General features: G+C 69.0%; 53 protein-coding genes (1 of these 53 running past the window's edge). 25 read left to right on the top strand and 28 right to left on the bottom strand.

Translation table 11 applies throughout. From position 1 onward, the window contains the following. A protein-coding gene (locus C8E96_RS08740; protein WP_091384295.1) for a macrolide family glycosyltransferase crosses the window boundary here: on the top strand, positions 1 to 1,135 show its 3' portion. 23 nt of this gene lie to the left of the window's left edge; 1,135 of the gene's 1,158 nt are visible here — the last part of the coding sequence; the start codon falls outside the window, past its left edge; it ends in the stop codon at positions 1,133 to 1,135. A 116-nt stretch (positions 1,136 to 1,251) separates the two neighbouring features. Here C8E96_RS08740 and C8E96_RS08745 read toward each other — a convergent pair whose 3' ends face one another. Then, positions 1,252 to 1,602 carry a metallopeptidase family protein gene (locus tag C8E96_RS08745; protein ID WP_091384298.1) on the bottom strand — a complete coding sequence of 117 codons (351 nt, stop codon included), beginning with the start codon at positions 1,600 to 1,602 and terminating at the stop codon, positions 1,252 to 1,254. Between the two features lie 4 nt (positions 1,603 to 1,606). Continuing rightward, positions 1,607 to 2,536 (bottom strand): septum formation family protein, encoded by a 930-nt coding sequence (locus C8E96_RS08750; protein ID WP_166657923.1) that lies wholly within the window; start codon positions 2,534 to 2,536, stop codon positions 1,607 to 1,609. A 195-nt stretch (positions 2,537 to 2,731) separates the two neighbouring features. On the opposite strand from C8E96_RS08750, the gene C8E96_RS08755 reads away from it, so the two are divergent. From C8E96_RS08755 to serS, 4 genes are read left to right on the top strand one after another with little or no spacing between them, the layout of a single operon-like run. Next, positions 2,732 to 3,352 (top strand): hypothetical protein, encoded by a 621-nt coding sequence (locus C8E96_RS08755; RefSeq protein ID WP_176926866.1) that lies wholly within the window; start codon positions 2,732 to 2,734, stop codon positions 3,350 to 3,352. Further along, positions 3,353 to 4,519 carry a glutathionylspermidine synthase family protein gene (locus C8E96_RS08760; RefSeq protein ID WP_091384303.1) on the top strand — a complete coding sequence of 389 codons (1,167 nt, stop codon included), beginning with the start codon at positions 3,353 to 3,355 and terminating at the stop codon, positions 4,517 to 4,519. A gap of 16 nt (positions 4,520 to 4,535) precedes the next feature. Beyond that, entirely contained in the window at positions 4,536 to 5,024 is a 489-nt protein-coding gene (locus C8E96_RS08765; RefSeq protein ID WP_091384305.1) for a DUF350 domain-containing protein, read from the top strand. Positions 5,025 to 5,074: 50 nt separating this feature from the next. Next, on the top strand, positions 5,075 to 6,337 hold the full coding sequence (gene serS, locus C8E96_RS08770) for a serine--tRNA ligase (protein WP_091384307.1): 1,263 nt from the start codon (positions 5,075 to 5,077) through the stop codon (positions 6,335 to 6,337). A gap of 944 nt (positions 6,338 to 7,281) precedes the next feature. Here the strand turns inward: serS and C8E96_RS08775 are convergent. The 3 genes from C8E96_RS08775 to lhgO form a co-directional block, all read right to left on the bottom strand. Further along, complete coding sequence (locus C8E96_RS08775; RefSeq protein ID WP_166657924.1) at positions 7,282 to 8,601, bottom strand: SdrD B-like domain-containing protein; 1,320 nt, start codon at positions 8,599 to 8,601, stop codon at positions 7,282 to 7,284. Between the two features lie 326 nt (positions 8,602 to 8,927). Then, on the bottom strand, positions 8,928 to 9,695 hold the full coding sequence (locus C8E96_RS08780) for a methyltransferase domain-containing protein (protein ID WP_091380500.1): 768 nt from the start codon (positions 9,693 to 9,695) through the stop codon (positions 8,928 to 8,930). A gap of 129 nt (positions 9,696 to 9,824) precedes the next feature. Continuing rightward, positions 9,825 to 11,018, bottom strand: coding sequence for an L-2-hydroxyglutarate oxidase (lhgO, locus tag C8E96_RS08785; RefSeq protein WP_091380497.1), 1,194 nt, complete (start codon positions 11,016 to 11,018; stop codon positions 9,825 to 9,827). Positions 11,019 to 11,059: 41 nt separating this feature from the next. On the opposite strand from lhgO, the gene C8E96_RS08790 reads away from it, so the two are divergent. The 6 genes from C8E96_RS08790 to C8E96_RS08815 all read left to right on the top strand — a co-directional run bounded on the left by C8E96_RS08790 (position 11,060) and on the right by C8E96_RS08815 (position 18,419). Then, positions 11,060 to 12,367: a lipopolysaccharide biosynthesis protein gene (locus C8E96_RS08790; protein ID WP_133794273.1), complete on the top strand. Its 1,308-nt coding sequence runs from the start codon at positions 11,060 to 11,062 to the stop codon at positions 12,365 to 12,367. 265 nt (positions 12,368 to 12,632) lie between these two features. Beyond that, positions 12,633 to 13,871 carry a hypothetical protein gene (locus C8E96_RS08795; RefSeq protein ID WP_133794276.1) on the top strand — a complete coding sequence of 413 codons (1,239 nt, stop codon included), beginning with the start codon at positions 12,633 to 12,635 and terminating at the stop codon, positions 13,869 to 13,871. Between the two features lie 82 nt (positions 13,872 to 13,953). After that, positions 13,954 to 15,183 carry a hypothetical protein gene (locus C8E96_RS08800; protein WP_133794278.1) on the top strand — a complete coding sequence of 410 codons (1,230 nt, stop codon included), beginning with the start codon at positions 13,954 to 13,956 and terminating at the stop codon, positions 15,181 to 15,183. A gap of 56 nt (positions 15,184 to 15,239) precedes the next feature. Then, complete coding sequence (locus C8E96_RS08805) at positions 15,240 to 16,196, top strand: NAD-dependent epimerase/dehydratase family protein (RefSeq protein ID WP_091380482.1); 957 nt, start codon at positions 15,240 to 15,242, stop codon at positions 16,194 to 16,196. Further along, on the top strand, positions 16,193 to 17,386 hold the full coding sequence (locus C8E96_RS08810; protein ID WP_228770107.1) for a glycosyltransferase family 2 protein: 1,194 nt from the start codon (positions 16,193 to 16,195) through the stop codon (positions 17,384 to 17,386). The genes C8E96_RS08805 and C8E96_RS08810 overlap by 4 nt, the downstream gene beginning before the upstream one ends. A gap of 4 nt (positions 17,387 to 17,390) precedes the next feature. After that, a complete protein-coding gene (locus tag C8E96_RS08815) occupies positions 17,391 to 18,419 on the top strand; it encodes a glycosyltransferase family 2 protein (protein ID WP_091380475.1) in 1,029 nt (342 codons plus the stop codon). A 23-nt stretch (positions 18,420 to 18,442) separates the two neighbouring features. On the opposite strand, the gene C8E96_RS08820 is transcribed toward C8E96_RS08815, so the two are convergent. Then, positions 18,443 to 20,344 carry an arabinofuranosyltransferase gene (locus C8E96_RS08820; RefSeq protein ID WP_091380472.1) on the bottom strand — a complete coding sequence of 634 codons (1,902 nt, stop codon included), beginning with the start codon at positions 20,342 to 20,344 and terminating at the stop codon, positions 18,443 to 18,445. 134 nt (positions 20,345 to 20,478) lie between these two features. Here C8E96_RS08820 and C8E96_RS08825 point away from each other — a divergent pair, with 134 nt between their 5' ends. Together C8E96_RS08825 and C8E96_RS08830 are read left to right on the top strand one after the other, a co-directional pair. After that, entirely contained in the window at positions 20,479 to 21,255 is a 777-nt protein-coding gene (locus C8E96_RS08825; RefSeq protein WP_228770106.1) for a glycosyltransferase family 2 protein, read from the top strand. Then, positions 21,252 to 21,623 (top strand): DUF2304 domain-containing protein, encoded by a 372-nt coding sequence (locus C8E96_RS08830; RefSeq protein ID WP_228770105.1) that lies wholly within the window; start codon positions 21,252 to 21,254, stop codon positions 21,621 to 21,623. Before C8E96_RS08825 ends, C8E96_RS08830 begins: the two co-directional genes overlap by 4 nt. Position 21,624: 1 nt before the next feature. Here the strand turns inward: C8E96_RS08830 and C8E96_RS08835 are convergent, their stop codons facing one another. Further along, positions 21,625 to 22,752: a glycosyltransferase family 4 protein gene (locus C8E96_RS08835; protein ID WP_091380466.1), complete on the bottom strand. Its 1,128-nt coding sequence runs from the start codon at positions 22,750 to 22,752 to the stop codon at positions 21,625 to 21,627. A gap of 44 nt (positions 22,753 to 22,796) precedes the next feature. Then, on the bottom strand, positions 22,797 to 24,062 hold the full coding sequence (locus tag C8E96_RS08840) for an MATE family efflux transporter (protein WP_133794280.1): 1,266 nt from the start codon (positions 24,060 to 24,062) through the stop codon (positions 22,797 to 22,799). Positions 24,063 to 24,167: 105 nt separating this feature from the next. On the opposite strand from C8E96_RS08840, the gene C8E96_RS08845 reads away from it, so the two are divergent. Then, positions 24,168 to 24,938, top strand: a complete 771-nt coding sequence (locus C8E96_RS08845; RefSeq protein ID WP_166657925.1) for a glycosyltransferase family 2 protein — start codon at positions 24,168 to 24,170, stop codon at positions 24,936 to 24,938. Here C8E96_RS08845 and C8E96_RS08850 read toward each other — a convergent pair whose 3' ends face one another. Together C8E96_RS08850 and C8E96_RS08855 are read right to left on the bottom strand one after the other, a co-directional pair. Continuing rightward, complete coding sequence (locus tag C8E96_RS08850) at positions 24,939 to 26,111, bottom strand: acyltransferase family protein (RefSeq protein ID WP_091380457.1); 1,173 nt, start codon at positions 26,109 to 26,111, stop codon at positions 24,939 to 24,941. Positions 26,112 to 26,285: 174 nt separating this feature from the next. Then, entirely contained in the window at positions 26,286 to 28,241 is a 1,956-nt protein-coding gene (locus C8E96_RS08855) for a DUF6541 family protein (RefSeq protein WP_091380453.1), read from the bottom strand. Positions 28,242 to 28,491: 250 nt separating this feature from the next. Between C8E96_RS08855 and C8E96_RS08860 the strand changes: the two genes are divergently transcribed. Both C8E96_RS08860 and C8E96_RS08865 read left to right on the top strand, forming a co-directional pair. Beyond that, complete coding sequence (locus C8E96_RS08860) at positions 28,492 to 30,111, top strand: glycosyltransferase (protein ID WP_091380646.1); 1,620 nt, start codon at positions 28,492 to 28,494, stop codon at positions 30,109 to 30,111. Beyond that, entirely contained in the window at positions 30,099 to 31,010 is a 912-nt protein-coding gene (locus tag C8E96_RS08865; RefSeq protein ID WP_228772104.1) for a glycosyltransferase, read from the top strand. The genes C8E96_RS08860 and C8E96_RS08865 overlap by 13 nt, the downstream gene beginning before the upstream one ends. A 152-nt stretch (positions 31,011 to 31,162) precedes the next feature. On the opposite strand, the gene C8E96_RS08870 is transcribed toward C8E96_RS08865, so the two are convergent. After that, positions 31,163 to 31,366 carry a cold-shock protein gene (locus C8E96_RS08870; RefSeq protein WP_091380445.1) on the bottom strand — a complete coding sequence of 68 codons (204 nt, stop codon included), beginning with the start codon at positions 31,364 to 31,366 and terminating at the stop codon, positions 31,163 to 31,165. 282 nt (positions 31,367 to 31,648) lie between these two features. Here C8E96_RS08870 and C8E96_RS08875 point away from each other — a divergent pair, with 282 nt between their 5' ends. Both C8E96_RS08875 and C8E96_RS08880 read left to right on the top strand, forming a co-directional pair. Continuing rightward, entirely contained in the window at positions 31,649 to 31,993 is a 345-nt protein-coding gene (locus C8E96_RS08875; RefSeq protein ID WP_091380442.1) for a hypothetical protein, read from the top strand. Next, positions 31,993 to 32,730, top strand: a complete 738-nt coding sequence (locus tag C8E96_RS08880) for a lysophospholipid acyltransferase family protein (protein ID WP_091380438.1) — start codon at positions 31,993 to 31,995, stop codon at positions 32,728 to 32,730. The genes C8E96_RS08875 and C8E96_RS08880 overlap by 1 nt, the downstream gene beginning before the upstream one ends. A 129-nt stretch (positions 32,731 to 32,859) precedes the next feature. Here C8E96_RS08880 and C8E96_RS08885 read toward each other — a convergent pair whose 3' ends face one another. Further along, complete coding sequence (locus C8E96_RS08885) at positions 32,860 to 33,669, bottom strand: HAD-IIB family hydrolase (protein WP_091380434.1); 810 nt, start codon at positions 33,667 to 33,669, stop codon at positions 32,860 to 32,862. Positions 33,670 to 33,750: 81 nt separating this feature from the next. Here C8E96_RS08885 and C8E96_RS08890 point away from each other — a divergent pair, with 81 nt between their 5' ends. The 4 genes from C8E96_RS08890 to C8E96_RS08905 all read left to right on the top strand — a co-directional run bounded on the left by C8E96_RS08890 (position 33,751) and on the right by C8E96_RS08905 (position 37,455). Continuing rightward, positions 33,751 to 34,734: an LLM class flavin-dependent oxidoreductase gene (locus tag C8E96_RS08890; protein ID WP_091380430.1), complete on the top strand. Its 984-nt coding sequence runs from the start codon at positions 33,751 to 33,753 to the stop codon at positions 34,732 to 34,734. A gap of 102 nt (positions 34,735 to 34,836) precedes the next feature. Further along, entirely contained in the window at positions 34,837 to 36,051 is a 1,215-nt protein-coding gene (gene glf, locus C8E96_RS08895; protein WP_194957345.1) for a UDP-galactopyranose mutase, read from the top strand. Between the two features lie 4 nt (positions 36,052 to 36,055). Then, positions 36,056 to 36,556 carry a phosphatase PAP2 family protein gene (locus C8E96_RS08900; protein ID WP_091380425.1) on the top strand — a complete coding sequence of 167 codons (501 nt, stop codon included), beginning with the start codon at positions 36,056 to 36,058 and terminating at the stop codon, positions 36,554 to 36,556. Continuing rightward, positions 36,550 to 37,455: a decaprenyl-phosphate phosphoribosyltransferase gene (locus C8E96_RS08905; protein WP_091380422.1), complete on the top strand. Its 906-nt coding sequence runs from the start codon at positions 36,550 to 36,552 to the stop codon at positions 37,453 to 37,455. Before C8E96_RS08900 ends, C8E96_RS08905 begins: the two co-directional genes overlap by 7 nt. A 132-nt stretch (positions 37,456 to 37,587) precedes the next feature. Here C8E96_RS08905 and C8E96_RS08910 read toward each other — a convergent pair whose 3' ends face one another. From C8E96_RS08910 to C8E96_RS08925, 4 genes are all read right to left on the bottom strand, one after another. Then, positions 37,588 to 38,070 (bottom strand): NlpC/P60 family protein, encoded by a 483-nt coding sequence (locus C8E96_RS08910; RefSeq protein ID WP_091380418.1) that lies wholly within the window; start codon positions 38,068 to 38,070, stop codon positions 37,588 to 37,590. Between the two features lie 114 nt (positions 38,071 to 38,184). Continuing rightward, positions 38,185 to 41,265 (bottom strand): AfsR/SARP family transcriptional regulator, encoded by a 3,081-nt coding sequence (locus C8E96_RS08915; protein WP_166657926.1) that lies wholly within the window; start codon positions 41,263 to 41,265, stop codon positions 38,185 to 38,187. Positions 41,266 to 41,370: 105 nt separating this feature from the next. Further along, entirely contained in the window at positions 41,371 to 42,126 is a 756-nt protein-coding gene (locus C8E96_RS08920) for a decaprenylphospho-beta-D-erythro-pentofuranosid-2-ulose 2-reductase (RefSeq protein ID WP_091380413.1), read from the bottom strand. A 26-nt stretch (positions 42,127 to 42,152) separates the two neighbouring features. Next, positions 42,153 to 43,535, bottom strand: coding sequence for an FAD-binding oxidoreductase (locus tag C8E96_RS08925; RefSeq protein ID WP_091380410.1), 1,383 nt, complete (start codon positions 43,533 to 43,535; stop codon positions 42,153 to 42,155). 35 nt (positions 43,536 to 43,570) lie between these two features. Between C8E96_RS08925 and C8E96_RS08930 the strand changes: the two genes are divergently transcribed. Beyond that, complete coding sequence (locus C8E96_RS08930; protein WP_228770103.1) at positions 43,571 to 43,987, top strand: GtrA family protein; 417 nt, start codon at positions 43,571 to 43,573, stop codon at positions 43,985 to 43,987. Positions 43,988 to 43,991: 4 nt separating this feature from the next. Here the strand turns inward: C8E96_RS08930 and C8E96_RS08935 are convergent, their stop codons facing one another. The 10 genes from C8E96_RS08935 to C8E96_RS08980 form a co-directional block, all read right to left on the bottom strand. Then, positions 43,992 to 44,261: a hypothetical protein gene (locus C8E96_RS08935; protein ID WP_091380408.1), complete on the bottom strand. Its 270-nt coding sequence runs from the start codon at positions 44,259 to 44,261 to the stop codon at positions 43,992 to 43,994. A gap of 74 nt (positions 44,262 to 44,335) precedes the next feature. Continuing rightward, complete coding sequence (locus C8E96_RS08940; RefSeq protein ID WP_091380405.1) at positions 44,336 to 44,911, bottom strand: hypothetical protein; 576 nt, start codon at positions 44,909 to 44,911, stop codon at positions 44,336 to 44,338. Next, a complete protein-coding gene (locus C8E96_RS08945) occupies positions 44,908 to 45,600 on the bottom strand; it encodes a hypothetical protein (RefSeq protein ID WP_091380402.1) in 693 nt (230 codons plus the stop codon). Before C8E96_RS08945 ends, C8E96_RS08940 begins: the two co-directional genes overlap by 4 nt. Before the next feature lie 3 nt (positions 45,601 to 45,603). Beyond that, positions 45,604 to 47,088, bottom strand: a complete 1,485-nt coding sequence (locus tag C8E96_RS08950; RefSeq protein WP_091380399.1) for a WXG100 family type VII secretion target — start codon at positions 47,086 to 47,088, stop codon at positions 45,604 to 45,606. Between the two features lie 2 nt (positions 47,089 to 47,090). Then, positions 47,091 to 47,615, bottom strand: coding sequence for a YbaB/EbfC family nucleoid-associated protein (locus tag C8E96_RS08955; protein WP_091380395.1), 525 nt, complete (start codon positions 47,613 to 47,615; stop codon positions 47,091 to 47,093). A gap of 108 nt (positions 47,616 to 47,723) precedes the next feature. Further along, a complete protein-coding gene (gene glfT1, locus C8E96_RS08960) occupies positions 47,724 to 48,629 on the bottom strand; it encodes a galactofuranosyltransferase GlfT1 (RefSeq protein ID WP_091380391.1) in 906 nt (301 codons plus the stop codon). After that, positions 48,626 to 49,417, bottom strand: a complete 792-nt coding sequence (wzt, locus tag C8E96_RS08965) for a galactan export ABC transporter ATP-binding subunit Wzt/RfbE (RefSeq protein WP_091380388.1) — start codon at positions 49,415 to 49,417, stop codon at positions 48,626 to 48,628. The genes glfT1 and wzt overlap by 4 nt, the downstream gene beginning before the upstream one ends. A 15-nt stretch (positions 49,418 to 49,432) precedes the next feature. Beyond that, positions 49,433 to 50,344 carry a galactan export ABC transporter permease subunit Wzm/RfbD gene (wzm, locus tag C8E96_RS08970; protein ID WP_228770102.1) on the bottom strand — a complete coding sequence of 304 codons (912 nt, stop codon included), beginning with the start codon at positions 50,342 to 50,344 and terminating at the stop codon, positions 49,433 to 49,435. A gap of 32 nt (positions 50,345 to 50,376) precedes the next feature. Further along, entirely contained in the window at positions 50,377 to 51,231 is an 855-nt protein-coding gene (locus C8E96_RS08975; RefSeq protein ID WP_091380383.1) for a class I SAM-dependent methyltransferase, read from the bottom strand. Between the two features lie 13 nt (positions 51,232 to 51,244). After that, a complete protein-coding gene (locus C8E96_RS08980; RefSeq protein WP_407642671.1) occupies positions 51,245 to 51,823 on the bottom strand; it encodes a bacterial proteasome activator family protein in 579 nt (192 codons plus the stop codon). A gap of 149 nt (positions 51,824 to 51,972) precedes the next feature. Between C8E96_RS08980 and C8E96_RS08985 the strand changes: the two genes are divergently transcribed. Beyond that, positions 51,973 to 53,175, top strand: coding sequence for a cysteine desulfurase-like protein (locus C8E96_RS08985; RefSeq protein ID WP_091380381.1), 1,203 nt, complete (start codon positions 51,973 to 51,975; stop codon positions 53,173 to 53,175). Positions 53,176 to 53,392: 217 nt separating this feature from the next. Here the strand turns inward: C8E96_RS08985 and C8E96_RS08990 are convergent, their stop codons facing one another. Next, a complete protein-coding gene (locus C8E96_RS08990; RefSeq protein ID WP_091380378.1) occupies positions 53,393 to 54,355 on the bottom strand; it encodes an NAD(P)H-quinone oxidoreductase in 963 nt (320 codons plus the stop codon). Between the two features lie 199 nt (positions 54,356 to 54,554). Here C8E96_RS08990 and C8E96_RS08995 point away from each other — a divergent pair, with 199 nt between their 5' ends. Beyond that, on the top strand, positions 54,555 to 56,147 hold the full coding sequence (locus C8E96_RS08995) for a M28 family metallopeptidase (protein ID WP_091380635.1): 1,593 nt from the start codon (positions 54,555 to 54,557) through the stop codon (positions 56,145 to 56,147). 67 nt (positions 56,148 to 56,214) lie between these two features. Here C8E96_RS08995 and ypfJ read toward each other — a convergent pair whose 3' ends face one another. Then, positions 56,215 to 57,129 (bottom strand): KPN_02809 family neutral zinc metallopeptidase, encoded by a 915-nt coding sequence (gene ypfJ, locus C8E96_RS09000; protein ID WP_091380375.1) that lies wholly within the window; start codon positions 57,127 to 57,129, stop codon positions 56,215 to 56,217. Positions 57,130 to 57,316 lie beyond the last annotated feature (187 nt).

The raw sequence follows: 57,316 nt of genomic DNA on the forward strand, positions 1-57,316 counted from the left end.
CGTGCCCGCGCACGGCCACGTCAATCCCAGCCTCGCCCTGGTCGCCGAGTTGGTCGGCCGCGGCCACCGGGTCACCTTCGCCATCAACGACGAGTTCGCCGCGCTGGTCGAACGCGCGGGCGCCGAGGTCGTGCCCTACGAGTCGACGTTCTCGGCCGCGGTCGAGAAGCTCGCCAACGAGCCGGACGACCTGGCCTCCGCGCAGCGGATGTTCCACGACGAGATGGTCGCGGTCACCCCGCAGGTCGAAGCCGCCTACGCGGGCGACCGCCCGGACGTGGTCGTCTACGACATCGGCGCCTGGCACGCGCCGATCCTCGCCGCGAAGTGGCAGGTCCCGGCGATCCAGCTCTCGCCCACCTTCGTCGCCTACGACGGGATGGCCGAGGACTTCGGCATCGACCTCGACGCCGAGCCCACCCCGGAGATGGCGGCGCTGATCGCCGAGTTCGACGAGTTCGCCGCCGCGCAGGGCGTCGACCTCACCCGGGACGAGGTCATCTACCTGCCGAAACGGTGCGTGGTCACCATCCCGCGCAGCTGGCAGCTCAAGGGCGAGAAGGTCGCCGACCACTACACCTTCGTCGGCCCGAGCGTCGACACCCGTGCAGGCGAGTGGATCGCGCCCGACGAGCGGCCGGTGCTGCTGGTCAGCCTCGGCTCGGCCTACAACGACCGGCTGGACTTCTACCGGGAATGCGTGCGCGCGTTCACCGGGCTCGATTGGCACGTGCTGCTGTCGGTCGGCAAGTCCATCGACCCGGCCGAGCTGGGCGAGGTCCCGGCGAACTTCGAGGTCGTCCAGTGGGTGCCGCAGGTGAGCGTGCTGGCCAAGGCGAGCGCCTTCGTCACCCACGCGGGGATGGGCTCGACCATGGAGGGCCTGTACTTCGGGGTGCCGATGGTCGCGGTCCCGCAGGCCGTCGACCAGTTCATGAACGGCGCCCGGCTCGCCGAACTGGGCCTCGGCGCGCACGTGCCGAAGGAGGAGGCCACGGCCGACCGGCTGCGCGAGGCGGTGCTGCACGTGGCGTCCGACCCGGACATCGCGGCGCGGGTCAAGGCCGTTCGCGACGAAGTCCGCGCCGCCGGGGGCGCTGCCAAGGCGGCCGACGTAATCGAGTCGGTGCTCTAGCGGCCCGCCGACAAGACCGCCACCTAAGGGGACCGGGACGAAAGTCGAGCACGGTCACCGCCAAACGCACGCATCACGCGGAGGGCGACCAAAACCTAAAATTTCGGGGAGGCGGACTAGCCCCAACCCAGTTCGTGGAGGCGGTCGTCGTCGACGCCGAAGTGGTGGGCGATCTCGTGCACCACGGTGATGGCGACCTCCTCCACGACGTCCTCCTCGGAGTCGCAGATGTCGAGGATGGCCTCGCGGTAGATGAAGATCCGGTCGGGCAGCTCGCCGCCGTACATCGACGTGCGCTCGGTCAGCGCGATGCCGTGGTAGAGGCCAAGCAGGGTCGGGTCGTGCTCGTCGCGGTCCTCGACCAGCACGACGACGTTGTTCATCGCGGCCGCGAACTCAGGGGGAATCAGGTCCAGCGCGTCGGTGACGAGTTCGTCGAACCGCTGCCGGGGCATCTCCACGGCCACCCGCTCAGCCGCCGGACGGCGTCGGCGCGCCTGGCGGCGGCTGTGAGGCGGGTGGCTGCGAGGCGGGTGGCGTGGTGGCGGGCACCGCGCGGACGCTGCCGGTGACCGGCGCCAGACCGCTGCCGTCGGGCAGCTTCGCGCCGACCCGGCAGTCGACCTTGCGTGACCCCGCGGCCCAGCTCTCCGGGCGCAGCGTGTCCGGGTACGGGGTGAGGCCCTTCTTCGCGAGGTCGGCGCCGCCGGTGTACGCCGTGGTGACGGCCGCGCACAGGTCGCTGGCCCGCTCGGTCTGGGCCTCGACGGCCGGGTAGTCGGCGGGGAACGCGGCGCCCAGGTCGACGTTGCCGACGATCTCGAAGGCGTGCGCCTGGTCGCAGGCGACCGGGTCGCCGATCTCCTGGCCGACCAGGGCCAGGCAGGTGCCCGGCTCGTGGATCTTGGACTGGTCCTGGCGGGCCGCCGACCCCACCGTCGTGAGCAGCGCGCCGGACGGGGCCGCGCTCTGCAGGCCGCAGCGGACCTTGCGGTCACCCTCGTCCCACTGCTCGTTGGTCGGCTTGAGCGCGTTGACGCTGAACTTGCCGAACGGGTCGAGGTTGCCGCCGAGGTAGGTGACCGCGCCCGGTGTGCACTTGGCGACGGCGATCGCCTGCCACTTCTCCGTGTCCGGCGGCGGGGCGTTCTCCGGGTACTCGCCGGAGATGTCGACATTGCTGGTGACCTCGAAGAGGTGGGCCTGGGCGCAATCGACCCGGCGCATGTCCGCGCCCTCCGGCGGCGTCCACTGCAGGCAGCTGCCCGCGGGGGAGTCGAAAGCCTTGCGGCGCTCCTCCTGGGCGACGGCCACCGGGTCGTTGCGGCCGGCCTCGACCGGCCACGAGAAGAGGATGCTCGAGCACAGCAAAATCAGCGCACCGGCGAAGGCACCGGCCATCAGGAGCCGTGTCTTCGCCGTCGCATCATTTGGTCGAAACCATTCGCTGCTTCCAGACATCTATTCCATGATGCCGTGTCCCGGTCCGGGGCGCGGCTACCGGGCACCGATCTGGGCTGGACGCGAGGTTGCGATCAGGACAATCATCCCACCTCGGAGAGCTTGGATCGGTACTGTTCGCGCCGGGAGTGGTTCATGACTGACAACGACAAGCCGACCGACGACGGCTCGCCAAAGCAGCCACCGCCTTACCAGCCGCCGGAGCCGCCGGACGCTGTAGAGGCGAGACGCGGCTCGGTGAGCTACCAGGAACCGGGGAAGACCGCGCCGCGCGCGCCTTCCCTGGCCGACCAGCGCGCCCGCGAAGTGGCCAGGCGCCGCGAACGGGAGGCCGCCGAAGCCGAGTTCATCGAGGCCGAGCGCAAACGCAAGAAGCGCAAACGCATCCTCATCGGCGCGGGCGTGACCGTCGGTGTCGTCGCCGTGGTGGCGGTGATCTACGCCGCCTCGACGCCCGACCCGGTCACCGCGACCTGCACCGACAGCAACGGCGTGGTGGTCGACGAGGACTACTGCGACGAGAACTACGCCCGCAGCCACGGCGGGTACCACAGCGGCGGCTTCATCTACATCGGCGGCAGCTCGTACCGCTACAACTACGGCGGCACCGGCTCGCCCGGCCAGCGGGTCAGCGGCGGCACCTACGTGGCGCCGTCGGACCGCACGCCGGTGAAGACCGCGTCCGGCAAGTCGGTGACGCGCGGCGGCCTCGGGGTCGGCGGCAGCAGCACCGGCGGAAAGAGCGGGGGCAGCTGAGTGCGTCGTGAGCGCTCACAGCCACGCCCGGACTGGCGGCAGAAGATCGAGTCGCAGGGGCTGGTGTTCGGCACGCCCGCGCGCAACGGCGTCGGCGGCGCCCGGCCTTACTGGGACGAGTCCGTGCACTACGTGTTCGGGCTCGACGACGTCCTGTCGATCGAAGCCGACGTCGAGCTGCTGCACTCCATGTGCCAGGACGCCGTCGAGCACGTCGTGCTGACCGAGCGGTACCGCGACTTCGGCCTGCCCGAGTGGGTGTGGCCGCACATCGCGGAGTCGTGGAAGCGGCACGACCCGCACGTCTACGGCCGGTTCGACCTGCGCTACGACGGCAAGGGCCCGGCGAAGCTGCTCGAGTACAACGCCGACACCCCGACCTCGCTGCTCGAGGCCGCCGTCGTGCAGTGGTACTGGAAGACCGACGTCTTCCCCGAGGACGACCAGTGGAACTCCATCCACGAGAAGCTGGTCGAGCGGTGGGCGGAGATCGCCGACAAGCTCCCGTCGAAGGAAGTGCACTTCACCTGGTCGCAGGCCGACCCCAGCGGTGAGGACCACATCACCACGGCCTACCTGCAGGAAACCGCTGCCGAGGCGGGCCTGGACACCATCGGGCTGGCCATCGAGGAGATCGGCTGGGACGCCGAGCTGGGTCGGTTCGTCGACCTCGCCGACGTGTCGATGAAGTCGGTGATGAAGCTCTACCCGTGGGAATGGGTCGTCGACGAGGAGTTCGGCAAGCGTGTCGTCGAGTCGCTGCCCGGCACCCTGTGGGTCGAGCCGCTCTGGAAGATGCTCCTGTCGAACAAGGCGATCCTGGCGGTGCTCTGGGAGATGTACCCGGGCCACCCCAACCTGCTCCCGGCGTTCCTCGACGACCCGGGACTGCTGACCGAGTACGTGCGCAAGCCCAAGCTCGGCCGCGAAGGCGCCAACATCCAGATCGTGGCGCCGGGCTATGAGACCCAGACGACCGGCGTATACGGCCAAGAAGGCTTCGTCTACCAGGCGTTCGACCCGCTGCCCGAGTTCGACGGCTACCGTCCCGCGCTCGGCGCGTGGATCGTCGGCGACCACTCGGCCGGGCTCGGCATCCGCGAGACCGCGGGCCTGGTGACCGACGACGGCGCGGCGTTCGTCCCCCACCGGATTCCGCAGTCATGATTTCCGACAGCAAGACATGCAAGCCCATGGAGGACGTGTGACCAGTCAACTCGCCGCAACCACGCTGGCTTTGCCCGCCGGATTCGGCGCCGACCTCGGCAAAGGCATCGGCGCCATCGCGCTGTACGCCATCGTCGGCCTGGTCCTGATGCTGATCGGCTTCTACGCGATCGACTGGACCACCCCCGGCAAGCTGTCCGAACTGGTCCGCCTCGGCAGGCCGAACGCGGTCATCGTGACCGCGTCCGGGATGGTCAGCATGGCGCTGATCATCGTCGTGGCGATCTTCTTCTCGGCCAGCGACCTGACCGCGGGGTTGATCACCTCGGTGGTCTACGGCCTGATCGGCATCGTCGTGCAGGTGCTCGCCGTGCGGACCCTGGAGTGGGTCACGAAGCTCGACGTCGGCAACACGATCGAGTCCGAGCGCTTCGCCCCGGCCAGCGTCGTCGTCGCCGCGGTACACATCGCGCTGGGCCTGATTGTCGCCGTCGCGATTTCCTAAGCACGTATCCGGTCGTCACGGGGTGTGGGCGCCTACTACGCTCACATCCCGTGATTGACCTCAAGGTTCTGCGCGAAGACCCGGAGACCGTGCGCGCCTCGCAGCGCGCCCGCGGCGAGGACCCCGCCGTCGTCGACAGCCTGCTGGCGGCCGATGAACGCAGGCGGTCCGCCATCTCCCGCGCCGACAACCTGCGCGCCGAACAGAAGACCTTCGGCAAGCAGGTGGGCAAGGCCCGCGGCGAGGAGCGCGACGCGCTACTGGCCAAGGGCAAGGAGCTGTCCAACGAGGTCAAGGCCGCCGAGGCCGAACAGGGCGACGCGGAGGCCACCTTCGCCGACCTGCACCGCGCGATCCCGAACCTGGTCCACCCGGCCGCACCGGTGGGTGGTGAGGACGACTACACCGTCCTGGAGACCGTCGGCGAGCCCCGCCACTTCGACTTCGAGCCCCTCGACCACCTCGACCTCGGGATGCGCCTAGGCGCCCTCGACATGGAACGCGGCGCGAAGGTGTCCGGCTCGCGTTTCTACTTCCTGACCGGCATCGGCGCACAGTTGCAGCTGGCCATGCTGAACATGGCCGCCGCCCAGGCCACCGCGGCGGGCTTCACCCTGATGATCCCGCCGGTCCTGGTACGCCCGGAGATCATGGCCGGCACCGGCTTCCTCGGCTCCCACGCCAGCGAGGTCTACCGCCTGCGCGACGAAGACCTGTACCTGGTCGGCACGTCCGAGGTCGCGCTGGCGGGCTACCACGCCGACGAGATCATCGACCTGACCAAGGGCCCGAAGCGCTACGCGGGTTGGTCCTCCTGCTTCCGCCGCGAAGCCGGTTCCTATGGCAAGGACACCCGCGGCATCATCCGCGTCCATCAGTTCGACAAGATCGAGATGTTCTCCTACTGCAGGCCCGAGGAAGCCGAGGCCGAACACCAGCGTCTGCTGGACTGGGAGAAGGAGATGCTGGCCAAGATCGAGGTGCCGTACCGCATCATCGACACGGCCACCGGCGACCTGGGCAGCAGCGCCCACCGCAAGTTCGACTCGGAGGCCTGGGTCCCCACCCAGCAGGCGTACCGCGAGTTGACGTCGACCTCGAACTGCACCACGTTCCAGGCCCGCCGGCTGAACGTGCGCTACCGGGACGAGAACGGCAAGCCCCAGACGGCGGCCACGCTGAACGGAACGCTGGCCACGACCCGCTGGATCGTGGCGATTCTGGAGAACCACCAGCAGGCGGATGGGTCAGTGGTGGTCCCGGAGGCGCTTCGACCGTTCTTGGGACTTGAGGTCCTCAAGCCGATCAGCTGAGAAGGTGGGCCCGGCCGGCACCGGGCCCACCCATCGGTATCGAGATGGCCTAACCCAAAGATCGCACGCGCGGTCAGTAGCCAACAACGGCCAGCGAAACGCCTACAACGCCGCCCTTCGCGCTCAAACCCAGCCACCCACAGCCCCACTCCAAGTGGGTTGCCTTTGCGGTCTTTGGCTTTTAATCCCTGCTCTTCCCCCTGCCCCCTCGTCCTGGCCATCTTTAACTCTCGATCATCGGTGTCAAGGGTCGGCTTGCCGATCGCGCAGCGACGGCGCTTGCGCCGCCCTTGACGCCGATGATCGAGAGTTAAACAATTGTGGCCGAGGGGGACTTTCCCTTGGGAGCTACCAAGAACTCGGGGTCTTAGCGAAGTGGTGGGCCCCTCTGGCGCGATTGTTTAATTCTCGATCATCGCTGTCAAGGGCGGCCGTAGACGGCCGTCGCTGCGCGATCGGCAAGCCGACCCTTGACAGCGATGATCGAGAATTAAAAGCGGCCAGGACGAGGGGCAAGGGGGAAGTGCAGGGGCGAAGAGCCGTCCCCGAAGGTGACCACGTTCGGAGCTTAAGGACTAAGAGCTGTCCCTGAAGGTGACCGCGTTCGGAGCTTAAGGACTAAGAGCTGTCCCTGAAGGTGACCGCGTTCGGAGCTTAAGGACTAAGAGCTGTCCCTGAAGGTGACCACATCCGGAGGTGCCACGACGAGGGCATCCCCGAAGGTGACCACGTTCGGAGGTGCAGGGACAAGGGCACCCCCGGAGGTGACTATGTCCGGGGTGCAGGGACAAGGGCATCCCCGAAGTGACCATGTCCGGAGGTGTAGGGACGAGGGCATCCCTGGGATAGGGAACTGGCCCTGGAAGTTCGCTCGTCCGGGGGTGGGGAGGGCTGGTCGCTTTGCGTTGTTCGCAGGAACGGCCAGCCCTCTCCAGGTCCCTGGATCAGCCATCGAGGCTTGCCCGACGGCGGGTGAACCACAACGCGCCTGCGCCAGCCGCGATCAGTGCGACGCCCGTGCCCACCGTGGACAGGGGGTTCGCACCTGTTTCGGCCAAGGATGCGGTGACGGTGGTCTTGGTCGTGTTCGCCGGGATGGCTGCCGCCGCCGGGGTGGTCGGGCGGGTTTCGGCCTCGATGGCGGCGATGGATGCGGTCAGGATGTTGTTGGCCAAGTTGGGATCGGCGTAGACACCCTTGTCGACCTCAAGCCGCACGTCAGCTGCCTGAAAAGCGCTCTCGACGCGAACCGTGACGCCGATGAACTCGATCGCGCCGGGGTGCCTGCGGCCCTCGAAACCGCCCGCGACCGACTGGCCCTGGATGGTCGACGGCATGCCGCCGAAGGTCTCCATCAGCTTGAGGCCTGCCGGGAGGGTCAGCTTCGCCCGGAGTTGTTCCGCGAGGTTGCCGTCCGGGTAAACGCCGCCGACGATGGTGAATTCGTCGCCGACCTGGATGCTTGGGGCGAAGTCCGGGGACTTCATGTCATACGTCGTGCCGCCCCAGATCATCAGTAGTTGTGAGGTGCGCATGTCCATCCGGGCGACGCGGTAGCCCGCGTCGATGCCGGTGATGGTCTCGCCCGCTTGGACGGTGATCGGGTCGGTGCGGCCGGTGGTGAAGCCGAACTTGGAGTCGCCGCCCTGTTGCGTCCAGCCTTCGCTGGGGGTGAAATAGGCGCGGTCGTTCGCGCCCAGGACCTGGTGGCCCGCGGCGATGTCGGTGAGGCAGTACTTTCCGTCGACACCGGAGTTCTGGTAGTTCGAGCCGTCGGACTCCAGGCCGACTGCGCTGTTCGGGATCACCGGTTCGCCCGCCTGGCGCAGGCCGTCCTCATTCGCGTCGCGCCAGACGGTGCCGCAGATCGTGGCGCCCCGGATGCCGAACAGGGCTGGGGTGGCGGTCGTGGCGGGCGACAAGACGATCTTGAATGACGTCGGCGTGGTGTTGGCGAACGTGGGGTCGGAGTGGCTGATCTCGTAGGCACCCAACGGAATGCCGCGGAACCGGTACTTGCCGTCGGCGGCGGTCAGCGCGGTGAATTCGCCGCCCGCGCCCTTCGCTTTCACCACCGCGCCCGCCCGGCCCGGCTCGCCTTCGTCGACAGCTCCGTCGCTGTCCCGGTCGAACCACACGGTGCCGCCGAACTCGGTGGTGGGAGCCTGTGCGGCCGCCGTGCCCGTAAGCAGCACGGGGGCGACGGCGGCGGTGATCATGGCGACCGTGGTGGCGCGCAATACGAGCTTGGTGTTCTTCGACATCGTTTCTCCCCAAATGTTTCCCGCCGCTTGGCGGATCACTAATGAAGGCGTCCGGGGCGGCCGAAGGTTGTTATCCGTTACGCAACGGAGACGTTTATCCGCTCGCATTCCGTAAAAGCGCGCGACTAATAGGCCGTCAGCATTTGACGGCCGTGTTCGAGCGCTTTTAGGTCGAGCTGAATTCCCCAGGTCTGTGGTGCCTTCGAGCGGTACACGCCCGACCGGGCACGCGGGTTGCCGCTGTTACCAAGCCGAGATCGTCCGGCTTCAGTTCGCAGTACTCGTCGCAGGTGCCCAGGCGTCGTGCCGCTTAGCGGAGTTGATCGCTACGCGTCCTTCGCCTGCTCGCCCGAGGCGTCGCCGAGGACGCCGTCAAGGATCAGGCCGAACGCACTGAGGGGGAACAGGAACTGCATGGGTTTGAGGAACAACACGTGTATCGCGGTCACCAGCGGGGCCATGAAACGAGGCAGCCTGCTGTAGAAGAGATGCGGATCGTAGTAATACGGCACGATCTTCATATCATTCACTGGCACGCGGCTGGCAAGCGTGGCCAAAGTCCGAAATGAGTAAACCTGGATGTGATCAGGGTGTGCGTTCTCGCGGCTGAACAGTGTCATCAGCATGTTGATCAGGGATGTCGTATTGGGTGTCGTGGCCACAAGTCGGATGCCCGGATGTAGCGCCGCAATCCGGCTAAGCCACCCCAGGGTGTCCTGGGTGTGCTCGATGAGCTCGCCGGCAACGATGATGTCGGGCCGGAACTCCTCGAGAATGGCGTCGAGGTTCTCGACTGTGCCGTAGCGGATCGTCGTACCGCACGACGTCTCGACGCCCCCGGTGTCTTTCAGCTTGGGTGACGCGTCGACCCCCAGCACTTCCTTGGCCACACCAGCGATCTCCGCGTGCAGCCACCGCCATGACGCGTGCTGTTCGCGGTCCACCTCGGTCTCGTCGTACGCACCGAGATCCAGGACCCGCTGCCCCCGGCACTGCTCCACCACGTAGGTGTACCGGTCCACCGGACGCCTTACGGGCAGGCGCGACAACGGGCTCTCTTTGAGGGGTTCGCTCGCCTCGTTGACGTAGATCATGGGTTGGCGCTCCTCGGCTGGAGTCTGGTGTGGGGCGAACACTACAAGTCAACTCATCTGCGGGCCCTGGCGGCCTGAACGGGCCGAGTTCGGGGGTTCCCTGCCCTCGGTGTCTCGATCTGCCCGCCGTCAATCAGTCGAGGCCCACACCTCGTCCGCGACGTGTTTGGCGATCTCCAACGCGCAGGTCGCGGCAGGTGACGGGGCGTTGAGGACGTGCACCTGGTTCGGCGCGGTCTCGATCAGGAAGTCCTGGACCAGGGATCCGTCGGGCAGCAGGGCCTGTGCCCGGACGCCGGACCCCGAGCGCACGATGTCCGCCTCCCCCACAGCGGGGACGAGCTTGGCCAGGCTCGCGGCGAAGCGCCGCTTGGACAATGACCGGCGAACCTCCTCGAGTCCGATCGGATAGGCGTACTTCTTCGCCAGTCGCCAGGTCCCTGGGAAGCGGGCGGTCTCGGCCAAGTCGGATGGGGACAAATCTCGCCAGCGGTACCCCTCGCGGCGCAGGGCGAGGACGGCGTTGGGGCCTGCGTGCACGGTGCCGTCGAGCATGCGGGTCAGATGCACGCCTAGGAACGGCAGTGATGCGTCCGGGACGGGGTAGATCAACCCGCGGACCAAGTGCGCCCGGTCGGGCCGTAGTTCGTAGTACTCACCGCGGAATGGGACGATCTTCGCCTGGGGCTCCAGCCCTGCCATCCGGGCGATGCGGTCGCAGTGCAGTCCGGCGCAGTTGACCAGTGCGTCCGCCCGCAGCACCTCACTTCCCGTGGCAACCTCCACGCCGCCACGGCGGCCGGGTCGGATGCCGAGAACCGGGGTGCGCAGCCGAAGGTCGGCTCCGGCGTCGGTGAGCAGCTCGACCAGGGCAAGGCACACCCTGTGGAAGTCGATGACGCCCGTGCTTTCCACCCGCAATGCCGCCACGCACGACACTTCAGGCTCGTACTCCCGCGCGTGCGCGGCGGAGATCACCTTGGCCGGAACGCCGTTGGCGGCGGCTCGTTCGGCCAGCACGGCCAGAGCGGGGAGTTCACTTTGGTCGGTGGCCACCACGAGCTTGCCGCACACATCGACTGGGACCCCGTGTGCGCGGGCGAATTCGACCATCGATCTGTTACCCGCCACGGACATCCGTGCCTTGAACGAGCCGGGCGCGTAGTACAGCCCGGCGTGCACGACATTTGAGTTGTGTCCGGTCTGGTGGGCCGCCCAGGTTGCCTCTTTTTCCAGCAGCGTGACGAGGTGGTCGCGCCCTACAAGTTCGCGCGCCGTCGCGAGTCCGAGGATGCCGCCGCCAACCACCAGTACATGTCGCACCCGGGCAGCATAGGTCCGCGCGCGTTCTCTACGGTCGAACCGTGAACGCAGCTGTTGCGAGCCTTCGGGAGCGGATCGGCCCCGCCGTCCTGATGGGCGCGGGCGTAGTCGTGGTCGGCATCGCGGGCTACGTCTTTATCGCGCTGGCAGGCCACGCCTTCTCCACAGCGGACGCCGCGGCGCTCGTCAGCTTCTACCTCATCGTGAGCATCATCGGGCCCGGCGTGTTCGTCGGTCTGGAACAGGAGACGAGCCGTTCGACCAGCGCGTGGCTGGCAGGCGGCCGTTCGTTCCGCATCGTCGCGCGCAATGCCGTCGTGGTCGGCGGCGGGTTGCTGGCGGTAGTGACCGTAGTGCTCGCCGCTATCGGCCCCCTGCTGACCGATGAGGCTCTTTCAGGCCAGTGGGGGCTGTTCGTCGCGATCCTCATCACGGTGGCCGCGTCCACGGTGATGTATCTCGTCCGGGGATTGCTGGGCGGGATGCAGCGGTTCGGGGGATACGCGGCAACCCTGGTCGTCGAGGGGATCACCCGGCTTCTGCTGTGCGTGGCCATCGTGGTCGCGGGCAATCCCGACGCGACTTTCTACGCGATTTCCATCGGACTGGGCACCGTTCTCGCGGTAGTCGCGGGACTGCCTTGGCTGCGCAAGCCGCACGCGGGGGCGGTCACTGATCTCGCGGAGATCAGTGACGGAGCGGGCGTTCGCGCCATGACGCGCAGGCTGGTCCTGATGGTGGCCGCGGCCTTCGGATTCCATTTGGTGGGCAATCTCGCGCCGATCGTGGTGACGGCCAAGCTCGGGGCCGCTGACACCCCCACGGCTGCGGCATTCGCGTCGGCGTTCGTCCTGGTCCGTGTCCCCGTGCTGCTCTTCGCGGTCGTTCAGGCCATGCTGCTGCCCGCTCTGACAAAAGCGGCGACTATCGGTGACTTCGTGACCGTCCGGTCGACACTGGGCAAGTTCCTCGCCGCCGTGGCGGCTATCGGGGTACCCACGGTCGCCCTGGCGTTTCTCGTGGGCCCGCAAACGGTCGAACTGTTCTTCGGCGCGCAGGTCCGGCTGCCCAACGGCGTGGTCGGCCTACTCGCGATCGGCACGGTCCTTATCCTGATCACCCAAGTGCTCATGCCTGCCCTGCTCGCGCTCGGCAAGAACCGGATCGTCACGGTCGCTTGGGCGCTGGGTGCCGTCGTACTTGTCGGGTCGCTCTCCCTGCCGTTCTCGCCCATGGAAGCGGGCGCGTGGGCGCATCTGGCTGGGTGCGGCACAGCCGCGCTGACCATGGCAGCGAGCCTGGTCAACGCTGTCCGCGTGCGAGCGGACAGTTGGCCTGACCGCCGTTGACCGGCTCTGCGACGCGTCCGGCGCCCTAAGGGATCTCGAGCTTGGTTGCGGCGTCTGCCGAGAGTTTGACGGGACGGAAATCTCCCCTGACATCCTGTTCCGGTGGCCATTCTTTCCGGTACTCTGGCGACGAAAACGGTCGGGGCGGGGCCCGGCTGCTGGGGATATATGACTTCAGTGATGTCCGATGCACGCGTGGTTGTCGCGTGTCCTCCACGCTTCATCCTGTGTCGTGCGATCGGAGCATTCACCGGAAAGGGAATTGATGGGGCTCTTCAAGTCCGGAGTGGTGGTCGCGACCGCCGTGGCCCTCTCCGCATTGGCCACTGATGCAGGCGCGTCAAGCGCGCCCGCGCCGGCGGCGGCGGTAGGCGAGTTGCAGGCCAGCGTCGCGGCTGCCGCGGTTGAGGGGGGAACCCGGTTTGTTCCGATGGCACCCCTGCGAGTGCTCGACACCCGCTACGCGACGGGTGTTCCTGGCACGTCGCCGGTAGGCGCTGGAAAGGCCATCGATGTGTCGATGGTCGGCAAGGTTCCCGACGACGCGGTCGCCGTCGTGATGAACGTGGCTGGAACGAGCCCGACAGCGGACACGTTTGTGACGGTGTGGGCGTTCGGCATTCCGCAACCGACCGCGTCGAACCTGAACTTCGCACGTGGCGAGACCCGATCCAACGCGGTGGTGTCGGAGATCGGGTTGGACCGCAAGATCGCGCTTTACAACAACGCAGGCACAACTCATTTGATCGCGGACCTCGCCGGTTACTACACGGAGTCCACGACCAACAGCAGTCCGTTCACGACGGTCTCGCCTGTCCGGGTCCTCGACACCCGCGAGGGGACTGGCGTCGTCGGTCCGGGAAAGACCATTGAGGTCGACTTCACAGGGAAGGTCGATCCCGCGGCCACTGCCGTGACGATCAACTTGGCAGGCGTCGACGCCACGCAGAGCACCCATGTCACCGCCTGGCCGACCGGAAGCGCTCAGCCGAACGCGGCGAGTTTGAACTTGGCGCCGCGCGTGGCCACGCCGAACCATGTCACGGTCGCCCTGGGCAGTGACCGGAAGATCTCGCTGTTCAACAACGCGGGATCCGCACACCTCATCGTGGATCTCTCCGGGTACTACTCGCCCTCATCGACACTGCTGTTCTACCCGTTCGCCCCGGTTCGCAGCTATGACACCAGGACCAACAACGACGGGCTGGGAGGCCCGGACAGCTTCAATTTGATCTACGACGGCCTCGCCCCTGAGGTGAAGGCGTTCGTGTGCAACGTGGCCGGTACCAACACGACTAGGGACACTTTCGTCACCGTCTGGCCCGCTGGGCAACCGAAGTCCACCGCGTCGAATTTGAACCTGGCGCCCGGCCAGACCGCACCGAACATGGTGACGGCCGGAATCGGTGTGGACAGTGAGTACAACCTCCCCGCCGTGTCGTTCTATAACAACTCGGGCCATGTCGACCTGATCGTCGACATCTCGGGCTACTTCGGGTATTGATGCATCTGGCGCCAGCCGGATGACCCGCCGACGCCGCTTGGGCCCGTTCGCGGGCCCAAGCTTCGTCGGACTGGAGGACACGATGAAGACCAGATCCTTCCGCGTGCGGTTACTGGTCTGTGTTGTCATCGGAATGTTCGGCAGTTTGACTGGTACGGGCAATGCTCTCCCCGACCATGCGCATCCCCGGCAGGGAGTAGCAGCCGAGAGCGCAGGCGCGCGGTTCGTCCCTCTGGAGCCGATTCGAGTCCTCGACTCCCGGGATGCGACGAGCGTGACCGGCGGCGCCCCGTTGGGGCCCAGCGGAGTCGCGAAGGTTTCGCTGGCCCGATACGTTCCCACCTCCGCTGTGGCGGCGGTGTTGAACGTGACTGGCGCGGAGGCGACGGAGAACACGTACCTCGTCGCTTATCCCGATGGAGCCGAACGCCCCTCGGTCTCCACGCTGAACCTCAGCCGCGGCCACACCCGCGCGAATGGTGCCACGGTTGCCATCGGCGTTGACAGCGCCCTCAAGGTGTACAACAACACCGGCAAGGTTCACGTGATCGTCGACCTCGCCGGGTACTACACATCCGATTCGGTGGGATCGGGCCTCACGCGGCTGTCCACGGGCCGAGTCCTCGACACTCGATCAGGGGCGCCGGTCGGCCCCGGCGGCGTCATCACCGTGGACTTCTCCGCGATGGTGCCCGAAACCGCGACGGCGGTGACCTTCAACCTCGCCGGCGTCAGCGCCACAAAGCAGACGCATGTCATCGCGTGGCCCAACGGACGCTCTCGGCCAAATGTCTCACACCTGTACCTGTTGAACGGCGAGGCGACTCCCAATCAAGTCACCGTGGCACTCGGCAGGGACCGGAAGGTCGCACTATATAACCATTCTGGGTCGGTTCATCTCATCGTCGACCCAACCGGTTTCTATGCGAGTGACAGAGGCCTGTCCTTTTACCCGGTCACGCCGAGAAGGATTCTCGATACGCGTCCCGGCAGGGGAATCGGCGAGGCCGAGACTCACTCTGTGAGTCTGGCGGGCATTCTCCCGGCGTCGGCGGCGAGCATGGTGTGCAACGTGGCGGGCACCAACACCACCACGAGTACCTACGTGATGATCTGGCCCACCGGATCTCCCAAGCCCAAAGCGGCCTCACACCTGAATCTGGTCGCGGGCCAGACCGCGGCGAACATGGCGGTTGCCGGCCTAGGTGCTGAGCAGAGCATCCAGATCTACAACAATGCTGGTTACGTCGACATCATCGTCGACCTCTCCGGCTATTTTGCCGACCCGGGCGTCGCTTCGAAGACCCTGTGACGAATGCGGACGGGTGGTCCTCAAAAGGGCCGCGACCCATGAGGCATAGTTGGGCCATGCGCGCGCTTGTCACCGGCGGGGCCGGGTTCATCGGGTCGACCCTGGTCGACCGCCTCCTGCGCGACGGGCACGAGGTGACCGTCGTCGACAACCTGAGCCGCGGCAATGCCCACAACCTCGCCGGCGCGCTCGCCACCGGACGCTGTGAGCTGCGCGAACTCGACATCACCGGGCCGGAGCTGCACGCGGTCGTCGCCGAGGCGCGCCCTGAGGTGGTGTTCCACCTGGCCGCTCAGGTCGACGTGCGGGTCAGCGTCGCCGAGCCGCTGCTCGACGTCGCGCAGAACGTGCTCGGGACGGTCAACGTCGCCGAGGCGGCGCGCAAGGCCGGGGTGCGCAAGGTGCTGTTCGCGTCCTCCGGTGGCTCGATCTACGGCACCCCCGACGAACTGCCGGTCGCGGAGTCGCAGCCGATCAACCCGAAGTCGCCGTACGCGGCGAGCAAGGTCAGTGGCGAGGTCTACCTCGACACCTACCACCAGCTCTACGGCCTGCAGTGCACGCATTTGGCACTGGCCAACGTCTACGGACCACGGCAAGATCCACACGGTGAGGCGGGAGTCGTGGCGATCTTCGCCGGGGCCCTGCTGAACGGCAAGCCGACCAAGGTGTTCGGCGACGGCGGCAACACCCGCGACTACGTCTACGTCGAGGATGTCGTCTCCGCCTTCATCGCCGCGTCCGGCGAGGTGGGAACCGCGCGCCGCTACAACATCGGCACTGGCGTCCAGGTCTCCGACCGTGAGTTGCACACCCTGGTCGCGAACGCGGCGGGCGCGCCGGATGAGCCGGAGTTCGCCCCGGCCCGCCTCGGCGACCTGCGGGCGTCGGCGCTGGACGCGAGCGCCGCAGAACGTGAACTGGGCTGGAAACCGGAAGTCGACATCGCCGAGGGCGTGCGCCGCACCGTCGACTTCTTCCGCGGGGGACCACGAGGAGCACTTCCATCATGACCATGTCCAAATCCGCGACCGACGCCCAGGCGGTTCCCACCGTCCTGGAGCTGTCGATCGTGCTGCCGTGCCTCAATGAGGCCGAAACCCTTGAGACGTGCGTGCGCAAGGCGCGGGAATCGCTGCGGAGTCTCGGTGTGGCGGGCGAGGTCATCGTCGCCGACAACGGCTCCACCGACGGGTCGCAGGACATCGCGCGGGCCAACGGCGCCCGGGTCGTCGACGTGCCCCGCCGCGGCTACGGCGCCGCGCTCGCCGCGGGCATCGAGGCCGCGGGCGGCGAGTACGTCCTGATGGCCGACGCCGACGACAGCTACGCGCTCGACGACATCGGCGGCTTCCTCGAAGCGCTTCGCGGCGGCGCCGACCTGGTGATGGGCAACCGCTTCCAGGGCGGGATCGCCGAAGGCGCCATGCCGTTCCTGCACCGCTACCTGGGCAACCCGGTGCTCTCGCGGCTGGGCAGGCTGTTCTTCCGGATCCCGGTGGGCGACTTCCACTGCGGGATCCGCGCGTTCCGCCGCGACCGCATCCTGGAGCTCGGCCTGCGCACCTCGGGCATGGAGTTCGCCAGCGAGATGGTCGTGCGCGCGTCGCTCAACCACTTCAAGATCCGCGAGGTGCCGACGACGCTGCGCCCCGACGGTCGCACCCGGGCACCGCACCTGCGGACCTGGCGCGACGGCTGGCGGCACCTGCGCTTCCTGCTCGCGTTCAGCCCGCGGTGGCTGCTGTACTACCCGTCGATCGCGCTGCAGGGCATCGGCCTGATCGGGATGCTGTGGCTGTCGTTCGGCCCGCAGCGGCTCGCGGGCGTCGGCTTCGGTCTGCACACGATGCTGGCGTGCGCCACGATGTTCGTGCTCGGCCTGCAAGGCATGAGTCTCGCGGTCGTGGCCCGGTCCTACGCCGCGCACTTGGGGCTGCTGCCACCGCCATCGGGCCGGATGATCCTGCGAATAGCCAAGGCGTCGCTCGAGCGCGGCCTGTGGATCGGCCTGCTCCTCCTCGCGGGCGGGATCACCTGCTTCATCGTGGCCCTGAGCATCTGGGGAGCCGCGGGATTCGGCGAACTCGACGTCGTGCAGACCATGCGGGTGCCCATCCTGGGCATGGTGCTGATGGTGGCGGGCTTCCAGCTGATCACCGTGAGCTTCACCCTGAGCCTGACCAAGATCGGCGAGGACTGAGCACGTGACGGACAGTCGACTGCCCCGGGTGAGCGCGATCGTGCTGGCCTGGAAGTCCGAGCCGTGGCTGCGCCGCAGCGTGACCGCGCTGCTCGGGTCGGAGAAGGTCGACCTGGACGTGGTGCTCGTCGACAACGGGTGCACCGACGACGACGTCGAGGTGCTGGCCCAGTTGCCCGGCGTCACCGTCGTGCGGCCGGGGCGCAACCTCGGCTACTCGGGTGGGAACAACGCGGGCGTAGCCGTCGCCGAAGGGGACTACGTCGCCTTGATCAACGGTGACGCGATCGTCGAGCCGAACACCGTCGCGCGGCTCGTCGAGGAACTCGCGCGGCCCGACGTCGGCATCGCCGCGGCGGGTGTACGGCTCGCGGAGAACCCGGCGCTGCTCAACTCCAGCGGGAACATGGTCCACGTGCTCGGCATCAGCTGGGTCGGCGGACTCGGCGAGCCGGAGACGCGGACCGCCCCGACCGAGGTGGCGGGCGCGATGGGCGCCGGTCTCGTCACCACCCGCGAACACTGGGACCGCCTCGGCGGGTTCTTCGAGCAGTACTTCGCCTACCACGAGGACGCCGACCTCTCGATCCGCACGTGGCGGCTCGGTCTCAAGGTCGTCAACGTCCCCGACGCGGTCGTCGTGCACCGGTACGAGTTCTCGCGCAACACCGAGAAGTTCTACCTGGTGGAGCGCAACCGCCTGATCTTCGTGACCACGCTGTGGAGCGCCCGCGCGCTCCTGCTGCTCGCCCCGGCGCTGTTCGCCCTGGAACTGGCCATGCTCGCCTTGGCGCTCAAGGAGGGCTGGGCCAAGGACAAGGTCCGCGGCTGGGTGTGGCTCTGGCGCAACCGGGCCGTGCTCCGCGAGCGCCGCGCGCTGGTCCGCGGGATGCAGACCATCCCGGACAGCGAGTGGATGCGGGTGCTCACACCGCGGCTGGACACCCCGCTGATCCAGGTGCCCGCCGTGATCCTGCGACCGCTGAACGCGGTCACCACCGCCTACTGGAAGCTCATCCGCCGGTTCGTATAGGTCCTGTCCTTGCAGGACAGGACCTATGGCTTGCGGATGACGAGCACGAAGTACTGGCTGACGTCCTCGATGATCCAGTCCTGGGTGTCGAACCGCTCCCGGACGAACCCGCCGTCGATCGCCTGCCAGTAGTCGGGCCCCTTGAACAGCATGAAGGCGTCGATCGGCCCGAACTCGGTGGCCGCGCTGGCCCGCGTGAGCTCGCTCGGGTCGGTGATCGTCATGAGCCGCTTCACTTCGGCGTAGCGATCGTCCCAACGGGACAGTGAACTGCTGGAGGTGCGGTCCGTGCCCATGTACGCGTTCCACGGCAGGTACGCGAAGAGCCGTTCGTCCGCGGACAGGATCGTGGGCCGCGCCCCCTTGCCGAGGACCGACTCCACCTCCTCCTTGACCCGCACGGCGGGAACGCAGCCCGGCCGGAAGTCGTCGAGCCGCACGCCCTTGGGCAGGGTCCGCACCGGCGAGCAGTCGGGCAGCGGCTCCAGGTGCGCGAACGTCGCGAGCACGCCGAAGGTGCGGTCCGCCTCGGTCTTGCCGAACGCGGTGACCGGACGCCAAGCGGACCAGTACGTCGTGCCGATCCACAGCATGGCCACAGCCAGCACTGCCACACCGGTCCGGCTGGGCGGCACGGCGCCGACCCGGCGAATCAGCACGGGGACGACCGAGGTCAGCGTGAGGACACCGGCGGCGGCCAGCGTGACGCCGGTCAGCCGCGGCACGTAGTGGATCAGGGTGGTGTGGTCGGTCAACAGGTAGCGCAGGCCCATGACCAGCCAGAACACATAGGAACCGAGCACCAGCCAGAGCATCGGCCACGCCCACGGCTTGGCCCGGTACCAGACCAGACCGATGAGCCCGACGAGCTGCAGCCCCCCGAGCAGGGTGGGGTCGAGGAACGGGAAGCCGTTCTCGGTGATCTCGAAGGACTGGTACAGGTCTCCGAGACCCTGCCCGCCCTTCGTCAGCACGGCGCTGAGGTACGGGACCATGTAGGGCAGCGCCATCAGCGTGGTGATCAGGCCGACGGCGAGCACGTGCCGGACGTACGCGCCACGGTTCTCGCTGCGCCGCCACGCGGTCACCAGGATGGCGAACACGCCGACAACGCCGAACGGGAACCAGCCGTTGTAGGTCACCATGATCAGGCCGCCGATGAGCCCGGCGGGCAACCAGTGCAGCCTGCCCTTGCCGGTCTCGGTGAATGTCGCGAGCAGCCACGGGAGGAAGACCAGCAGCGTGATGATCGCGAACGCCTTGCGCGGGTCACCGAAGACGAGCAGCCCGGAAGCGCTGATGACGAGCGCCGCGCCCGCGGGCACGATCCGGCGCCACAGCAGGAACGCGGCGAGCACGGCGGCCGAGGTGAGCAGCACCTCCGCGGCGCCCAGCAGCCGCCACGCGGGCACGTCGAGGAGCAACGCGATCCGGCCGAGCAGCCACGGGTACAGCGGCGGGTATTCCGACGGCAGGCCGTCGATGAACGTGTCGGACGGCCACGGCGTGACCGTGTACCGGTTGACCGCCGCGGTCATCCGGCCCATGTCGGCGCCGAGGCCGCCGAAGCCGAACGGAGTCAGGTTGAGCGCGGACCGCAGCGCGAGCGCCACCCACGCGGCGAACAGGCCCGCGCCGACGGCGACCAAGCGGTCGCCGGATCGGCGGCGCACCACCGCGACCGCCGCGCAGCCCGCCAACAACGCCGCGCCGATCGCCAGCGGGATGAAGGCGCCGCGAGGCGTCAACGGGTCGAGCTTGTTGTAGCGACCCTCCACGAACAGGAACAGCGCCGTCGCCGCCAGCCAGGTGAGGACCGCCACCACGGCGGGGCCTGTGCACAGCGCGCGAAGGCGCGACTCTCTGTCAGGGTTCTTCTCGGTCACGACCGTCTCGCGGTCGACGTCCACCATCGAATCCGGCACGGCACACCTGTCTGCCCGGGACTTGGACCAGTTCGTCACCGCCCCCAGGCGGCCCCAGCCGACACCCTACGCGGTGGGTGGGGGACGTCACCCGACCAGGGGACCGCGCGAGCGGCCGACTAGCATTCCATCCCGTGTCTAACGAGTTCTCCGGCCGTGCACTCATCGTCGTGCCGGCCTGGAACGAAGAGGCCGCCGTCGCCGAGACGGTGCGCGAGATCTACGCCGCCGTTCCCGCCGCCGACGTCCTCGTGGTCGACGACGGGTCCAGCGACCGGACTGTGGAGTGCGCCCGGGAGGCCGGGGCGCTCGTCCTCGAACTGCCCTTCAACCTCGGTGTCGGTGGTGCGATGCGCGCGGGCTTCCGCTACGCGCTGCGCCACAACTACGACGTCGCGGTGCAGGTCGACGCGGACGGGCAGCACGATCCCAGCGAGATCCCGGACCTGCTCGCGGGCCTGGCGCACGCGGACATCGTCATCGGCGCCCGGTTCGCCGAGCGCGGCGCGTACCAGGTCCGAGGCCCGCGCAAGTGGGCGATGGTCGTGCTGTCGAAGGTGCTCTCGCTGCTGGCCAAGACCCGGCTCACCGACACGACCTCCGGCTTCAAGGCGACCGGCCGCCGCGCGCTGCCGCTGTTCGCCGAGCACTACCCCGTCGAGTACCTCGGCGACACGATCGAATCGCTGGTCATCGCGCTCCGCTCGGGCTGCGTGGTGACCCAGGTGCCCGCGCACATGCGGCCGCGCCGCGCGGGCAACCCGAGCCACAGCCCGTGGAAGGCCACGGTGTACCTGTTCCGCGCCGGGTTCGCCCTGCTGCTGGCCCTGGTGCGCCGCTGGGACACCACGGTCAAACAGGCCGTCCCGATGGCCGCGCCGCCCGCCGCCGAGAAGAGGATGTCGTCGTGAGCGCCTATATCGTCGCCCTCATCGGCAGCGTGCTGATCCTGCTCGGCATCTTCGAGCTGCTGCGCAGGCGTCAGCTCAGCGAGAAGTACGCCGTGCTGTGGCTGGTCGTCGGCGTGACCCTGCTCGTCGTGACGATCTTCCCGGGCCTGCTGGGCGTGCTGAGTCGGGCCGCGGGCGTGGAGATCGCGTCCAACCTGCTGTTCTTCGTCGCGATCGTGTTCCTCGTCGGGGTCGCCCTGCACCTGTCGTGGGAGGTCTCCCGGCTCGAGGACGAGACCCGCAAGCTCGCCGAGGACCTGGCGATCCTGCGCCTCGACGTCGACGAGCACGTCAAGCGGACGACGTCCGGCCCGGACGGAAAGTCCTAGCTCAGCCCGGAACCGGGGCGCCGCGCAGCATCGCGGAGATGACCTCGACGGCGTGATCCCAGGAGAACCGCTCCGCGGTCGTCGCGCGCAGCGCGTCACCCCGGGAACGGCGCAGTTCCGCGTCGCCCAAGGCCTCGCCGAGTGCCCGCGCGAGCGCGTCGGGCTGCTGCGCGGGGACCAGCCAACCGGTCCGGTCGGCGTCGAGGATCTCCGACGTGCCACCGACATCGGTGGCGACCACCGCTGCGCCGAGCGCCGCGGCTTCGAGCACGGTGGTGGGCAGGCCCTCGGTCCAGCTCGGGTTGACGAACACCGTGGCGGCCGCGATCTCCTTCAGCGCCGTGGCATGGTCGACCGCGCCCAGGAACTCGACGTGGTCGCCGAGTCCGAGCGTCTTGGCCTTCGCTTCGAGGGCCGAGCGCACCGGGCCGTCGCCGCAGATCCGCAGGCGGGCCTTCATCCCGGTGGAGTGCAGGGTCGCGGTCGCGTCGAGCAGGTCCGCGACGCCCTTGCCGCTGATGAGCCTGCCGACAAAGCAGACGGTGTCGTCGGCGGTCGGCTCGGCCTTAAGGTCGGTCGGCAGTTCCATGCCGCGGTGGACCACGGTGGGCTCGCGGCCCGACAGGTCGCGGACGAAGTCGCGGGCCGAGTTGGACACGGCGACGACGTGCGCCGCCTTGCCCAGCACCACCTTCGCGATCGTCGCGTCGACGGTGTTGGCGACCAACCGGACGAATCCGTTCCCGCTCTGCACCGGCGTCGAGCCGTGTTCGATGTGCACCCGGCGGATGCCCCGGCTCGCGGCGAACCGCGAGGCCAGCGCGGCGTGGTAGAAGAACCGCGTGTGGGTCATCATCACCGAATCCGGTGTGCAGTACTCCCGCAGCAGCTTGTGGAAACCGGGCTTGGGCACCGGGTAGGGCGACACCGGCATCCACGACGGCCACCGCACGACGGTCCAGCGGTCGGTGAGGTGCTCGATCCCCGGCTTGGACGCGGTGTCGGACGTGAGCACCGTGATCCGCAGATCGGGGTCCGCCGCGAGGAGCTGGCGGTGCAGCTCGTGCGCGTAGGCCTCCAGGCCGCCCGGATGAGGTGGGTAGCAGGACGGGAGGTCGACCAGGTGCATGCCGACTATCTTGCACACCCGCGACGCCCCGGGTCAGTCCGGGGTCAGCTGGTCGCAGCCCGGTCGGCGCGCGCGTGCCGGGTCAGTCCGACCCACGCGATCCCGGCGCCGACTCCCCAGGCCAGGGCCATCCCGCAGGCCGCGCCCACGACGCCGAACTGGGTGCCGAGCAGGGCGATCAGGGCGAGTTCGCAGATCAGCTGGATGGTGCGGACCCGCGGGCCGACCCACGCCCGGCCGCTCGCCTTGGCCGCCACCATGGCGGTCTGGCCCGACGCCAACAGGAACGCGTAGACCAGCAGGAACAGCACGACCGGCTCCAGGGTGGACCAGTCGGCCTTGAGCAGGGTGCCCATCAGGTCGGCGGGCAGCACGAGCACGATCAGCGCGCTCACCGCGCACACGATCGCCGCCAGCGCCGTGACCAGAGCGGGCGCGCGGACCACGTCCTTGGCGCTGCGGCCCGCCAGATGGGCGAGCAGGGCGGTCCCGATGCCGACGAAGAGCACGGTCAGCGCGGTGATCGGGGTCATCGCCTTGCGGAGCAGGCCGTAGTCGTTGAGTCCGGTCGCCCAGATGGCCATGCCGAACGTCGCGTAGATGCCCGCGGCGAGGTAGATGGCGTCGACCAGGAAGCCGGGGATCAGGCGCCACTGGTCCGACAGCCATCGGCGAACCGACCCGAAGGCGAACGGGCTGCCGGTGAGCCGGATCGCGACCGCGGACATCAGCACACCGGTCGCCGCCCACAGCAGGTACACCCGGGTCGGTGTCAGCTCGTCGACGAGAGCGACCGTGACCAGCGCGGCGACCAACAAACCAAACCAGACACCGTCGACGCCCAGCGCGATCAGCGGGCGGTCGCGGCCGTAGCCGACGTAGCGGGCGTGGTCGAGCGCGCCGAGCAGCGGCGACGCCGCGGCCTGGATGAACAGGAGTTCTTGCGCGGTTCCGTCGAGGAACAGGCCCACGATCAGCGACCCGATCCCGACAGCGAGGCCGAGCGCGAGCGCGCTTCCCGCCGCGCCCCGCGAGCGTTCGTCCCCGGCGGTCCGCGACACCAGCATCGGCTCCGAGGCGATTGCCCGGCCGATGTACCACTGGCCGGTCTGCACCATCATGACCAGCGTGAAGATCCCGTACTCGGCGCCGGTCGACACCGGGATCGCGGCGGCCTGCATGGCGAACGCGACGGCGCTGAAGACGAGTTGGTCGGCGGTCACAAGGGACTGCCTGCCGACCCGGTCGATCAAGGTTCGCAGCGCTGACCTCGGGTTCGACCCAGGTGCCGGTGTCGCTGACTTCGTCACGCTGCGGGCGCCTTCTTGCCGGGGGATCGGGCCCCCTACTCTACGGGGGCGTTCGGTCGAGATCGCCGCGGCGGGGTTCCCGCCGAGTCTGTCGAGGAGGCATACGTGACCTCACCGGTCTCCGTGGTGATTCCCTGCGCGCCGAAAGCCGAGTACCTCGGCGAGACCTTGCGGTCGGTGGCGGCGCAGACCCATGACGCGTGGGAAGTCGTGCTGGTCCTCGACGGCGACTGCGAGCAGAACCGCGCGGCGGCCGCCGAACTCGGCGACCGGATCACCGTGGAACTGACCCCGAAGCCGCGCAGCGGGCCCGCGGTCGGCCGCAACATCGGCATGGCCGCCGCCCGGCACGACCTCATCGCGTTCCTCGACGCCGACGACCTATGCGCACCCGAGCGGCTAGCCGTTCAGGCCGCCCTCCTCGACGAACGGCCTGACCTCGGGCTGGTCGGCGCGTGGTCGACAAAGATCGACCCGAGCGGTGAGCAGGTCGGGGTCGCGCATTCGGTCACCGGCGAGGACAAGGTCGCCCGCACGATGCTGGTGTTCAACTGCCTGACGACCTCGACGATCATGACCCGCAAGGTGCTCGCCGAGAAGCTCGGCGGCTTCGACCCGCGGTGCGTGCGCCTCGAGGACTACGACCTGTGGCTGCGGATCCTGGCTGAGGCCCCCGGGGACGTGCTGCCGCAGGAGTTGCTCGGGTACCGGGTGCACCCCGAGCAGTACAGCCGCGGTGGGCTGTTGGGCCCGCAGACCGCGTTGATCCGCAAGAGCAAGCTCAAGCTGGGCAAGCGGATCGGCGTCGGCCCGGTCGGCGTCGCGGCCCGCCACCTGGCCTGGCTCGGCGTGCAGGTGGCGAACCGCCGCTGGTGATCAGGCTCGCGCGGGCGCCAGTTCGGTCGAGTCCTCGGCACCCGCGGAGTCGCCGGTGTCCTCGGAACCCTTGGCGTCCTTGGACTTCGCGTCCGCGCCCGGGTCCGTCTTGGCGGCCTTGCGGCTGTCGAGAGTCGTGATGAGGTCCCGGCCGACACCGATCATCGGCACCTCCACCCAGCGGTAGAGGACGTCGGCCACGATGAGACTGGCGATCGTCACCGCGATCACGGTCGCGGTCCGCTCGATCCGCAGCACCGGGAAGGTCGCCGCGATCATGGTCCCGGTGAGCGCCTGCACCAGGTACAGCGAGTACGACCGCTCACCGATGAACCGCATGACCGGGTTCGCCAGCAGCGGCAGCAGCGGCCCGCCGTTGAACAGACCCGGCAGCATCAGCGCGACCGCCAAGCCGTAGGTCATGACGAGGACGTCCTCGTTGCCGAACGAGGCCAGGAACCACTTGGTGTTCAGCTGCACCACGACGACCGCGACCGCGAAGACCAAGCCGAACACCGGCAGGGTCAGGTACCGCAGGACCGCGAAGCCGCGCGGGTAGTGCAGCACCACGGCCAGCAGACAGCCGATCAGGATCACGATGTATGACGCGGAACCGTAGGTGTAGAACGGCACGATCAGGGCGGCGGCCAGCAGGGTCATCGCGGTGGCGATCACCGTGAGGCGCTTGCCGAGGGTCAGCGCGCCGAGCGCGAAGGCGAGCAGCGGCCACACCAGGTAGAACTTCTGCTCGATCGCCAGCGTCCAGGAGTGACCGAAGATCTGGCCCGCGGCGATGTACTCGTTGTTGAACGTGAGGTAGTACGGCAGCACTTCGCCGACGTTGTGCGAGGTGTACTCACCGCGCAGGTAGTGCATCAACACCGTCGCGCCAAGCACCACGTAATAGACCGGCATGATCCGGAACGCGCGCCGGATGTAGAAGTTGCGCAGCGACACCCGGCCCTTGCGGCCCTCTTCGCGCAACGCGAGCGTGGTGATCAGGTAGCCCGAGATCACGAAGAACATGTGCACGCCGAGCCAGCCGCTCATGCCGTGCCACTTGGTGCCCCCGAAGTGGGAGAACACCACCATCACCGCCGCGATCGCCCGGAGCCCGTCCAGGGCCGCGAAGTGCCGGATCGCCAGGTATTCCTCGTGCTTGAGCGGGGCCATGCTTCCTCTTCGAACGCAGGGGAACGCGGTCTCGTCGCGCCGCAAGGCCACCAGGCCTCGCGGATGCGCGGCTCGCCTATGAGCACGGCCGCCAGGCGGTCATGGTGCCACAGTGACGAATCGATCCCGAACACGGTCGGCGTGGCGAGTTGCGCAGCTCGCACTCCGGGGTGTTCAGCCGCCCGGGCGCTGCTGGGGCCGCGGCTGGTCCAAGGTGACCTCGTAGACCCGGGACGAGCCCTCCGCGAAGACCAGCTTCAGCGACCGGGCCTCGTCCAGATCGTCGAGGCCGGGAGCGGCGCCCCGGGCGCCGTAGACGCGGTCGTCGGTGAAGAAGACGTGGGTGATGCCGAGTTTGCGGACGATGGCCTGGACCTCGGTGTCGGTGTCCAGTTCGTCGAAGCGCTCCCACAGCTCGACCCGGTCGGCACCCGCCGACTTCGGGTCGGGACGCCCGCTGAACACGTGGCCGAAGACCGGGTGCACGTCCTCCAGCGCCCACATCCACGCCGAGCCGTCCGTCGGGTCGTTCATGACCACGCCCTTGTCGGGCACGACCTTGCCGAGTTCCTCGATCGCCGCCTGCTTGGGCGGCGTCATCGTCCCGGCCTGCGCGCCGTACGCCGGCTTGATGAAGGTCGTGTTGCGGCCGATGTAGAACGCGTTGGTCAGGCCGGCGAGCGCGACGACGACGACGCCGAGGGCGAGACTGCGCACGATCACGTCATCGCGCTTGGTCCAGCGCGCGGTGACCCGGGTGAGGAAGTCGCGCGCCACGACCAGGCCGTTGGCCGCGACCAGCAGCAGCGGAAGCGTGCACAGCGCGGCGAAGCGCCAGCGGTCGTTCCACCACGGACCGGTCAGCAGGGCGACCGTCGGCCCCTCGTACGAGGCCGCGAGGACGAACAGGACGATGAAGACAAGGCCGCCGACGAGCCACCAGCCGAGGTCGCGCAGCCTGCGCAGCCCCACGACGCCCGCGACCAGCGCGGCGACCAGCCACCACTGCGGAAGCGCGGTCTCGTAGTTCTGGAACAGGACCATGCCCAGCACGGCGCCGGGGGTGCCGTACGTCGGCCAGTCGAACCCGGAGGCGGTGGCCATGCTCGCCGCTTTGAGCAGCTCCGGGAGGGCCCTCGCCGCCGCGAGCACGCCCATGACGCCGACCGCGACCAGCTCCGGCAGCGGCACCCGGCGGGCCTGGATCCAGCGCTGCAGCACGTAGACCCCGCAGAACACCGCTGCCGACAGAGCGACGCTGGGGTGCAGGGTGACGAGCCCGGTCGCGGCCAGGGCGGTGATCAGGATGAGGGCGGGGTCACGCCGGTCGAGCAGCGCGACGAACAGCGCGACGAAACCGGGGATGACCGCGACCCCGACGGCGAACGGCCAGACCGGGCCGAAGAACTCCAGGGCGTACGGGAAGCTGGTGAACGTGCCCGCCAGCAGGGCGGTCGCCGCGATCAGGGCGGGGCGGGCCTTCGCGGCCCGCAGGACGCCGACCATCGACAGGGCGAAGACGAACGCGAGCAGCCCGGACTGCAGGTTGAGCAGCTGCGGGACGGTGCCCGCGGTGACCTGCAGCGCCGTCGCGACCAGCACGTGGAAGCTGTTCGGGTAGAAGAAGTTCTGGTTGAACGGGTCGTTGACCGCGCGCAGCGCGGAGGGGGCCGACTCGCCGGTCTCGGCGATGAACCGGACCGAGTTGGCGTGGAAGATCGCGTCCCAGAACTGGTGCACGCCGGTGAAGCCCGCTGTCGAGCGCGACGTGACGAGCAGGCCGACGCCCGCTGCGATGGCCAGCGCGGCGACCACGCCCGCGTGGTGGATCAAGCTCCACCGCGGCAGTTCGTCGCCCGCGGACATCGGGAACCATCGCCTGCCCACGAGCCGGGCCGCGAACACGACCGCGCACACCACGGCGGTGACGGCGAGCAGCGCCCAGACCGACCAGCCGCCCAGCAGCGTGGGAGCCAGCGGCGCGCCGAGCGAGACCACGCCGTAGGTGAGCACCGGGGCCGTGCCGAGCAGCACCCAGCCGCGCAGGCCCGCCGAGACGCCGACCAGGAGGCCCGGGACGACCAGCAGGGTCGTCAACACCAGACACAGCAGGCCGGCATTGGTAAGCATCTATGGGGCCTTTCCACACTCGGGTCACCGCGGCCGGACGCGCGGACAGCCCGGGACCGCGTGGCCAGGGCCGGTACTCGCCGTGCACTCTATCCGCACCGGCCATTTACACCGGCGCGCGGCGGCGGTCAACGTGGGCATCAGCCGACCGGGGGGAACCGGACGGTACCCTGGATCGCGCCTGGCTCCGGTCCCGCGGAGCACCGGACGACCCCCTCTGAGAGACGTGACGGACCAGCCTGAGATTCAGATGCCTCCCGCGACCTTCGAACTCATCGACGAGAGCGGGGTGTTCGACGGCGAGCAGCCCAGCATCCTCGACGACCGGGAACGCGCGCTCGTCGTCGGCGCGGCCAACTACTACGCGCTGACGATGCCGGGGCAGACCTTCCGGTTCACCGTGCTCAGGGGACCGTCAGGCAGCCTTCCGTCGCTGACCGACGAGGAGACCAGCCAGATCGAGTGGGCCGACGACCGCCAGGTCATCGGCTCGATGGTCTTCCGCAGCGTCGTGCACACCACGCGCTCCTCCGGCGAGGCCGAGGCGATGATCGACCTGACCGTCGACGTCGGCGGCGCGGAGCAGATCGCCACCGCCTACAACCAGCTCCCCGGCGTCCTCGGCGCCGTGCGGCGAGCGGTCCGGTTCAGCGCGCCGGTCCAGTTCGACGCGCTGCGGCAGTTCCGCACCGACGTCATCCACTGGCGCAACCGCAGCGAGCACCCCTCCAAGGCCTCGCCGGTCCTCATCGACCGCGGCGCGTCCGCCGTCGGCCCCGGCAAGGTGCCCGCGGTCCTGTTCGGCATCCACTGGCTCGAACTCGGCGGCGCCGAGCGGTGGGCGGTGGAGACGGTCCAGCTGGCGAAAGAGGCGGGCCTGGTGCCGATCGTGGTCACCGACCGGCCGTCGAGCCACCCGTGGATCACCCGGCCGGAGTTCGACGGCGCGGTCGTGGTCCCGCTGACCATGCCGCTGCCGCCCGGTCAGGAATCGTCCTTCCTCAACGGTGTGCTGTCGGCGTTCGACGTGCGCGGCGTGCACCTGCACCACTGCACCTGGCTCTACGAGCGGCTTCCGTGGCTCAAGGCGGTCCGGCCGGACATCCCGGTCGTCGACTCCCTGCACATCCTGGAATACCGCACCGGCGGCTTCGTCGACATCTCCGTGCGGATGTCGAACGTCATCGACACGCACCACGTGATCTCGCCGCAGCTGCGCGACTACCTCATCGGCAAGCAGAACGTCGACAAGGACAAGGTCGCCCTCGCCACCCTGGCGAACCTGACGGTCCGGGCGGAGGACCCCAAGCCCGCCCCGAGCACCGACGGCCCGTTCACCGTGGCGTTCGTCGGCCGGTTCACCCAGCAGAAGCGCCCCTACCTGTTCCTCAAGCTGGCCGCCGAACTCAAGGGCTCGGCGCCCGGCGACATCCGCTTCGTCATGCACGGCGACGGCGAGCTCTCCGGCGAGGTGCACGGCCTGCGGAACAGGCTGGGCCTGGCCGACGTGCTGGAGATCCGCGGTCCCGACCAGCCGGTGTCGCGCACCCTGGCCGAGTCGGACGTGCTGGTCATCTCCTCGGACAACGAGGGCCTGACCCTGACCTCCTTCGAGGCCTCCGCGGCGGGCGTGCCCGTCGTGTCGGCCGATGTCGGCTCGCAGGCCTCGCTCATCGCCGACGAACTGCTCTGCCCCCGGCACCCGTACCCCTTCATCCGCACCGCGGCCGACCGCATCGCGACGATGATGACCGACCCCCAGCAGCGCGAGACCTGGCTGGCCGAGCAGCGCGACAAGTCCGAGGCGTTCGCCGCGCTGCCCGACGCCCGGTCGATGGTCCGCGACCTCTACCAAGGATGGATGCAGTGAGCACTGTCGCCGCCGTTGTCGTCACGTACAACCGCAAGGACAAGCTGACGAAGGTCCTCGACCACGTCCTGGGCCAGTCGCTGCGCCCGTCGTGGGTCGTCGTGGTCGACAACGCCTCCACCGACGGCACCGCGGATATCCTGGCCGACTACGCCAAGCGCGACGACCGGGTCGTGGTGGTCAGCCTGGACACCAACACCGGCGGCGCGGGCGGCTTCGCGACCGGCATGGCCCGCGGCTACGAGTTGGGCGCCGACTTCGTCTGGATCATGGACGACGACTGCTACCCCAACACCGACGCGCTCGAAGAGCTGGTCAACGGCCACGCCAAGGCGGAGTCGACCATGGGCACGCAGCTGCCCTACGCGTGCTCGCTGGTCAAGTACATCGACGGCAGCATCTGCGAGATGAACAACCCGGGCACCACGTGGGACTGGGGCAGGCTCATCTCCAAGGGCGAGCAGAGCGTGCTGATCACCCACTGCTCGTTCGTCTCGGTGCTGTTCCCGCGCTGGACGCTCACCCGGCACGGCCTGCCGCTCAAGGAGTACTTCATCTGGTTCGACGACCAGGAGTACACCCTGCGCATCACGAAGGACGCGCCCGGCGTGCAGGTCCTCACCAGCGTCGTCGTGCACGACATGGGCGTGAACCGCGGCGTGAACTTCGGCGACGTCACCCCGGCGAACATCTGGAAGTTCGAGTACGGCGCCCGCAACGAGGCCTCGTTCCGCCTGCACCACGAGAACGCGGTCGCGTTCGCCAAGTTCGTCCTGCGCCTGTTCCAGGGCCTGCGGGGCGGCGGCGTGGCGTGGCCGCTGCGGGTGCGGCTGTTCAAGAAGGTCATCGAGGGCGTGAAGTTCAACCCGAAGCCCGATTTCCCCCGATCGGTGCTGTAACCCGAACGGGTTCGCGACGACGAAGGGCCGTTCCCCACGGGGTGCGGCCCTTCGCTTTGCGTGGCCCCGCAACGACTGCGGCCCACGCCTGCCCAGCAACGACGAAACGGGCCGCTCCCCGAGGGGAGCGGCCCGTCTGCGTCTGATTCAGATCAGATGGCGCGAACGCCAGTGGCCTGCGGGCCCTTCTGGCCCTGGCCGACCTCGTACTCGACACGCGCGTTCTCGTCCAGGCTCTTGAAGCCCGAGCCCTGGATCTCCGAGTAGTGCACGAAGACGTCGGCGCCGCCGTCGTCAGGCGCGATGAACCCGAAGCCCTTTTCGGAGTTGAACCACTTCACTGTGCCCTGTGCCACGACTATCTCCTCAACAGGTACCGCTACAGCGCGCACGGGTGCGCACGCCTTGGTCGGTTTCAGACGGCGACTTCTCCGGCTTGACCTGGAGGAAAACCGCGCGCCCGCAACGATCTCTTGCGAGCGTGATCTAACACGTACTCAAGAAAACTTACGACCTCACACAGTGAACCACACAACCCGCACCCGCCGCACGTGTGACGTGACACCAGGTCGGGGGTTGCGGCCGTTCCCCTGCTGGGAGACGCTTTGGGAGTGAGCGAGCTCGCCAGTGAAAAATCCGTGACCGAGAACACCGAGACCATCGCGCTCGACCTCGACGAAGCCGGAGTCTCCGTAGACCTGCCCCGCCCCGCGCATCGCGGCGATCAGGTCCAGGGCGTTCCCTACCGCCCGGTCGAATTCCGTGACGACGACCTTCCCGCGGCCCTCGAACGGGCCGCGTCGTGGCTGCGGGCGACCCAGGACTGGCTCGGTGAACCAGTCGACGTCATCGCGATCCATCTCGACTATGACGACGGCGAGGGATCGCCGTATTACGACGTCAAGCTGCTGTGCAACGAGGAAGACCTCGCGGGCGCCCCGATCGTGCTGCGCGAGCAGGCCGCCAAGGCAGTGGGCGACTAGTGGCCGAGATCGTCTATCCGCCAGTGGTGCTGGCGGCCAAGACCCTGTTCCGGGTCATGGACTATCAGGTCGACGTCCAAGGCGGCGAGCACATCCCGAAGACGGGTGGCGCGGTCATCGCGTGCAACCACGTGAGCTACCTCGACTTCATCTTCGCCGGTTTCGGCGCGCAGCCCGCCAAGCGGCTGGTGCGCTTCATGGCCAAGCAGCAGATCTTCCACAACAAGATCGCGGGCCCGCTGATGCGTGGCATGCACCACATCTCGGTCGACCGGTCCGCGGGCCAGGCGTCGTACCGGGAGGCGGTCGAGAAGCTGCGCGCCGGTGAGGTCGTCGGGGTGTTCCCGGAGGCCACGATCAGCCAGTCGTTCACCGTCAAGGACATCAAGTCGGGCGCGGTGCGGATGGCGGCCGAGGCGGGCGTCCCGGTGGTGCCGATGGCGCTGTGGGGCACGCAGCGGCTGTGGACGAAGGGTCGGCCGAAGGACCTCAAGCAGCGCCACATCCCGATCCTGATTCGGGCGGGTGAATCCTTCACCGTCGGCCCGGACGACGACCAGGAAGCGCTGACCCTGGACCTGCGGACCCGGATGACGGAGCTGCTCGACCGAGTCCAGAAGGACTACCCGGACTCCCCGTCCGGCGAGTCCGACTCCTGGTGGCTCCCCGCCCACCTCGGCGGCACCGCCCCCACCCCCGAACAAGCCGCCGAACTAGACAAACGCAAGCCCGAGTAACCCGCGAGTCGCCCCGCCAGGCGAACGAGTCGCCCCTCCCGGCAACTGACTTCGACATTCGCGCGTCCTGAATGTCGAACTCAGTTGCCGGAGCGGGCGACTCACTTGCCTGGCGGGGCGACTCGCGGGCTAGAACCAGCGTTCTAGGACTTGGGCTACGCCGTCTTCGGTGTGGGAGGCAGTGACCTCGTCGGCGGCGGCGATGACGGCCGCGTCGGCGTTCGCCATGGCCACGCCGTGGCCTGCCCAGCGGATCATCTCGATGTCGTTGGGCATGTCGCCGAAGGCCACCACGTCCTCCTGCGCCACGCCCACCCGTTCGGCGACCTCGGCCAGGCCGCGGGCCTTGGTGACGCCGGGCGCGGAGATCTCGATGAGGCCGCGGTTGGTGGAGTACGTGATGTCGACGGCGTCGCCGAGCAGTTCCCCGGCGACCATCGCGATCTCGGCGCTGGTCATGTCCTCGTGCCGGATCAGCAGCTTGGTCGACAGCCTGCCCAGCAGTTCCGCCCGCGGGCGCATGTTCTGCTCGGCGTCGCCCCACGGGTTGCGGAACCCGGGTTCGGTCGCGAAGGTGACGCCGCCGTCGTAGGGGCCGAGGTCGGCCCACTCCGACGCGAGCCGCATGCCGGGCAGCACGCCGTCGAGGGTGTGGGCGACGTCATGCAGCAGCATCGGCTCCAGGCCGTGCACGCTCAGCACCGACGACTTCGCGATGTCGTAGACCACCGCGCCGTTGGCGCACACGGCGTACCCGTCGAGGCCCGTGGGCTCGGCGACCGGCGGGATCCAGCGCGGCGGTCGGCCCGTGACCAGCACGAACGGCGTGCCGGATGCCAGTACCCGGTCGATCGTCGCCTGCGTGCGCGGGGTCACCCGCTCGTCCACGGAAAGCAGGGTGCCGTCGATGTCGGACGCGATGAGCCTGGGTTTCTCCACGCCCCCATACTCCACGACCGGCCGGGATCGCTCGACGGCTTATCGGCCGCACGGACCCGCCCGGTTCGCTAGGTTCGTGACGTGCGAGTAGGCATCGTCATCCTCCCCGAGTACCGCTGGTGGGCCGCCGAGCCGCGTTGGCGCGGCGCCGAGACCTACGGCTTCGACCACGCCTGGACCTACGACCACCTGGGCTGGCGCTCACTGGTCGACGGCCCGTGGTTCGACTCCATGGCCACCCTGACCGCCGCGGCGATGGTCACCGAGACGCTGCGGCTGGGCACCCTCGTGGTGTCGCCGAACTTCCGCCACCCGGTGTCCTTCGCCAGAGCGGTCCTCACCCTCGACGACGTCTCCGACGGCCGCTTCATGCTCGGCCTCGGCTCCGGCGCCACCGGCAAGGGCGGCTACGACCGCACGGTGATGGGCGAGGAGGAGATCACCCCACGCCAGGTCACGGCCCGCTTCGGCGAGTTCGTCGAGCTGATGGACTCGGTCCTGGCCAAGCCGGTCACCGACTACCAGGGCGAGTACTACACCGCGGTCCAGGCGCGCAGCGCCCCCGGCTGCGTGCAGCGGCCGCGGGTGCCGTTCCTGGTCGGCGCGGACGGCCCGAAGGCGATGGCCGTCGCGGCGCGCCACGGCCAGGGCTGGATCACGCTGGGCGCGCGCGACGCCACCGACCTCGACGACTGGTGGCGCGGGGTCGCCGAACGCGCCGAGCGGTTCGACGCGATCCTCGCCGAGCGGGGCCGCGACCGCGCGACCGTCGACCGCTACCTCAGCCTGGACGCCTCGCCGCTGTTCTCCCTGGAGAGCGTCGAGGCCTTCCGCGACCACGTGGGCCGCGCCCAGGAACTCGGCTTCACCGACGTAGTCACCCACTGGCCACGTGAGGAAGGCATCTACGCGGGCCGCGAGAGCGTGTTGGAGCAGGTCGCGGCCGAGGTGCTGCCGACGCTCGGCGGCCGGGCGAGCCTGCGGGCGGAAAACTCCGGCACCGCGAGCAACGACGCGGGGGACCCGAGCGTCTCTCTTGGCGAGGTGGACAGTTCGGAGGGGTAGATCCACAGGGGACGCGGGGCCCCGGTGCCGGGTGATCGGCGCCGGGGCCCCGCGTATGTCCCGGTGCGAGTGGTCAACGACACGCAGGTAACCTGGGCCCTCGTGAGCGACGGTGCGAACACCCAAAGCAGCTACGCAGGCTACGACCTGATCATTGTCGGGTCCGGATTCTTCGGCCTCACGATCGCGGAGCGGACGGCGACCCAACTGGGCAAGCGCGTCCTCGTGATCGACCGACGGCCGCACATCGGCGGCAACGCCTACTCCGAGCCTGAGCCGGAGACCGGCATCGAGGTGCACAAGTACGGCGCGCACCTGTTCCACACCTCGAACAAGAGAGTGTGGGACTACGTCAACCAGTTCACCGAGTTCACCGACTACCAGCACCGGGTGTTCGCGCGCTACCAGGGCCAGGTCTACGCCTTCCCGATGAACCTCGCGCTGATCAACAGCTTCTTCGGCAAGTCCTTCACCCCGGACGAGGCCAAGGCGCTCATCGCCGAGCAGTCGGCGGAGATCAAGACCGAGGACGCGCAGAACCTCGAGGAGAAGGCGATCTCGCTGATCGGCCGCCCGCTGTACGAGGCGTTCGTCCGCGGCTACACCGCCAAGCAGTGGCAGACCGACCCCAAGGAGCTCGGCGCGGCGATCATCACCCGCCTCCCGGTCCGCTACAACTTCAACAACCGGTACTTCAACGACGCCTACGAGGGCCTGCCCGTCAACGGGTACACCGCGTGGCTGGAGAAGATGGCCGAGCACGAGAACATCGACGTGCGGCTGAACACGGACTACTTCGACATCCGCGACCAGATCCCGGCCGGAACCCCCACGGTCTACACCGGCCCGCTGGACCGCTACTTCGACTACTCCGCGGGCGAGCTGGGCTGGCGCACGCTGGACTTCGAGACCGAGGTCGTCCCGACTGGCGACTTCCAGGGCACCTCCGTCATGAACTACAACGACGAAGAGGTCCCCTACACCCGCATCCACGAGTTCCGGCACTTCCACCCGGAGCGCACGCACTACCCGACGGACAAGACGGTCATCGTCCGCGAGTACTCGCGCTTCGCCGAGTCCGGCGACGAGCCGTACTACCCGATCAACACCCCGGAAGACCGCGAGAAGCTGGCGCGCTACCGGGACCTGGCCAAGGCCGAGGCAGCCGAGAAGAACCTCATTTTCGGCGGCCGACTGGGCACCTACCAGTACCTCGACATGCACATGGCGATCGGCTCGGCCCTGTCGGTGTTCGACAACAAGGTCGCCCCCCACCTGACCGAGGGCGCCCCGCTCGACGGTTCGCTGGACGGCTAGGCGCGTGGGACGGGAGACCGCCGCGCTGAGCCGCGTCCAAGGTGCCATCGCCAAACCGGCGGTGGTGAAGGCGGCGCGCGGGCTGTCGCACTTCGGTGAGCACAGCGCGGGCTGGTTCGCGCTCGGGCTGGTCGGCGCGGCGTTCGACAAGCGCAGGCGCGGCGACTGGCTCGCCGCCTCGGCCGGGATCGTCGCGGCGCACGCGGCGTCGATCGCGGTCAAGCGGGTCGTGCGGCGGCCCCGTCCCGAAGACCCCTCGGTCAAGGTGCTGGTCAGCACGCCGAGCAAGCTGAGCTTCCCGTCGTCGCACGCCACCTCCACGACGGCGGCCGCGGTCCTGTTCTCGGGCCTGACCGGAAAGCGGCTGGTGCCGGTGCTGGTGCCGCCGATGCTCGTGTCCCGGCTGGTCCTGGGCGTGCACTACCCGACCGACGTGGTCGCCGGGTCGGTGCTGGGCGCAGTGGTCGGCGGCCTTCTGCGACGCAAGCTGAAGAGGCGATCGTGAGCGAGGCGGTGGCGGAGGTGGCCAAGCCAGGTCTGGTCGGCGGGCTCCTGCGCACGGCTCGACCGCGCCAGTGGGTCAAGAACGTCCTGGTCCTGGCGGCGCCGTTCGCGGGCAACCGGATCTTCGAGGGCCCGGTCCTGCTCGACGCCGCACTGGCGTTCGCCGCGTTCTGCCTGGTGTCGTCGGCGGTCTACCTGGTGAACGACGCGATCGACGTCGAGGCCGACCGCGCGCACCCGACCAAGCGCAACCGCCCGATCGCCGCGGGAATCGTGCCGGTCCGGTTCGCCTACATCGCCGCCGCCGTCCTGCTGGTCGCCTCGCTGGCGTTGGGTCTGCTCACCGGTTGGCCGCTGGTGATCGTGCTGTCCGTCTACGCGGCCGTGCAGCTCGCGTACTGCCTGGGGCTCAAGCACCAGCCGGTGATCGACCTCTGCATCGTGGCGTCGGGCTTCCTGCTGCGAGCCATCGCGGGCGGCGCCGCGGCAGGTATCGCGCTGTCCCAGTGGTTCCTGCTGGTGGCGGCGTTCGGCTCGCTGTTCATGGTGGCGGGCAAGCGGTACGCCGAGGTCGTGCTGTTCGAGAAGACCGGCGCGAAGATCCGCGAGTCACTGCGCAAGTACTCGTCGAGCTACCTGCGGTTCGTGTGGGCCACCTCCGCCGCGATCATGATCACCACGTACTCGCTGTGGGCGTTCGAGATCCGCGAGCGCAGCCCGAACCACTCGGTGTGGGCGGTCATCTCGATCGTCCCGTTCGTCATCGCCGTGCTGCGCTACGCCGTCGACGTCGACCAGGGCGGCGCGGGCGAGCCCGAGGACATCGCCCTCAAGGACCGCGTGCTGCAGGTGCTCGGCGCCTCGTGGGTCGCCTGCCTGGCCCTGTCGGTCTACCTCTGATCGAAACGGTGATGGGGCACCCCCCTCGGGTGCCCCATCACCATTTCCGGATCGCCTTGACCTAAGGGGACCGTGACGGCGGCCGACCACGGTGACCGCCAATCCGCAACTGATCCCGACAGGCGACGAAGGTCAAAATTTCGGGGAGGCGGTCAGGGCGTAGCGGCGGGGCTCGTACAGTTCGCCGCTTTGGTCGTAGGGAAAGGAAATGCGGCGACGTACGGTGCCGGTCTCGCCTGACTGCTCGAACCCCCAGTACGCGGTCCGATGGCCGGTGGCCCACTCGTGGAAGATCGTCACGTGCCGGGTGAGGTTCGTGCCCTCGGTCCGCAGCAGGACGTCACCCGCGACCAACTCGTCCTTGGTGATCAGCGAGCTGATCCGGGCGAGTCCGATCGTGTCGAGGCCGCCGTGGCGATTCGGCGGTACCCCTGGTAGGCCCCAAGCCATCGAGACATAGCCCGAGCAGTCAGTGCGATAGATCCCGTACTCGTTCTGGTGGAACTTGGTCTGGCTGTAGGGAACCGAAGGCCGAAGCCAGCTTTCCGCCCGCTCGACGATCTCGCTGCGGCGGATCGGCTTGCCGAGTGCGAGGTCCCGGTGCGCGGTGGACATGACGTCGTGGACCTCTTCTCGTGTCTTCGTTTCCCTGACACGAGAAGAGTCGCGGACGTCGCTGCAATCGGGCTGCAAGTCCGCTGGAGGCCGAGCCGAATACCTACAGGAAACCTATAAGTGCGCCTGGAGCCGGACGCGGTCGCGCCAGTCGGCCGGGGTGAGGTCCGCGATCTCGGCCAGTTCGCGGGCACCGGTCTCCACGAACAGCGCGCGGGCGCGCGCCCAGTGCTCGTCGGCGCGATCCGGGTCGGCGGCGGCGAGATCGCGCAGAGTCCGGGCCTGCCAGAGCGGCAGCTCCAACTCCGACCACTTGGCGAGCGCGTCGAGCAGTGCCTCCCGGGCTCGGGGCAGGTCGCCCAGGGCGAGGTGCAGCTCGCCCACCGTACGGGTCACCAGAGCGCCGCCGAACCGGTCGCACTGGGCGGTGCAGATCCCCAGGCACGCGGCGAGCGTGTCGGCCACGCCGTCGGTGTCGCCCAGGCGCAGCCGGGCCTTGGCCCAGGACTGCCGGGCGTAGATCGCCCCGAGTTCGTCGCCCGCTTCGAGCAGCAGCCGGGCGGCGTCGGCGCTCAGGTCCGCGGCTTCGGCGTACTCGCCGACCGCGCGGTGGCACAGGCTCAGCCCGCGCAGCGCCAGCGCTTCGCCGCGGCGGTCGTCGATCTTCTGGTACAGCTCGACGCAGCGCCGGAACTGATCCGCGGCGGAGTCCAGGTCGCCGTGGTCGCGGCTGATCGCGCCCAGGCCGTAGCGGGCGGCCGCGAGCACCGGGTCGTCCCCGTTCGCCTCGGCCGACTCGGCGGCCGCGGCCAGGTCGCGCTGCGCGTCGGCGAACTGGGCCAGGTCGCGGCGCACGGTGCCGATGCCGACCAGGGCGACGGCACGGGTGACGTCGTCGCCGATGGTCTCGGCGTGGCCCAGCGCCTGCTGGAAGTGGTCGAGCGCGGTGGGGAAGTCGTCCTTCTCGTAGTAGAGCTGCCCGAGGCCTGCCAGCACGACGGCTTCGGCCTGCCGGTCGTTGTTGCAGCGCGCGGCCCTTAGGGCGACCTCGTGTGTGCGCTGCCAGCCGTCGAACTCGTTGCGCGCGGCGAACGGCGAGGACAGCAGCGACGTGATCAGCAGCGTCGTCATGCCGTCGATGCCGAGGTCGTGGGCGCGTTCGACGGCGCGCACCACCGCGGCCGTCTCCGACTTGAGCCAGTTGGTGGGGTCGGCCTCGGTCTCCTCGATCAGCCGGGGATCGACGTCGACGTTCGATGTCAGCGCCGGGCGCAGCCCCAGGGTGACCCGCGGCAGCTTGCGCGACCCGGCCTCGACCAGCGCCATCCAGGTGGCCAGGGTGCGCGACACCGCGGCGGCGATGAGGTCCGACGGCTCGTCGCCGACGGCGTGCTCGGCGCCGAAGAGCTGCACCAGGTCGTGGAAGCGGTAGCGGACCCGGCCGATGGCGTCGACGCCCGCGACGTCGAGCAGGCGCAGCTCGACGAGCTGCTCGACGATGTCCTCGGCGTCCTCCAGGGGGACGTCGAGCAGCGGCGCGGCCAGCCACCAGCCGAAGTCGGGCAGGTCGAGCAGGCACAGCAGGTGGAACGCGCGCCGCTGGACGTCGTCGAGCTCGGTGTAGTTGAGCCGCAGGCTCGACCGGATCGCCAGGTCGCCGATGGCCAGTTCGTCGAGCCTGCGGTGCTCGTCGGACAGCCGCGAGGCCAGCGACTTGAGCGGCCAGTGCGGCCGGGCGAGCAGTTTCGCCGCCGCCGCCCGGATGGCCAGCGGGATGCCGCCGCACAGGTCGGCGATCCGCTCGGCCTCGACGCGCTGGGACTCGACCCGGTCGGCGCCGATGATGTTGCCGAGCATCTCGACGCCGGCGGCGGTGTCGAAGAAGTCGAGCTCGACCGGCTCGATGCCTTGCAGACCGGTGAGCCGCGACCGGCTGGTGATGATCACCAGGCAGCTCGCGTCGCCCGGCAGCAGCGGTCGGACCTGCTGTTCCTCGCGGGCGTTGTCCAGGACGATCACGAGCTTGCGGCCCGACACCGTGCGCCGGTACAGCTCGACCCGGTCGTCGAGGGTCGCGGGCAGATCGGCCCCGGTGACGCCGAAGCAGCCGAGGAACCGCCCCAGCACCTCGAACGCGCCGAGGTCGCGGTCGGAGCCGCGCAGGTCGGCGAACAGCTGCCCGTCCGGGTAGTGCGTGCGCAGCAGGTGCGCGGCGTGGATGGCCAGCGCCGACTTCCCGGCGCCGCCGAACCCGGAGATCACCATGGTCGGCACGGCCGTGCGGGCGCTGTCGGGTTCCCCGAACCGCAGCACGGTCGCCAGCGGCTCGTCGCGGCCGGTGAAGTCGCCGATGTCGGGCGGCAGCAGCCGGGGCACGGCCTCGCTCGGCCGGGGGACGGGCACCACGCGCGCGGTGACCGGTGCCTGCGGTGTCCGGGGTGTCGTCGCCAGCGGGCGCAGGGTGCCGTCGAGGATGGAACTCTGCAGCTCACGCAGCTTCTCGCCGGGTTCGAGCCCCAACTCGTCGAGCAGGTGCGTCCGGCCTTCCCGGTAGACCTCGAGTGCGTCGGCTTGGCGTCCGCTCTCGAACAGCGACCGCATCAGCAGCCCACGCGACTCCTCGCGCAGCGGGTGGTTGGCGACCAGTCGGCGGAGCTGGTCGGCGACCTCCTCGGCGCGGCCCGCGACGAGCTTGCACCGGGCCAGCCCCTCCTCGGCACCGAGCCGCTCCTGGATGAGCCGGTCGCTGTGTGACCGGGCGAACCCGGAGTCGACGCCGCCGAACGGGAGCCCACGCCACAGTCCGACGGCCGCCGCGAACTCGCGCGCCGCCGTCTCGTAGTCGCCGCCGCGCTCAGCCTGCCGCGCCGCGCCCACGTGCGCGGCGAAGTCCTCCAGGTCGCTGTCGCCGGGGCCGATGTCGAGCAGGTAGCCGGGCGCACGCGTGACCAGGACGTCCTTGCGGTCCGCCGAGGCGAAACCACGGCGGAGAAGGGAGACGTACGTGTGGACCAGCGCGGTCGCCGACTGCGGCGGGTCGTTGTCCCAGATCCGGTCGATCAGCCGCTCGATGGGCACGACTTGCCGTGCCTGCAGCAGCAGCACCGACAGCAGCGCTTTGGGCTTCGGGCCGCCCAGCGTGACCGGTGTGTCGCCTGCCCGGATCTCGACCGGGCCCAACACCAGGATGCGCACAAGTTCCCCCAGTGTGCTCAAACCCAATTGAACCGATTTTGGCACACTCGGGCCCCGTTCCGGCCAGTCGGCGAAGATCACTTCACCAGCGGGAACCCGGCTCGCTCAGATGGGCAGCTTCCGGAAGATCGGCCGCGGGATGTGCCGCAGCACCGACATCACCGCGCGCCACTGCCCGGGAGCCCACACCAGGTCGCGGCGCCTGCGGACGGCGTCGACGACGATCTCGGCGACCTTGTCCGGAGTGGTGGCCATGGGCGCGGCCTTGAGGCCCTCGGTCATCTTGGTGTGGACGAAACCGGGGCGCACCACCGTCACGTGGATGCCGTCGGGACGCAGCGCCTCGCCCAGGCCGAGGTAGAAGCCGTCGAAGCCCGCCTTCGTCGAGCCGTAGACGAAGTTGGACCGGCGGACCCGCTCACCGGCCACAGAGGACAGTGCCACGATCGAGCCGTGGCCCTGCTTGCGCAGCCGCTCGGCGAGCGCGATGCCCAGCGACACCGGCGCCGTGTAGTTGACCTGGGCCAGTTCGACCCCGGCGGCGTGGTCCTGCCAGGCCTGCTCCGGGTCGCCGAGCAGACCGAAGGCGATGACGGTGACATCGACGTCGCCGTCGGCGAAGGCCTGCTCGACGACCGAGGGGTGCGAGTCGAGGTCCTTGGCGTCGAACGCGATCGTGCGGACCGTCGCGCCGAGACCACGCAGGTTCTCGGCGGCGGCGTCGAGCCGCTCGGACGGGCGGGCCGCGAGGATGACCGTCAGCGGGGCCTGGCGGGCGTAGTTCTCCGCGACGGCCAAGCCGATCTCGGAAGTGCCGCCCAGCAGGAGCAAGGACTGGGGAATGCCGACTGCGTTGATCAATGTCCGAGCCTTCGAGTTGGTGTTCGTCAGAGTTCGAGCCTGCGCGCCTGGTCTGAGATGAAAAGGCCGTCCGGGTCGACGCTGTGGCGCACCTTGCGCCACTCGTCGAGCCGCGGGTACATGCGGTGGAAGGTCTCCGGCGCGGTGCGCGATTCCTTCGCCAGGTACAGGCGCCCGCCGACGCCCAGCACGAGTTCGTCGAGTTCGGCGCAGAACGCCGGAAGTCCCGGTGTGATGGGGAAATCGACGGTGATGGTCCAGCCCGGCCGCGGGAACGACAGCGGCGCCGCGTTGCCCTCGCCCATCCGCTTGAGGACGTTGAGGAACGACACGTGCCCGGACTCGGCGATGCGCCGCACGATCCGGCGCAGGTCGGCGTCGGCCTCGAACGGGATGATGAACTGGTACTGCAGGAACCCGTTCGGCCCGTAGGCCCGGTTCCACTCCCCGAACAGGTCGAGCGGGTGGTAGAACGCCGTCAGGTTCTGGATCTGGCCGCGGGCCTGCTTCGGCGCCTTGCGGTACCAGGCCTCGCCGAGCGCGCGGAACGTCAGCTTGTTGGCCAGCCCGTTGGGGAACACGTTCGGCAGGGTCAGCAGCTGCGGCGCGTCGAACTTCAGCGGGTGCGACCGCAGCTTCTTCGGCAGTTGGTCCACTGTGGCCAGTGAGCCGCGGGAGAAGACCGCGCGGCCGAGCTTGTCGCCGGTGGAGATGGAGTCGAACCACGCCATCGAGTAGTCGTAGTTCTCGTCGGACCCGTCGGCGAACAGTGACAGCGTCTCGTCCAAAGTGGACGTTCGGTCGGTGTCGACGACGAAGTACGCGCTCTCCACGTGCTTGAGCGCGACCGTCGCCCGCAGGATGATCCCGGTCAGGCCCATGCCGCCCACGGTCGCCCAGAACAGCTCCGACTCCGGGCCGTCCGGGGTGATCGAGCGCACCCGGCCGTCGGCGGTGAGCAGGTCCATCGACCGCACGTGGTTGCCGAAGCTGCCCGCGGAGTGGTGGTTCTTGCCGTGGATGTCGGACCCGATGGCCCCGCCGATCGTGACCTGCCGGGTGCCCGGCAGCACCGGAACCCACAGCCCGAACGGCAGCGCGGCGCGCATCAGCTGGTCGAGGTTCACCCCGGCGTCGAGCACGGCCAGGCCGCTGTCGGCGTCGATCGAGTGGATGCGGTCCAGGCCGTTCATGTCGACGACCACGCCGCCCGCGTTCTGCGCCGGGTCGCCGTAGGACCGGCCCAGCCCGCGCGCGATGACCCCGCGCCCGGTCGCCTGCCCCACCGCCGCGATGACCTGCTCTTCGGTCGTCGGATAGGCGACCCTGGCGACCGACGGCGCGGTCCGGCCCCAGCCGGTCAGCGCACGGGTCTCGAACCGCGGTCCTGCGTTTGAAACAGCCTCCACCCAAGCCAGGGTAGCGGCGTCCCTAGACTGGCCGGGTGGCCGAGGTCAGGAACGACTCCGAGCGCGCGGGGCTGGTGAGACAGCTCACGCGCTTCGTCATGGTCGGCGGGTTCTGCGCCCTGGTCGACTCCGGCGCCTACTGGCTGCTGCTTCAGGCAGGAACCTGGGTGCACCTGGCCAAGGCACTGAGCTTCATCGCGGGCACCACCACCGCCTACTTCCTCAACAAGCGGTTCACCTTCGCCGGCGCGGCCGACCGCGGCGCGAGCCAGGCGGGCGGATTCGCCCTGCTCTACACCGTGACGTTCTTCGTCAACGTCGGCACGAACGCGCTGATGCTGGAGTTGCTACCCGAGATGCGGTGGGAGTACGCCCTCGCCTGGGTTGTCGCGCAGGCGGTCGGGACGACGATCAACTTCGTGATGCTGCGAACCGTCGTCTTCCGACACTGAATGATCAGACGCCGAAGCCGCTGCCCTTCCGGTTGGGGCTGCCGTAGGCACGCACGTGTGACGGCAGTTCGTCGAGGTGTGCGGTGACGACGTGGCCGAAGTTCACCGCGACCGCGTTGCCGTCCTCGAGTTCGAGGGTGTCCACGCCCCCCGACGCCATGAGGACGGGGAGCCGCGGCTTGAGGCTCTTGACGCTCTTGGGTGAGAGGGTGAACACGACCGGCTCGCCGCCGCTGGCGAGGTGGAGGATCAGGGTGCGCTGGGAATCGCTCATGGGTTCCACCTGATCACCGCATCCTTCGATGGGCAAGGCGGGTTCACTGGTAGCGGATCAGCTACGAGCGGAAGTCAGCGCCGGTTCAGCTCTTTCGCCAGCATGGCGCCTCGCTCGTAGGGGTCCTTGCGGACGAACAGCAGCGACCCGTCGGTGAACGCGACCCGGTCGAAGGTCGGCGCGGGGATCGATCGGCCCAGCATCACCGGCGCGATCCCCGCGACCCGCGCGGCGGGCACGCTGTACTGGAGGTGGACCGGGTCGCCTGGGTCCCACGTCTTGCCGGATCGTTCGCCGAGGAACTTGGCGGGAAACCCCACGGCCACCCGCTTGTGGGTCGCCACGATCGCGACGACACCACGACCGGCGGCGGCTTCCTCGGCCACCCGTGCCGCGTCCTGGTCGGCTCTGGCAGCCTCCGCCCACATGCCGATCGCCGGGTCGTCTGCCCAGTCGTTGCCATAGAACTCACCGCGCGCGATCACGGGTGCGGGCAGTGGCCAGCGCGGGTCGCTGAACGCCAGCTTCGGCGCGTCCGCGCGGGGCAGGCGCGGGACGATGACCGTGCCGCCGATTCGGCTGCCCACGGCGAGATCTTCGCAGTTCAGCAGGTATGAGATGGTCTCGTCGGGATCCAGTGCGGTGGTCACTCCGGCGCTCCGTGGGAAAGGGCGAGCATCCGCTCGAACTGGGCTCTGGTGACCTTGCTCCCGAGCAGGAAGTCGAAGCCCGACCCGTCGGCCAACCCCACCCGCAGCGCGGGCCGGAGCCCGTGTGACGTCTGGCGGTCCGTGAGGGTGATGCCACGGATCTGCGCGCGCGGGAATTCGGCGATGATCACCGAGTCGCCGTCGACGGTTTCCTTGCCCGCGTTGGTCGTGGGGGAGGAGATGACGTCGGCGACGATCCGCCCGACCTCGACCACGCCGCTCAGGAAGCCCTTTTTCTTCGGCGGCGGCGCGGGCTGGGTTTGCTGGACGCTCACCGCCCGGAACAGTCGCCAGGTGGTGAGCGCCCACATCGCGGACTCCCGGAATTGGAATCCGTGCGCGACCGCCAGATCGTTGGGGGTGTTGCCCATGACCATCACATCCGGCAGCTGAGGCCCGCCCGACGCGTCGTTCCCGCCGCCCGTGGCCGCTGTCAGGGCGAACTCCGCGGCCACCCCCACGGCTCCCAAACCGGCACGGGACAGCATTCCCGCCTGTGGCGTCCCATCCGGATCGAGGCCGCGGACGTCGAACAGCTGCTTGCCCGCGCTGGTCGCCCAGAGCAGTTCCTCACCGGGCGCGAGAAGCCTGCGCGCCCGGATGCCTGACCCCAAAGCGTTGAGCTGCATCGCTTACTCGTTGAGGGTGAAGCCCCGGTCCGTGTCGGCCCGGCGCTCCTCCTCGGTCGACGGGTCGGTGGCCTTGTTGTAGCCCTGCTCGACGCCGTACTCGACCGCCGCGCCCGGGGCGTTCTCCAGGATTCCGGTGGTGACGGCGGTTCCGGTGTGGGTGCTGCCGCCGAGCCCGGCCGCGCCGAGCCCGTACTTGACCGCGCGCTGCGCCAGCGCTTCCTCGCCCACCGCGTCCTTGCCGAAGTAGTTGTTCGACGACTTGGTCTTCAGGCCGGTCTCGACACCGTCGACGATGTTGGAGTCGGTGTGGTTGCGCAGCGCGCCCAGGGCCGGGCTGTTGCGGTCCATCTGCCTGCCGAGGGTGCCGCCGACGCCGCGGGTGCTCGCGAGGCCGTTGGCGCGGTCGCACAGGTTCTTCAGCGGGCCCGAGCGCAGCTGCTTGAGCAGGTCCTCGAGCTTGGTGAACAGCGGCTTGAGCTTGTGCAGCAGGTTGGCGACCTTGGTGCCCAGCCGGGTGCCGGTGATCGCGACCTGGGCGGAGGTGAGCCCGGTAGCCGCGGCCACCGAGGCGCCCGCGGTGATCCAGGAGGCGGCCAGGGCGGCGATCCACTCGATGATCAAACCGATCACGAGTTCCTGGATGATGTCGATGACGGTCTCGACGAACAGGTCGAACAGGTCGGCCGCGAGGTCCAGGTTCTCCTTGAGACCCCGGATGTCCGATGCCATGGCCTTGGCGCCCTCGGCGAACTCGGCCATCTCGGCGCGGAACGCGTCGCCCGCCTCACCCTCCCAGACCGGCTGGGTGGCGTCGGAGCGCCGCTTCTCGTGCTCGCCCGCGCCCTCGACCCACTGGGCGATCTTCTCCCAGCCCTCGCCGGTGCTGCGCATCTGCTGGGGGTCGCCGATCGCCGGTTCGAGGACGAACTCGACGAGCGGGCTGATCACCAGGCCGATGAGGAAGCCGAGGCCGTTGTCGAAGAACGCCTGACCGGGGCTGGTGACGGCCTCGAGCTGCTGCATCCGCGCGTTCACCGTGGCGATGGCGATCTCCGGCGGAGTGCCCGCGTCGGCGAGGTCGGAGCTCGCCTTCACCCAGGAGCTGCCGTAACCGGCGTGCTGCTCGAGGTAGCCCTTCGAGTCGCCGTCGCCCGCGTTGACCGAGCCGATGCTCCCCGGACCGTCGAGCGAACCGGACAGCTGGCCGTAGTTCCCGGCCTCCGCGGTGTCGGTGCCGCTGTAGTTCTTCGCGGTGTCGGTGACCGCCGCCGAGACCGCCGACATGTACGTCTTCGCCTGGGTGGCGAGCTGCTGGCATTCCTCGACGTTGTTGAAGTACGCGAACGCGAGGAACTCACCAAGCGGACCGAAGCAGTCGTCGGACACCCGAGCCTGCTCGAACACGCTGGACAGCGCGCCGAAGTGCTCGCCGGTGGCCTCCGAGCCCTTGCTGTAGGCCGCGAGCGCCTCGCCGCTGATGATCATGGTCACCGGTTACCCCCGAAGATCGAACCCGTCGAGAAATCGTCGTCGTCACCGTCTTCGACGGCACGCGGCGGCCGCGGGTTCCGCGTGGGTTGGGGTGCGGAGAAATCGGCCCGGGAGGCGCCGGGCGGAGGCGGCGCGGGCAGTGCCCCGGGGGGCGGGGGAGCCGAGGGGCCCATCGGCGCCTGGTCCGGCGTGTGGGCCCGGAACGCCTCCTGGAACTGGGCGAACTGGGCCTCGCCGACGGCCGGGCGCACGAGCTGCTCCATCGCGGCCGCGGCCTGCTGGGTGGCCTGCCGGATGGTGCCGAGGATCTCCTGCGTGAGCTGGACGTGCGACATCTTCATCGCCGCGGGCCCCAGTTGCAGACCGAGAACCGCGCCCGAGGGGGCCACGGTCACCGTCACCGAGCCGTCGCCGTTGCGGGCGCTGCCCTTGAGCTGCGCGATGCTCTCTTTAAGCGCCGAAGCTCGGGCTGCCTGTTCCTCGAAGCGCCGCATTGTCGCCTGGAGCTTGGCCTCGTCCATAGGGTTCCTCTCGTTCTCCGGCCCCCAGCACACGCACAGTATCTGCGTTTAGCGGCCCACGTCAGGAGTTCGCGGAACGTCGGACCGGTGCGGCACCAGCTGACGAGTTCAGGCCCGGAAGAACTTCTCCTGCCGACCCTTGCGCACCAGCTTGAGCCACTCGACGAAGGCCTTCGGGTCGCGCTTGGTGCCGAGGAAGTACATGCCGAACCGGAGGACTTCCAGCATCCCGATCTTGCGCATTCCCGGCTGCGACATCAGGTATCCGCGGTTGCGGTAGGTGTAGTACCGCTTGATCGCGTTGTCCGGGTCCTGCGCGTGGAACCGGCCGCCGAGCATCGGCTTGAACTCGTCCGAGCCGTCCGGGTGCAGGTAGGACACGGTCAGGCAGGTGCCGAACGGCAGGCCCGAGCGCACGAGCCTGCGGTGCACCTCGACCTCGTCGCCGCGGAAGAACAGCCGGTAGTCCGGGACGCCGACCACGTCGAGGGTGTCCGCGCGGAACAGCGCGCCGTTGAACAGCGACGCGATGCCCGGCAGGAAGTCCTGCCCGAGCTCGCCCGCGGTGCGCTTCCACGTCAGGCCGCGGCGCAGCGGGAACGCGAGCTTGTCCGGCGCCTCGATGTTGGTCACGACCGGCGACACCTCGGCGAGGCCGCGCTTCTCCGCGACGTCGAGCAGGGTGCCCAGGACCGACTCGTCGGCCGGGCGGCCGTCGTCGTCGGCGAGCCAGAGCCAGTCCGCGCCCATGGCCAGCGCGTGCAGCATGCCCAGGGCGAAGCCGCCCGCGCCGCCGAGGTTGCGATGGGACACCAGGTACGTCGTGGGGACGCCGCAGGATTCGACGATGTCGCGGGCCGGGTCGTCGGGGCCGTTGTCGACGACGACGACGTGCTCCGGCGGCCGGTTCTGCGCCGCGATCATCTTCAGGGAGTCCGCGAGCAGCGCCCGACGGTGCCTGGTGACCACCACGGCCACGACTGATCCCGGCGGCAACTGCGCGGCGGTGCTCATAGCGTCAGGCCCAGCCTTTCCAGGGTCTCCTGGCTCATGTGGTCATACGGGTCGTGGCCCTTGTAGGCGGTCAGGACCTCACGCAGCGAGCCGTGCATCTTGACCCGGCCCTCGTCCATCCAGATCGCGGTGTTGCACAGCTCGAACAACAGGTCGTCCGAGTGCGAGGCGAAGACCAACATGCCGGACCTTCGTACCAGGTCGACGAGCCGGTCGCGAGCTTTGGCCATGAACGCCGCGTCGACAGCGCCGATGCCCTCGTCGAGCAGCAGGATCTCCGGGTCGATCGAGGTGACCACGCCCAGCGCGAGCCGGACCCGCATGCCGGTGGAGTAGGTGCGCAGCGGCAGGTGCAGGTAGTCGCCCAGCTCGGTGAACTTGGAGATGTCCTCGACCCGCGCCTCCATCTGCTTGCGCGACATGCCCAGGAACAGGCCGCGGATCATGATGTTCTCGAGACCGGAGATCTCCGGGTCCATGCCGACCGCGAGGTCGAACACGGGAGCGATCTTGCCGTTGATCTCGGTCGTGCCGCGCGTGGGCTCGTAGATACCCGACAGCAGCCGCAGCAGCGTCGACTTGCCCGCGCCGTTGTGCCCGACGAGCGCGACCCGGTCGCCCTCATTGAGGGTGAGCGTGATGTCGTGCAGCGCTTCGATTATCGGGACTCTGGTCTCCGTGCCGATCTTGCCGCCGACCTTGCCGAGGACGGCCTTCTTCAGCGACCGCGTCTTCGCGTCGAAGATCGGGAAGTCGACGGAGGCGTTCTGGACCTCGATGCTGACCATGTGGGGATGCCTCACCTAGACCCAGTAGGAAACACGCGAACGGTAGTTGCGCATCGCGAGCATGGCCAAGGCCCACCCGACGATGGTGATACCGCCGACGACGGCCCAGTGGTGCCAGCTCTGCTGGCTGCCGATCAACGGGGCCCGGATGATCTGGATGAAGTGGTAGAGCGGGTTGAGCTCGGCCACCCACACCATCCAGCCCGCGCTGGTGCCCAGCTTGCGGGTGATGAGGTCCACCGGCCACACGATCGGCGTCATGAAGAACAGCAGCTGCGTGAGCGCGCCGATGACCTGCGGGATGTCGCGGTAGCGGGTGCTGATGATGCCGAAGAGCAGCGCGACCCAGGTGCCGTTCAGCGCGAGCAGCACGAACGCCGGGACGGCGTTGATGATCGTCCAGTCGAGACCGGGCTGCGGCAGACCACCCGGGCTCAGGAAGTAGCCGTCCTGGACCAGGTACGGGAAGAAGATGGCGAGCACGACCACGTAGACCAGCAGGTTGTGCAGGAACATCAGCGCCAGCCGCCACACCGTGCGCAGCGCGTAGACGGTGAGCGGGGCGGGCAGGTGCTTGATCAGCCCCTCGTTGGAGATGAAGGTGTCCGCGCCCTCGGTCATGCAGCCGAGCATGAAGTTCCAGACGATGAACCCGACCGTCAGGTAGGGCAGGAACGTCTTGATGTCGGTGTCGAACAGTGTCGCGTACAGGACGCCCAGGCCCGCCGCGGTCACGGCCATGCTCAGGGTGATCCACAACGGACCGATCACAGAACGCCGGTAGCGCTGCTTGATGTCCTGCCAACCGAGGTGCCCCCACAGCTCACGCTGCGCGAAGCCCTGTCGCAGATCCTCGACCGCACGACTGAACGTGCGCCCGGCGTGCACCACGGGCACGGGCTTCTCCTCGATAAGGGTTGCTTGCACGGATCCCGAGACTACCGGCGACGCCCCGGCAGTCACCCAGCCGGGGAGTCGGTTCCGGTCACACGGACGACGACCTGCTCGTTGTCGATCGTGTACGCGGTGTATTCGAATTCAGTGGCCGTATCCGCGACGTACTCCTGCCACGCTTTGAACTCGTGCTCGCGCCACCCTGCGTAATTGAAGAATTCATCGAAAACCACGATGCTGCCCGCCCGCAGCCGCGGCCCCACGAGGTCGAGCACGGTCTTCGCCGAGCTGTAGAGGTCGGCGTCGACGTGCAGGAAGTCGACCGGGCCCGGGTGCTCGGCCAGGAACCCGGGCAGCGTCTCGTCGAACCAGCCGACCACCAGGTCGGCGCCCGGGACGTCCGGCAGCCCGTCGGTGGCGAACGCGCCCGCCGGGTAGCCCGCCCGCCAGTCGCTGGGCAGGCCCTCGAAGGAGTCGAAGCCGAAGACGCCCGCGCCGCCGCGGGCCGCGGCGATGATGCGCAGCGTCGTCCCGGTGAAGACGCCGAACTCCAGGGCCAGCCCACCGGAGGGGGCCAGCGACAGCGCGTGCTCCAGCGTTCGGTGCGGGTGCTCGAACTGCTCGGCGCCCGCCATGTTGTCGTTGGCGAACTCGCTGCTGTCCGCCGCCGCCTCCCGCTCCGCGGCGTAGAACAGGTCGCGGCGACTGCGGTGCTCGAAGTCGGCGATCCGTTCCGCGACCCGGTCGACCGTGCGGTCGGCGTGCTCGCGAAGTTCCGCGCGCAACCCGGCGACCTCCGCGCGCAGCGACTCGATCTCCCGAGCCTGCCCGCGGGTGACCGCCTCCTCGACCGCGTTCATCAGCTTCGCGCGCAGGGACCGCTTGATGTCCTCGGTCCGCGCGCGCAGCTTGTCGAACATCGGTCCCCTCGGGTCAGAGGTACTGGCCGGTGCCTCGGATGTGCGTGCCGTCGGCGCTCTCGGCGCCACCGCCGACGCCAGGGGGAAGGCCGCGGCGCATCTGCTCCAACTGGACCCTGGCGGCCATCTGCTGGGCGAACAGCGCGGTCTGGATGCCGTGGAACAGGCCTTCCAGCCACCCGACCAGCTGTGCCTGCGCGATCCGCAGTTCGGCGTCGGACGGGGTGCCGTCCTCGGTGAACGGCAGCGACAGGCGTTCGAGCTCGTCGCGCAGCTCGGGCGCCAGACCGTCCTCCAGCTCGGCGATCGAGCGCTTGTGGATCTCGCGCAGGCGGTTGCGGCTGGCGTCGTCGAGCGGTGCCGCGCGCACCTCCTCGAGCAGCTGCTTGATCATCGTGCCGATCCGCATGACCTTCGCGGGCTGCTCGACCATGTCGCCGACCGACTCGGCGGGAGTGCCGCCCGCCTCGGGAATGCGCGCCGCGCCGAGCGGGGAGCCGTCCGGGCCCACCACCATCACGGTGTGGGACTGGTCCTCGGTGTTCTCGGCTGGGTTCTCGGCGTTGTCGTCGGCAGAGCTGCGGGCGTTCATGGGATGGCTCATCTGCTCCGTCCTGGGCCAGATCGGGATCGGCGTGAAGGGCATCTCCCAGGGGGAGTCCACCGAAGTCACGTCTGCGAGGGTATCCGCTCCGCCTCCCCACGAAACGTCGGCGCTCCCGCGTGCGTACGGTGTGGCCCATGGCCTTCGACGTCGCGCGAATCCGCGGGCTGTTTCCCGCGCTCGGTGACGGCTGGGTGCATCTGGACTCGCCCGCCGGTATGCAGGTTCCCGAGCAGGTGGCGACCGCCGTCTCGACCGCCTTACGCGCGCCGGTGTCGGGCCCGGGCGGGGTGTTCCCGGCCTCGCAGCGCGCGGAGGCGATCGTCGACGCGGCGCGCCGCGCGGTGGCCGACCTCGTCGGCTGCGACCCGGCCGGAGTCGTCCTCGGACCGAACACCGCGGTCCTGCTCGCCCGCCTCGCCGAGGCCCTCGGCGAACGCTGGCTCATCGGTGACGAAGTCACCCTTTCCAGGCTCGACCACCAGGCCAACACGGCCCCTTGGCTGCGGGTCGCGCAGCGCGCGGGCGCGACCGTGCGCTGGGCCGAGATCGACATCGAGACCTGCGAACTGCCCGCCTGGCAGTACGAGAACCTCATCTCGCACCGCACGAAGGTCGTCGCCGTCACCGCGGCATCGGGCGCCGTCGGCACCCGGCCGGACCTGAACAAGATCGCCGACTTGTCCAAGGCCGCGGGCGCCTTCGTCGTGGTCGACGCGTCCTCGGCGGCGCCGTTCGTCCCCATCGACATCAACACCATCGGCGCCGACGTGGTGGCGGTGTCCGCGCACGCCTGGGGCGGCCCGGCGGTCGCCGCCCTGGCCTTCGCGGACCCGGCGGTCATCGACCGGCTCCCCGCCAGCTCCCTGGACCCACGCGCCTTCGGCCCCGCCCGCCTCGAACTGGGCGAGAACGCCCACCCCCTGCTAGCGGGCCTCGTCGCCTCGGTCGACTACCTCGCCGAACTCGACGACGCCGCCACCGGAACCCGGCGAGAACGCCTGCAGACGTCCCTGAGCTCGGCGAAGTCCTACCAGGCAGGCCTGCTCTCCAGGCTGATCGGAGACCTGCGCGGCCAACGCCACGTCATGGTCATCGGCGACGCCATGCGGCGGATCCCGACCCTGGCGTTCACCGTCGCCGACGTCAAAGCCACCGAGGCTGTCGTCCACCTGGCCGACCACGGCATCTGCGCCTTCGCCGACGACGCCCCCAGCGGCGTCTTCGCGGCGTTGGGGGTGGGCGAGGTTGGCGGCGCGGTCAGGGTCGGCCTGGCCCACTACACAAACTCGGTAGAGGTCGACCAACTAGTCGAAGCCGTAGCCTCCCTACGCCCCTGACCAGCACGTATCGCCTCTATCCACACCCCACCAAGTTATCCACACCCCCACCCGCGCAAGCCCTTTCCGTCACCCACCCCCGATAGACTGGCCAAGGGCCGTCCCCCCGGTGGTGGGCGGGGGATGCTCTGGTGAGGTCTGTCGGCGCCGATTTCACCGCGCCTGGTCGACTGGCCAAGGGCGGGTTTGTGCTGGCGTCGCGGCGAAGTGTTGGTGGTCAGGCCCCGACGGTGAGGACGAGCTTCCCGAACACGCCACCCTCGTCGAGCATCCGGTGCGCGTCGCCGACTCGCTCGATCGGAAGCACCTCGTGCACCACCGGCCGCACCTTCCCCTCAGCGATCAGCGGCCACACGTTCGCCACGACGTCCGCGCAGATCTCGCCCTTCTCCGCCACCGGTCGGTACCGCAGGCTCGTCGCGGTGACCGACGCGTTCTTCGCCAGGAGGGCGCCCAGGTTCAGTTCGGCCTTCACCCCGCCCTGCATGCCGATGACCACCAGCCTGCCGCCGCGGTTGAGCGCCTCGACGTTGCGGGCGAGGTATTTCGCGCCCATGTTGTCCAGGATGACGTCGGCGGTCACTTCCTTCTCGAATTCCACCTCGCGATAATTCAGCGCCACGTCGGCCCCCAATTCGCCGCACTGAATAGCCCGTTCGGTCGATCCGGCGGTAATGGCCACCCGGGCGCCGATGGCTTTGCCGATTTGAATGGCGTGCGTCCCGATTCCGCTCGCCCCGCCGTGCACGAGGAGCGTTTCGCCCGCGGTGAGCCGAGCGGTCCGCATGACGTTCGACCAAACGGTGCACGACACCTCTGGGAGCCCCGCGGCCGTCACCAATTCGATACCTTCGGGGATCGGCATCAGCTGCGGCGCGGGCACGGCGACCAGTTCCGCGTATCCGCCACCTGCGAGAAGCGCGCAGACGGCGTCGCCGACCCGCCAGCCGGTGACCCCTTCGCCCACCGCGGCGACGGTCCCCGAGCATTCGAGACCGATCACTTCCGACGTCCCCGGAGGCGGCGGATAGAAGCCTTTCCGCTGCAAGAGGTCGGCACGGTTGACCGCGGTCGCCGCGACGCGGACCAGGACTTCACCCGCGGCGGGTTCGGGGTCGGGCACCTCGGTCCACCGCATGACTTCCGGGCCGCCGGGCTCGCTGATCGTGATCGCTCGCATGTGGACGACCGTATCCCGCGGGCGGCCCACCGCCGACGCCGCCGGTGTTTCTCGTCTGTCCAGGTGAATCTATGCGCAGTTGATAATGAACAGCTATTGACCAGCGACGCCAATCAGGTGAGGGTGTGCACGCCGGAACATCGGATCGCGTCGGGGGCGATCGCCGGTTGGCACCCAACCCATGAACAAGGGGACCTGCATGCCCAAAAGTCAGACGCTCCGCGTCGGAGCCGCCATCCTCGTGGCAACCGGCGCGCTTGCGTTCACCACTATTCCGTCCTCGGCGGCGCCGACCGCGTCAGCCGAGCTGCCGGACGGCCCCGCCCTCGCGCGGAACCTCGTCAAGAAGGTCACCGGATCGGGGGTGAACCGCCACCTGATCGCGCTGCAGCGCATCGCCGACCAGAACGGCGGCATCCGCGCCGCGGGGACCCCTGGCCACACCAAGTCGGCTGAGTACGTCGAGTCGAAGCTTCAGGCGGCCGGCTTCGACGTCTCCCGTCACGAGTTCGACTTCACCTTCACGCAGACCCTCGCGGAGAAGCTGACGGTCGCGGGCGCCGGCGTGCCTGTCTCGATCATGACCTACAGCCTCTCCACCCCGGTCGGCGGCATCACCGCGGACCTGGCTGTCGTGCCCTTCGGCGCCGACACCACCCCCGGCTGCGAGATCGCCGACTACACCGGCATCGTCGCGACCGGCAAGATCGCCCTCGTCTCCCGCGGTGGCTGCACGTTCGCCCAGAAGCAGGACGTGGCCGCCCAGGCAGGCGCTGTCGGCGCGATCATCTACAACAACACCGACGGCCCGCTCAACGGCACCCTCGGTGACCCGGCCGCGGCGAAGCTGCCCACCGGCGGCATCACCAAGGCCGACGGCGAGGCGCTGGCCGCCAAGGGTGGCTCGGCCACCCTCGAGCTGCGCGCGCTGCGTGAGGAGCGCAAGAGCTACAACGTGATCGCGCAGACCAAGACCGGCCGCAAGGACAACGTGGTCATGGCGGGCGCGCACCTCGACAGCGTCATCCAGGGCCCCGGCATCAACGACAACGGCTCGGGTTCCGCGGGTCTGCTCGAGACCGCCCTGCAGATGGGTGGCTCGCCGCGGGTCAGCAACGCGGTCCGCTTCGCCTGGTGGAGCGCCGAGGAGCTGGGCCTGATCGGCTCGACCAAGTACGTCGACTCGCTCACCTTCGAGCAGCAGGTCGACATCGCGCTGTACCTGAACTACGACATGATCGCCTCGCCGAACGCGGCGTACTTCGTCTACGACGGCGATGACTCCGACGCGACCGGCGCGGGCGCGGGCCCCTACGGCTCGGCCCAGATCGAGAAGGCGTTCGTCGACTTCCTGGGCGCCACCGGCACCCCGACCCAGGGCACGGACTTCTCGGGTCGTTCGGACTACGGCCGCTTCATCGCGGTCGGCATCCCGGCCGGTGGTCTGTTCACCGGCGCCGAGGGCATCAAGACCCAGGCCCAGGCTGACCTGTGGGGTGGCCAGGCCAACGTCGCCTACGACAAGTGCTACCACCAGAAGTGCGACAACCTCGGCAACATCGACCGCGTCGCGCTCGACCGCAACTCCGACGCGATCGCCTGGGTGACCGCCTCGTACGCGGTCAGCACCGAGGAGATCAACGGCATCCCGCCGCGCGTTCAGCGTGCGGAGACCCGGGCCGCTCAGACCCGGATGATGCGCATGCAGATGGCCAACGAGGACGCTCAGGCCGCCAAGGCCGCGGGCACCGACGTGGTCGGCTGCATCCACGTGGACCGTCCGGCCGCGTAAGCAGTAGCTCGTAGAACGAGAGAACCCCCGCGGCCACGTGCCGCGGGGGTTCTCTCGTTCTTGGCTCTCAGCCCAGGTCGCGCGCGCTGAACGTGTCGCACTGGGCGGGGTCGCCGGTGTTGAGCCCGGTGGTGAACCAGCGCTCACGCTGCTTCGACGAGCCGTGGGAGAACTGGCTCTCGTCGACCTGCCCGCTGCCCAGGTTCTCCTGGATGAAGTCGTCACCGATCCGCGCGGCCACGTCGAGCGCGCGGTTGACGTCGTCCTGGGAGATCGACTTGATCAGCGGCTTGCCGCTCGAGGTGGGCACGCTGGTGGCGTGGTTGGCCCACACACCCGCGTAGCAGTCGGCCTGCAGCTCCAGGCGCACCGCGTCCGACGTCGGCCCGGTCCCGCGCTTCACCTTGTCCGAGGTGCCCAGCAGCGTCTGCACGTGGTGGCCGTACTCGTGGGCGATGACGTAGGCCTCGGCGAACGTGCCGCCCTGCGCGCCGAAGCGGGACTGGAGTTCCTTGAAGAACGCCAGGTCGATGTAGATCTCCTGGTCGCCCGGGCAGTAGAACGGGCCGACGTCGGAGGTCGCGCTGCCGCAGGCGGTGTTGACCCCACCGGTGAAGAAGTTCGTCGGCGCGGCCTGGTACGTGCTGCCGGACCGGGCGAACGCGTCGGTCCAGTAGCCCTGGATCGAGTTGATGATCGCGACCAGCGCGCAGTCGGAGTTGGTGTTGGCGTCCTTGCCGGTCCGGCACTCCTTGGAGAGGTCGGAGTTCGACACCGTCTGGCCTTCGCCGACGTCACGGGTGCTGATGGGGGAGCCCTGCGGGACACCGCCGAGCTGGGAGAGCAGGAAATACAAGATCATGCCCACGATCCCGAGCCCACCGCCGCCGAGGGCGACCCGGCTCCCGACGCCACCGCCGCCGGAGCCGCGCATGTCCTGCACCTGGGAGGTATCCAGGGCTACGTCGTCATTGAACTCCACAGGCCCACTCCGCGTCCGACGGTCGGGGGCACCCGCCCCCGTTGGCATTGTCGGGGCAAACGATAACCAGGTCCCCGGCCCACGGCTGGCCGGACATGCGCCTGGGTGCGGCGCCGTCGGGCTGCCGCACCCAGGTGTTACCGCTGATGTAGTGGCCGCCGCCTCGCCGGTTGGCGTGGAGCCCTGC

The organism is Actinokineospora alba (genome assembly GCF_004362515.1).
Taxonomy (GTDB): domain Bacteria; phylum Actinomycetota; class Actinomycetes; order Mycobacteriales; family Pseudonocardiaceae; genus Actinokineospora; species Actinokineospora alba.

What these genes read in the sequence shown, in the direction of transcription:
- C8E96_RS08750 (WP_166657923.1), bottom strand. Translation starts at nt 2,536, where the DNA reads ATGGCCGGTGCCTTCGCCGGTGCGCTGATTTTGCTGTGCTCGAGCATC.
- C8E96_RS08755 (WP_176926866.1), top strand. Translation starts at nt 2,732, where the DNA reads ATGACTGACAACGACAAGCCGACCGACGACGGCTCGCCAAAGCAGCCA.
- C8E96_RS08765 (WP_091384305.1), top strand. Translation starts at nt 4,536, where the DNA reads ATGCAAGCCCATGGAGGACGTGTGACCAGTCAACTCGCCGCAACCACG.
- C8E96_RS08775 (WP_166657924.1), bottom strand. Translation starts at nt 8,601, where the DNA reads ATGTCGAAGAACACCAAGCTCGTATTGCGCGCCACCACGGTCGCCATG.
- C8E96_RS08780 (WP_091380500.1), bottom strand. Translation starts at nt 9,695, where the DNA reads ATGATCTACGTCAACGAGGCGAGCGAACCCCTCAAAGAGAGCCCGTTG.
- C8E96_RS08795 (WP_133794276.1), top strand. Translation starts at nt 12,633, where the DNA reads ATGGGGCTCTTCAAGTCCGGAGTGGTGGTCGCGACCGCCGTGGCCCTC.
- C8E96_RS08800 (WP_133794278.1), top strand. Translation starts at nt 13,954, where the DNA reads ATGAAGACCAGATCCTTCCGCGTGCGGTTACTGGTCTGTGTTGTCATC.
- C8E96_RS08805 (WP_091380482.1), top strand. Translation starts at nt 15,240, where the DNA reads ATGCGCGCGCTTGTCACCGGCGGGGCCGGGTTCATCGGGTCGACCCTG.
- C8E96_RS08810 (WP_228770107.1), top strand. Translation starts at nt 16,193, where the DNA reads ATGACCATGTCCAAATCCGCGACCGACGCCCAGGCGGTTCCCACCGTC.
- C8E96_RS08835 (WP_091380466.1), bottom strand. Translation starts at nt 22,752, where the DNA reads ATGCACCTGGTCGACCTCCCGTCCTGCTACCCACCTCATCCGGGCGGC.
- C8E96_RS08850 (WP_091380457.1), bottom strand. Translation starts at nt 26,111, where the DNA reads ATGGCCCCGCTCAAGCACGAGGAATACCTGGCGATCCGGCACTTCGCG.
- C8E96_RS08855 (WP_091380453.1), bottom strand. Translation starts at nt 28,241, where the DNA reads ATGCTTACCAATGCCGGCCTGCTGTGTCTGGTGTTGACGACCCTGCTG.
- C8E96_RS08860 (WP_091380646.1), top strand. Translation starts at nt 28,492, where the DNA reads ATGCCTCCCGCGACCTTCGAACTCATCGACGAGAGCGGGGTGTTCGAC.
- C8E96_RS08865 (WP_228772104.1), top strand. Translation starts at nt 30,099, where the DNA reads ATGGATGCAGTGAGCACTGTCGCCGCCGTTGTCGTCACGTACAACCGC.
- C8E96_RS08910 (WP_091380418.1), bottom strand. Translation starts at nt 38,070, where the DNA reads ATGTCCACCGCGCACCGGGACCTCGCACTCGGCAAGCCGATCCGCCGC.
- C8E96_RS08935 (WP_091380408.1), bottom strand. Translation starts at nt 44,261, where the DNA reads ATGAGCGATTCCCAGCGCACCCTGATCCTCCACCTCGCCAGCGGCGGC.
- C8E96_RS08945 (WP_091380402.1), bottom strand. Translation starts at nt 45,600, where the DNA reads ATGCAGCTCAACGCTTTGGGGTCAGGCATCCGGGCGCGCAGGCTTCTC.
- C8E96_RS08950 (WP_091380399.1), bottom strand. Translation starts at nt 47,088, where the DNA reads ATGATCATCAGCGGCGAGGCGCTCGCGGCCTACAGCAAGGGCTCGGAG.
- C8E96_RS08955 (WP_091380395.1), bottom strand. Translation starts at nt 47,615, where the DNA reads ATGGACGAGGCCAAGCTCCAGGCGACAATGCGGCGCTTCGAGGAACAG.
- glfT1 (WP_091380391.1), bottom strand. Translation starts at nt 48,629, where the DNA reads ATGAGCACCGCCGCGCAGTTGCCGCCGGGATCAGTCGTGGCCGTGGTG.
- wzt (WP_091380388.1), bottom strand. Translation starts at nt 49,417, where the DNA reads ATGGTCAGCATCGAGGTCCAGAACGCCTCCGTCGACTTCCCGATCTTC.
- C8E96_RS08975 (WP_091380383.1), bottom strand. Translation starts at nt 51,231, where the DNA reads ATGTTCGACAAGCTGCGCGCGCGGACCGAGGACATCAAGCGGTCCCTG.
- C8E96_RS08980 (WP_407642671.1), bottom strand. Translation starts at nt 51,823, where the DNA reads ATGAACGCCCGCAGCTCTGCCGACGACAACGCCGAGAACCCAGCCGAG.
- C8E96_RS08985 (WP_091380381.1), top strand. Translation starts at nt 51,973, where the DNA reads ATGGCCTTCGACGTCGCGCGAATCCGCGGGCTGTTTCCCGCGCTCGGT.
- C8E96_RS08990 (WP_091380378.1), bottom strand. Translation starts at nt 54,355, where the DNA reads ATGCGAGCGATCACGATCAGCGAGCCCGGCGGCCCGGAAGTCATGCGG.
- C8E96_RS08995 (WP_091380635.1), top strand. Translation starts at nt 54,555, where the DNA reads ATGCCCAAAAGTCAGACGCTCCGCGTCGGAGCCGCCATCCTCGTGGCA.